This window comes from Phaeobacter sp. JH20_34, assembly GCF_048056095.1.
Classification (GTDB): domain Bacteria; phylum Pseudomonadota; class Alphaproteobacteria; order Rhodobacterales; family Rhodobacteraceae; genus Phaeobacter; species Phaeobacter bryozoorum.
In genome coordinates, this window is sequence record NZ_JAYMWT010000019.1 from 171,040 (window position 1) to 225,196 (window position 54,157).

Annotated in this window: 61 protein-coding genes (2 of these 61 running past the window's edge); 27 read left to right on the forward strand and 34 right to left on the reverse strand. The window is 61.8% G+C overall.

Annotated features, from left to right (window positions below):
* Both VWZ81_RS13995 and argH read right to left on the reverse strand, forming a co-directional pair.
* A protein-coding gene (locus tag VWZ81_RS13995) for a hypothetical protein (RefSeq protein ID WP_340544277.1) crosses the window boundary here: on the reverse strand, window positions 1-97 show its 5' portion. It extends 89 nt beyond the left edge of the window; only the first 97 of its 186 coding nucleotides appear in the window; the start codon lies at window positions 95-97; its stop codon lies beyond the left edge, outside the window.
* A gap of 71 nt (window positions 98-168) precedes the next feature.
* Window positions 169-1,563, reverse strand: a complete 1,395-nt coding sequence (argH, locus tag VWZ81_RS14000; RefSeq protein ID WP_416543367.1) for an argininosuccinate lyase — start codon at window positions 1,561-1,563, stop codon at window positions 169-171.
* Window positions 1,564-1,585: 22 nt separating this feature from the next.
* On the opposite strand from argH, the gene VWZ81_RS14005 reads away from it, so the two are divergent.
* The 8 genes from VWZ81_RS14005 to VWZ81_RS14040 all read left to right on the forward strand — a co-directional run bounded on the left by VWZ81_RS14005 (window position 1,586) and on the right by VWZ81_RS14040 (window position 9,185).
* On the forward strand, window positions 1,586-2,149 hold the full coding sequence (locus VWZ81_RS14005; RefSeq protein WP_416543368.1) for a TlpA disulfide reductase family protein: 564 nt from the start codon (window positions 1,586-1,588) through the stop codon (window positions 2,147-2,149).
* Window positions 2,150-2,315: 166 nt separating this feature from the next.
* Window positions 2,316-2,759 carry a hypothetical protein gene (locus VWZ81_RS14010; RefSeq protein WP_416543369.1) on the forward strand — a complete coding sequence of 148 codons (444 nt, stop codon included), beginning with the start codon at window positions 2,316-2,318 and terminating at the stop codon, window positions 2,757-2,759.
* Window positions 2,752-3,687 carry a sterol desaturase family protein gene (locus tag VWZ81_RS14015; RefSeq protein WP_416536435.1) on the forward strand — a complete coding sequence of 312 codons (936 nt, stop codon included), beginning with the start codon at window positions 2,752-2,754 and terminating at the stop codon, window positions 3,685-3,687. Before VWZ81_RS14010 ends, VWZ81_RS14015 begins: the two co-directional genes overlap by 8 nt.
* 135 nt (window positions 3,688-3,822) lie before the next feature.
* Window positions 3,823-4,644, forward strand: a complete 822-nt coding sequence (locus VWZ81_RS14020) for an EAL domain-containing protein (protein WP_416543423.1) — start codon at window positions 3,823-3,825, stop codon at window positions 4,642-4,644.
* A gap of 301 nt (window positions 4,645-4,945) precedes the next feature.
* Complete coding sequence (locus VWZ81_RS14025) at window positions 4,946-6,121, forward strand: acetyl-CoA C-acetyltransferase (protein WP_340544269.1); 1,176 nt, start codon at window positions 4,946-4,948, stop codon at window positions 6,119-6,121.
* 205 nt (window positions 6,122-6,326) lie between these two features.
* On the forward strand, window positions 6,327-7,049 hold the full coding sequence (gene phbB / locus VWZ81_RS14030; RefSeq protein ID WP_340544268.1) for an acetoacetyl-CoA reductase: 723 nt from the start codon (window positions 6,327-6,329) through the stop codon (window positions 7,047-7,049).
* A 334-nt stretch (window positions 7,050-7,383) separates the two neighbouring features.
* Entirely contained in the window at window positions 7,384-8,325 is a 942-nt protein-coding gene (locus tag VWZ81_RS14035; protein WP_416543370.1) for a transcriptional regulator GcvA, read from the forward strand.
* A complete protein-coding gene (locus VWZ81_RS14040) occupies window positions 8,322-9,185 on the forward strand; it encodes a DMT family transporter (protein ID WP_416543371.1) in 864 nt (287 codons plus the stop codon). The genes VWZ81_RS14035 and VWZ81_RS14040 overlap by 4 nt, the downstream gene beginning before the upstream one ends.
* A 171-nt stretch (window positions 9,186-9,356) precedes the next feature.
* Here the strand turns inward: VWZ81_RS14040 and VWZ81_RS14045 are convergent, their stop codons facing one another.
* The 3 genes from VWZ81_RS14045 to VWZ81_RS14055 form a co-directional block, all read right to left on the reverse strand.
* Complete coding sequence (locus VWZ81_RS14045; protein WP_340544264.1) at window positions 9,357-9,536, reverse strand: YdcH family protein; 180 nt, start codon at window positions 9,534-9,536, stop codon at window positions 9,357-9,359.
* 157 nt (window positions 9,537-9,693) lie between these two features.
* The gene (locus VWZ81_RS14050) at window positions 9,694-10,461 is read right to left on the reverse strand and encodes a tRNA1(Val) (adenine(37)-N6)-methyltransferase (protein ID WP_416543372.1); all 768 of its coding nucleotides are present in this window, start codon (window positions 10,459-10,461) and stop codon (window positions 9,694-9,696) included.
* The gene (locus tag VWZ81_RS14055; RefSeq protein ID WP_340544262.1) at window positions 10,461-10,673 is read right to left on the reverse strand and encodes a DUF2007 domain-containing protein; all 213 of its coding nucleotides are present in this window, start codon (window positions 10,671-10,673) and stop codon (window positions 10,461-10,463) included. The genes VWZ81_RS14050 and VWZ81_RS14055 overlap by 1 nt, the downstream gene beginning before the upstream one ends.
* A gap of 57 nt (window positions 10,674-10,730) precedes the next feature.
* Here VWZ81_RS14055 and VWZ81_RS14060 point away from each other — a divergent pair, with 57 nt between their 5' ends.
* Entirely contained in the window at window positions 10,731-11,729 is a 999-nt protein-coding gene (locus VWZ81_RS14060) for a polyprenyl synthetase family protein (protein ID WP_416537177.1), read from the forward strand.
* A gap of 71 nt (window positions 11,730-11,800) precedes the next feature.
* Here VWZ81_RS14060 and VWZ81_RS14065 read toward each other — a convergent pair whose 3' ends face one another.
* The 4 genes from VWZ81_RS14065 to soxR form a co-directional block, all read right to left on the reverse strand.
* Complete coding sequence (locus tag VWZ81_RS14065; RefSeq protein ID WP_416543373.1) at window positions 11,801-12,637, reverse strand: 4-(cytidine 5'-diphospho)-2-C-methyl-D-erythritol kinase; 837 nt, start codon at window positions 12,635-12,637, stop codon at window positions 11,801-11,803.
* Complete coding sequence (locus tag VWZ81_RS14070) at window positions 12,627-14,375, reverse strand: tetratricopeptide repeat protein (protein ID WP_416543374.1); 1,749 nt, start codon at window positions 14,373-14,375, stop codon at window positions 12,627-12,629. The genes VWZ81_RS14065 and VWZ81_RS14070 overlap by 11 nt, the downstream gene beginning before the upstream one ends.
* Window positions 14,376-14,504: 129 nt before the next feature.
* Complete coding sequence (locus VWZ81_RS14075; protein ID WP_416543375.1) at window positions 14,505-16,151, reverse strand: 4Fe-4S dicluster domain-containing protein; 1,647 nt, start codon at window positions 16,149-16,151, stop codon at window positions 14,505-14,507.
* A gap of 158 nt (window positions 16,152-16,309) precedes the next feature.
* On the reverse strand, window positions 16,310-16,804 hold the full coding sequence (gene soxR, locus VWZ81_RS14080) for a redox-sensitive transcriptional activator SoxR (RefSeq protein ID WP_416543376.1): 495 nt from the start codon (window positions 16,802-16,804) through the stop codon (window positions 16,310-16,312).
* Window positions 16,805-16,949: 145 nt separating this feature from the next.
* Between soxR and VWZ81_RS14085 the strand changes: the two genes are divergently transcribed.
* From VWZ81_RS14085 to VWZ81_RS14100, 4 genes are all read left to right on the forward strand, one after another.
* Complete coding sequence (locus tag VWZ81_RS14085) at window positions 16,950-17,333, forward strand: VOC family protein (protein ID WP_416540732.1); 384 nt, start codon at window positions 16,950-16,952, stop codon at window positions 17,331-17,333.
* A complete protein-coding gene (locus VWZ81_RS14090) occupies window positions 17,323-17,562 on the forward strand; it encodes a hypothetical protein (RefSeq protein WP_416543377.1) in 240 nt (79 codons plus the stop codon). Before VWZ81_RS14085 ends, VWZ81_RS14090 begins: the two co-directional genes overlap by 11 nt.
* A gap of 316 nt (window positions 17,563-17,878) precedes the next feature.
* Window positions 17,879-18,349 carry a transcription elongation factor GreA gene (greA, locus tag VWZ81_RS14095; protein ID WP_340544253.1) on the forward strand — a complete coding sequence of 157 codons (471 nt, stop codon included), beginning with the start codon at window positions 17,879-17,881 and terminating at the stop codon, window positions 18,347-18,349.
* A 111-nt stretch (window positions 18,350-18,460) separates the two neighbouring features.
* A complete protein-coding gene (locus tag VWZ81_RS14100) occupies window positions 18,461-19,483 on the forward strand; it encodes a hypothetical protein (RefSeq protein WP_340544252.1) in 1,023 nt (340 codons plus the stop codon).
* A 21-nt stretch (window positions 19,484-19,504) separates the two neighbouring features.
* Here VWZ81_RS14100 and glp read toward each other — a convergent pair whose 3' ends face one another.
* The 5 genes from glp to VWZ81_RS14125 all read right to left on the reverse strand — a co-directional run bounded on the left by glp (window position 19,505) and on the right by VWZ81_RS14125 (window position 23,664).
* Complete coding sequence (gene glp, locus VWZ81_RS14105) at window positions 19,505-20,761, reverse strand: gephyrin-like molybdotransferase Glp (RefSeq protein WP_416543378.1); 1,257 nt, start codon at window positions 20,759-20,761, stop codon at window positions 19,505-19,507.
* Window positions 20,758-21,570 carry a molybdopterin guanine dinucleotide synthesis gene (locus tag VWZ81_RS14110; RefSeq protein WP_416543379.1) on the reverse strand — a complete coding sequence of 271 codons (813 nt, stop codon included), beginning with the start codon at window positions 21,568-21,570 and terminating at the stop codon, window positions 20,758-20,760. The genes glp and VWZ81_RS14110 overlap by 4 nt, the downstream gene beginning before the upstream one ends.
* On the reverse strand, window positions 21,567-22,058 hold the full coding sequence (gene mobB, locus VWZ81_RS14115; protein WP_416543380.1) for a molybdopterin-guanine dinucleotide biosynthesis protein B: 492 nt from the start codon (window positions 22,056-22,058) through the stop codon (window positions 21,567-21,569). Before mobB ends, VWZ81_RS14110 begins: the two co-directional genes overlap by 4 nt.
* Entirely contained in the window at window positions 22,055-22,699 is a 645-nt protein-coding gene (mobA, locus tag VWZ81_RS14120; RefSeq protein WP_416543381.1) for a molybdenum cofactor guanylyltransferase MobA, read from the reverse strand. The genes mobB and mobA overlap by 4 nt, the downstream gene beginning before the upstream one ends.
* Before the next feature lie 62 nt (window positions 22,700-22,761).
* Window positions 22,762-23,664 (reverse strand): formate dehydrogenase accessory sulfurtransferase FdhD, encoded by a 903-nt coding sequence (locus VWZ81_RS14125; protein ID WP_340544245.1) that lies wholly within the window; start codon window positions 23,662-23,664, stop codon window positions 22,762-22,764.
* Between the two features lie 59 nt (window positions 23,665-23,723).
* Here VWZ81_RS14125 and VWZ81_RS14130 point away from each other — a divergent pair, with 59 nt between their 5' ends.
* Window positions 23,724-24,449 (forward strand): AzlC family ABC transporter permease, encoded by a 726-nt coding sequence (locus VWZ81_RS14130; protein ID WP_340544243.1) that lies wholly within the window; start codon window positions 23,724-23,726, stop codon window positions 24,447-24,449.
* Window positions 24,446-24,781 carry an AzlD domain-containing protein gene (locus tag VWZ81_RS14135; protein WP_340544242.1) on the forward strand — a complete coding sequence of 112 codons (336 nt, stop codon included), beginning with the start codon at window positions 24,446-24,448 and terminating at the stop codon, window positions 24,779-24,781. Before VWZ81_RS14130 ends, VWZ81_RS14135 begins: the two co-directional genes overlap by 4 nt.
* 79 nt (window positions 24,782-24,860) lie before the next feature.
* Here VWZ81_RS14135 and VWZ81_RS14140 read toward each other — a convergent pair whose 3' ends face one another.
* The 6 genes from VWZ81_RS14140 to VWZ81_RS14165 all read right to left on the reverse strand — a co-directional run bounded on the left by VWZ81_RS14140 (window position 24,861) and on the right by VWZ81_RS14165 (window position 29,573).
* A complete protein-coding gene (locus VWZ81_RS14140) occupies window positions 24,861-25,529 on the reverse strand; it encodes a hypothetical protein (RefSeq protein WP_416536420.1) in 669 nt (222 codons plus the stop codon).
* Between the two features lie 8 nt (window positions 25,530-25,537).
* A complete protein-coding gene (locus VWZ81_RS14145) occupies window positions 25,538-25,672 on the reverse strand; it encodes an aa3-type cytochrome c oxidase subunit IV (RefSeq protein ID WP_340544239.1) in 135 nt (44 codons plus the stop codon).
* Window positions 25,673-25,772: 100 nt separating this feature from the next.
* On the reverse strand, window positions 25,773-26,240 hold the full coding sequence (locus tag VWZ81_RS14150; RefSeq protein WP_416543382.1) for a hypothetical protein: 468 nt from the start codon (window positions 26,238-26,240) through the stop codon (window positions 25,773-25,775).
* 103 nt (window positions 26,241-26,343) lie between these two features.
* Window positions 26,344-26,808 carry a DUF6173 family protein gene (locus VWZ81_RS14155; RefSeq protein WP_340544237.1) on the reverse strand — a complete coding sequence of 155 codons (465 nt, stop codon included), beginning with the start codon at window positions 26,806-26,808 and terminating at the stop codon, window positions 26,344-26,346.
* Window positions 26,809-26,832: 24 nt separating this feature from the next.
* On the reverse strand, window positions 26,833-27,870 hold the full coding sequence (locus VWZ81_RS14160; protein WP_416543383.1) for an MBL fold metallo-hydrolase: 1,038 nt from the start codon (window positions 27,868-27,870) through the stop codon (window positions 26,833-26,835).
* Window positions 27,867-29,573, reverse strand: a complete 1,707-nt coding sequence (locus VWZ81_RS14165) for an acyl-CoA dehydrogenase (RefSeq protein ID WP_416543384.1) — start codon at window positions 29,571-29,573, stop codon at window positions 27,867-27,869. Before VWZ81_RS14165 ends, VWZ81_RS14160 begins: the two co-directional genes overlap by 4 nt.
* Window positions 29,574-29,703: 130 nt before the next feature.
* Between VWZ81_RS14165 and VWZ81_RS14170 the strand changes: the two genes are divergently transcribed.
* The gene (locus tag VWZ81_RS14170; RefSeq protein WP_416543385.1) at window positions 29,704-30,651 is read left to right on the forward strand and encodes an L-threonylcarbamoyladenylate synthase; all 948 of its coding nucleotides are present in this window, start codon (window positions 29,704-29,706) and stop codon (window positions 30,649-30,651) included.
* Between the two features lie 30 nt (window positions 30,652-30,681).
* Here VWZ81_RS14170 and VWZ81_RS14175 read toward each other — a convergent pair whose 3' ends face one another.
* Window positions 30,682-31,239 carry a YqgE/AlgH family protein gene (locus VWZ81_RS14175; protein WP_340544233.1) on the reverse strand — a complete coding sequence of 186 codons (558 nt, stop codon included), beginning with the start codon at window positions 31,237-31,239 and terminating at the stop codon, window positions 30,682-30,684.
* Window positions 31,240-31,418: 179 nt separating this feature from the next.
* Between VWZ81_RS14175 and VWZ81_RS14180 the strand changes: the two genes are divergently transcribed.
* Entirely contained in the window at window positions 31,419-32,294 is an 876-nt protein-coding gene (locus VWZ81_RS14180; RefSeq protein WP_416537322.1) for a protein-disulfide reductase DsbD domain-containing protein, read from the forward strand.
* Window positions 32,295-32,325: 31 nt separating this feature from the next.
* Window positions 32,326-32,814 carry an NUDIX hydrolase gene (locus VWZ81_RS14185; RefSeq protein ID WP_416543386.1) on the forward strand — a complete coding sequence of 163 codons (489 nt, stop codon included), beginning with the start codon at window positions 32,326-32,328 and terminating at the stop codon, window positions 32,812-32,814.
* 64 nt (window positions 32,815-32,878) lie between these two features.
* On the opposite strand, the gene VWZ81_RS14190 is transcribed toward VWZ81_RS14185, so the two are convergent.
* The 4 genes from VWZ81_RS14190 to VWZ81_RS14205 all read right to left on the reverse strand — a co-directional run bounded on the left by VWZ81_RS14190 (window position 32,879) and on the right by VWZ81_RS14205 (window position 39,266).
* Window positions 32,879-36,271, reverse strand: coding sequence for an efflux RND transporter permease subunit (locus tag VWZ81_RS14190; RefSeq protein ID WP_416543387.1), 3,393 nt, complete (start codon window positions 36,269-36,271; stop codon window positions 32,879-32,881).
* Between the two features lie 5 nt (window positions 36,272-36,276).
* Window positions 36,277-37,752, reverse strand: coding sequence for an efflux RND transporter periplasmic adaptor subunit (locus VWZ81_RS14195; RefSeq protein WP_416543388.1), 1,476 nt, complete (start codon window positions 37,750-37,752; stop codon window positions 36,277-36,279).
* Between the two features lie 133 nt (window positions 37,753-37,885).
* Window positions 37,886-38,428 (reverse strand): molybdenum cofactor biosynthesis protein B, encoded by a 543-nt coding sequence (gene moaB / locus VWZ81_RS14200; protein WP_416537166.1) that lies wholly within the window; start codon window positions 38,426-38,428, stop codon window positions 37,886-37,888.
* Window positions 38,429-38,504: 76 nt separating this feature from the next.
* Window positions 38,505-39,266 carry a uracil-DNA glycosylase gene (locus tag VWZ81_RS14205; protein WP_416543389.1) on the reverse strand — a complete coding sequence of 254 codons (762 nt, stop codon included), beginning with the start codon at window positions 39,264-39,266 and terminating at the stop codon, window positions 38,505-38,507.
* 141 nt (window positions 39,267-39,407) lie between these two features.
* Between VWZ81_RS14205 and VWZ81_RS14210 the strand changes: the two genes are divergently transcribed.
* The 6 genes from VWZ81_RS14210 (at window position 39,408) to VWZ81_RS14235 (ending at window position 44,042) form a co-directional block, all read left to right on the forward strand.
* A complete protein-coding gene (locus VWZ81_RS14210; protein ID WP_340544224.1) occupies window positions 39,408-40,403 on the forward strand; it encodes an aspartate carbamoyltransferase catalytic subunit in 996 nt (331 codons plus the stop codon).
* A gap of 3 nt (window positions 40,404-40,406) precedes the next feature.
* The gene (locus VWZ81_RS14215) at window positions 40,407-40,964 is read left to right on the forward strand and encodes a hypothetical protein (RefSeq protein WP_416543390.1); all 558 of its coding nucleotides are present in this window, start codon (window positions 40,407-40,409) and stop codon (window positions 40,962-40,964) included.
* Between the two features lie 4 nt (window positions 40,965-40,968).
* Window positions 40,969-41,376: a hypothetical protein gene (locus tag VWZ81_RS14220; RefSeq protein WP_416536409.1), complete on the forward strand. Its 408-nt coding sequence runs from the start codon at window positions 40,969-40,971 to the stop codon at window positions 41,374-41,376.
* Window positions 41,373-42,683 carry a dihydroorotase gene (pyrC, locus tag VWZ81_RS14225; protein ID WP_416536408.1) on the forward strand — a complete coding sequence of 437 codons (1,311 nt, stop codon included), beginning with the start codon at window positions 41,373-41,375 and terminating at the stop codon, window positions 42,681-42,683. The genes VWZ81_RS14220 and pyrC overlap by 4 nt, the downstream gene beginning before the upstream one ends.
* Window positions 42,683-43,288, forward strand: a complete 606-nt coding sequence (gene plsY, locus VWZ81_RS14230) for a glycerol-3-phosphate 1-O-acyltransferase PlsY (protein WP_416543391.1) — start codon at window positions 42,683-42,685, stop codon at window positions 43,286-43,288. Before pyrC ends, plsY begins: the two co-directional genes overlap by 1 nt.
* A 280-nt stretch (window positions 43,289-43,568) precedes the next feature.
* Window positions 43,569-44,042, forward strand: coding sequence for a YHS domain-containing (seleno)protein (locus VWZ81_RS14235; protein ID WP_340544219.1), 474 nt, complete (start codon window positions 43,569-43,571; stop codon window positions 44,040-44,042).
* 103 nt (window positions 44,043-44,145) lie between these two features.
* Here the strand turns inward: VWZ81_RS14235 and VWZ81_RS14240 are convergent, their stop codons facing one another.
* The 5 genes from VWZ81_RS14240 to VWZ81_RS14260 form a co-directional block, all read right to left on the reverse strand.
* On the reverse strand, window positions 44,146-44,400 hold the full coding sequence (locus VWZ81_RS14240) for a hypothetical protein (RefSeq protein ID WP_340544218.1): 255 nt from the start codon (window positions 44,398-44,400) through the stop codon (window positions 44,146-44,148).
* A gap of 229 nt (window positions 44,401-44,629) precedes the next feature.
* Window positions 44,630-46,000: a glutamate--cysteine ligase gene (locus VWZ81_RS14245; protein WP_416543392.1), complete on the reverse strand. Its 1,371-nt coding sequence runs from the start codon at window positions 45,998-46,000 to the stop codon at window positions 44,630-44,632.
* A 64-nt stretch (window positions 46,001-46,064) separates the two neighbouring features.
* Window positions 46,065-46,592, reverse strand: a complete 528-nt coding sequence (locus VWZ81_RS14250; RefSeq protein ID WP_416543393.1) for a hypothetical protein — start codon at window positions 46,590-46,592, stop codon at window positions 46,065-46,067.
* On the reverse strand, window positions 46,589-47,497 hold the full coding sequence (locus VWZ81_RS14255; RefSeq protein WP_416543394.1) for a GNAT family N-acetyltransferase: 909 nt from the start codon (window positions 47,495-47,497) through the stop codon (window positions 46,589-46,591). Before VWZ81_RS14255 ends, VWZ81_RS14250 begins: the two co-directional genes overlap by 4 nt.
* Entirely contained in the window at window positions 47,497-48,222 is a 726-nt protein-coding gene (locus tag VWZ81_RS14260) for a 16S rRNA (uracil(1498)-N(3))-methyltransferase (protein ID WP_416543395.1), read from the reverse strand. The genes VWZ81_RS14255 and VWZ81_RS14260 overlap by 1 nt, the downstream gene beginning before the upstream one ends.
* A gap of 11 nt (window positions 48,223-48,233) precedes the next feature.
* Between VWZ81_RS14260 and ubiA the strand changes: the two genes are divergently transcribed.
* The 3 genes from ubiA to VWZ81_RS14275 all read left to right on the forward strand — a co-directional run bounded on the left by ubiA (window position 48,234) and on the right by VWZ81_RS14275 (window position 51,480).
* On the forward strand, window positions 48,234-49,196 hold the full coding sequence (ubiA, locus tag VWZ81_RS14265; protein ID WP_260112936.1) for a 4-hydroxybenzoate octaprenyltransferase: 963 nt from the start codon (window positions 48,234-48,236) through the stop codon (window positions 49,194-49,196).
* Between the two features lie 77 nt (window positions 49,197-49,273).
* Window positions 49,274-51,169 carry an OmpA family protein gene (locus VWZ81_RS14270; RefSeq protein WP_416536400.1) on the forward strand — a complete coding sequence of 632 codons (1,896 nt, stop codon included), beginning with the start codon at window positions 49,274-49,276 and terminating at the stop codon, window positions 51,167-51,169.
* Window positions 51,166-51,480, forward strand: coding sequence for a hypothetical protein (locus VWZ81_RS14275; protein ID WP_340544210.1), 315 nt, complete (start codon window positions 51,166-51,168; stop codon window positions 51,478-51,480). The genes VWZ81_RS14270 and VWZ81_RS14275 overlap by 4 nt, the downstream gene beginning before the upstream one ends.
* A gap of 58 nt (window positions 51,481-51,538) precedes the next feature.
* On the opposite strand, the gene VWZ81_RS14280 is transcribed toward VWZ81_RS14275, so the two are convergent.
* From VWZ81_RS14280 to uvrC, 4 genes are all read right to left on the reverse strand, one after another.
* The gene (locus tag VWZ81_RS14280; protein ID WP_416543396.1) at window positions 51,539-52,000 is read right to left on the reverse strand and encodes a molybdenum cofactor biosynthesis protein MoaE; all 462 of its coding nucleotides are present in this window, start codon (window positions 51,998-52,000) and stop codon (window positions 51,539-51,541) included.
* A gap of 3 nt (window positions 52,001-52,003) precedes the next feature.
* On the reverse strand, window positions 52,004-52,249 hold the full coding sequence (gene moaD / locus VWZ81_RS14285) for a molybdopterin converting factor subunit 1 (RefSeq protein WP_416536399.1): 246 nt from the start codon (window positions 52,247-52,249) through the stop codon (window positions 52,004-52,006).
* The gene (gene pgsA / locus VWZ81_RS14290; RefSeq protein WP_416537158.1) at window positions 52,249-52,920 is read right to left on the reverse strand and encodes a CDP-diacylglycerol--glycerol-3-phosphate 3-phosphatidyltransferase; all 672 of its coding nucleotides are present in this window, start codon (window positions 52,918-52,920) and stop codon (window positions 52,249-52,251) included. The genes moaD and pgsA overlap by 1 nt, the downstream gene beginning before the upstream one ends.
* A gap of 164 nt (window positions 52,921-53,084) precedes the next feature.
* On the reverse strand, window positions 53,085-54,157 hold the 3' portion of the coding sequence (uvrC, locus tag VWZ81_RS14295) for an excinuclease ABC subunit UvrC (RefSeq protein ID WP_416543397.1). It continues 817 nt past the right edge of the window; 1,073 of the gene's 1,890 nt are visible here — the last part of the coding sequence; its start codon lies beyond the right edge, outside the window — the gene reads right to left on this strand; the stop codon is at window positions 53,085-53,087.

Below are 54,157 nucleotides of genomic sequence, written 5' to 3' on the forward strand. Positions count from 1 at the left end.
CATTGAGCGAGGGTCGTACCGGCTCTCCGTCGACCCCGCAGGCCGCAAGACCCACGCAGGCCACCAGAATACCCAGGATCAGAACGGTTTTCTGCATATTGATCCCTTTCGATCTGGGCGGTTGCGACTGAACCGGCACATCACCGCTTAACCGCAACCGCCCTGCTATCAGTCCGCCAGGAGGCTCTGCCAGCGGGCCACCTGCGCGCGCACCTGGGCGGGTGCGGTGCCGCCGTAAGACATGCGCGAGTTTACCGAGTTTTCGACGCCAAGCACAGAGAAGATGTCCCCGGTGATGCCGGCATGCACGCCCTGCATATCCGCAAGCGAAAGATCCGGCAGGTCGCAGCCGCGCTTTTCGGCCATCGCCACCAGGGTGCCGGTCACGTGGTGCGCATCGCGGAACGGCACCTTCAGCACCCTAACCAGCCAGTCGGCCAGGTCTGTGGCGGTGGAGAAGCCGGAACCCGCGGCCGCCGCCAGGCTCTCGCGGTTGCCGGTCATGTCCTTCACCATGCCTTCCATCGCCGCCAGCGCCAGCATCCAGTTGTCGGCAGCGTCAAAGACCTGTTCCTTGTCTTCCTGCATGTCCTTGGAATAGGTGAGCGGCAGCCCCTTCATCACCATCATCAGCGCGGTGTTGGCGCCAAAAATCCGGCCCACCTTGGCGCGGATCAGCTCAGCCGCGTCCGGGTTCTTCTTCTGCGGCATGATCGACGAGCCGGTGGAGAAGCGGTCGGAGAGCGTCACGAAACGGAACTGGGCAGAAGACCAGATCACCAGCTCCTCGGCAAAGCGGGAGAGGTGCATGGCGCTGATCGAGGCGCAGGACAGGAACTCCAGCGCGAAATCGCGGTCAGAGACGGCATCGAGCGAATTTGCCGCCGGGCGGTCAAAGCCCAGCGCCTTGGCGGTCATTTCCCGGTCGATCGGGAAGGAGGTACCGGCCAGCGCCGCCGCGCCCAGCGGCGATTCGTTCATCCGCGCGCGGGCATCGCGGACGCGGGACAGATCGCGGCCGAACATCTCCACGTAGGCCATCATGTGGTGGCCCCAGGTCACCGGCTGCGCGGTCTGCAGGTGGGTAAAGCCCGGCATCACCCAATCGGCGCCAGCTTCTGCCTGCGACAGAAGCGCGCGGATCAGCGCCAAGAGGCCGCTTTCGGCGGCGTCCAGCTGGTCACGTACCCAGAGTTTGAAGTCGGTTGCCACCTGGTCGTTGCGGCTCCGGCCCGTGTGCAGGCGGCCCGCAGGCTCACCGATGATCTCTTTCAGGCGGGCCTCCACGTTCATATGGATGTCTTCCAGTGCGGTGGAATACTGGAAGGTTCCGCCCTCGATCTCTGACAATACGGTGAGCAGCCCTTCCCGAATGGCCTCGGCATCATTATCCGTAATGACACCTGTCGCGGCCAACATCGCCGCATGGGCCCTGGAGCCGGCAATGTCCTGCGCCGCCATCCGCTTGTCGAACCCGATCGAGGCATTGATCGCCTCCATGATCGCGTCCGGGCCAGCGGCAAAGCGGCCGCCCCACATCTGGTTCGAGGATTGATCTGTCATGGTGTGGAACCCCGGAGATAATATGCGTCTGTTTCGTCAGCTAACCCTTTATATGGCCCTTGCCCTCGGTGCAAATGCCGCCTTTGCCGCGGACCCCGCAGCCCTTTCCGAGCTCCGCGAAGGTGACATGCGCCGTCTGATCCTCCACCCGGAAGCAAAACCGACCTCCAGCAACAGCTTTGAACTGGAAGACGGCAAGGGCAGCGCCTCGCTTGCCGATTATGAAGGCAAGGTTGTCCTGCTGAACTTCTGGGCCACCTGGTGCGCTCCCTGCCGGAAAGAAATGCCGATGCTGTCCGAACTTCAAAGTGAATTTGGCGGTGAGGATTTTGAGGTCCTGACCCTAGCCACCGGCCGCAACTCGCCCGACGGGATTCAGAAGTTCTTTGATGAAACGGGCATCACCAATCTGCCCCGCCATCAGGATCCAAAGGGTGCGCTGGCCAAGGAAATGGCCGTGTTTGGCCTACCGATGACAATGATCCTCGATCGCGACGGCAATGAAATCGGCCGCCTGCGTGGCGATGCAGAGTGGAACTCCGACAGTGCCAAGGCAATCCTGCAAACTCTGATCGACGCAGAATGACTGATTGACGCTCATTAAGAAGACCCGCGGCCGTACCGCAGTGCAGCAGCTTTCCCGGGCGTGCGCGGGCGGTGGCCAGATAGCTGGCATCTTTCGGAGCTTGACCCAACGCCACCTTTGACAGAGCCGTCACCCTGCCGCCAATCTGAGCGGCAGGGAGGACGTGATGCCGCTGGAAATCTTGGTGGCGATGGTGCTGATCGGCATTGTTGTCATAGCTATACTGCTTCATGTCACCGGGCGGTCCGCTCCGGTTCTGATGACGCGAGACACCGCCGCCAAGGCCTGGTCTCGTCATGATCCCGATACTCAAATCCTGAACACATGGCCAAGCACTCTTGGTCAGGCGGCCCTGATTGAAACCGATCTCGGGCTTGGTCTGGTCTGGTGTTTTGGCGCCGATACCATCGCCCGGCCACTTGCCGGGGTGCGACTATTGGATCACCCCAAGGGCCTGAAGCTGCGGTTCGCCGATTTTGCTACCCCCTCCGTGGTGCTCCACCTGTCGGATGCCGAGCGCAACGATTGGCGACGGCGCATCATGGGCGACCACAGCGCACCAATCACACCGACCGTGGCAGCGCAGACAGAAGGACAGACACATGCCTGATACGATTTCGTACCCTGATGTCACCCAGTGGGCGGTCCCTTTCTTCATCGCCGCGATTCTGGCTGAGTTCCTCTGGATCGCCATCAAGGGACGTGGCGGGCGATATGAAACCCGCGACGCCGTCACATCTCTTGTTATGGGCGCCGGTAGCGTGGCGTCAGGCATTGCGCTTGGCTTCATCGCCTGGGCCTTCTTCATGCTTTTGTGGCAGATCACGCCGTTGGACCTGGGCACATCGGTCTGGGTGATCGTTCTGTGCTTCGTCCTGGACGACCTGCGCTACTACTGGGTGCATCGCTTTGGCCACCGGGTGCGCTGGGTCTGGGCCAGCCATGTCAATCATCACTCAAGCCAGCACTACAACCTCACCACCGCTCTGCGGCAGACCTGGACGGGCACATTCACCTTTATGATGGTGGTGCGCGCGCCGCTGGTTCTCCTGGGCTTCCATCCTGCCATGGTACTGTTTGTCGGAGGCATCAATCTGGTCTACCAGTTCTGGATCCACACCGAGGCCATCGGCCGGATGCCGCGCTGGTTTGAGGCCGTGATGAACACACCCAGCCATCACCGCGCACACCACGGCCGCAATCCGCGCTATCTTGATTGCAACTATGCTGGTGTCTTTATCATCTGGGACAAGATGTTCGGCACATTCGTACCCGAACAGGATCACGACCGCCCGGATTACGGCCTGGTTCACAACATCGGCACCTTCAACCCACTGCGTGTCGCCTTCCACGAATGGGTCAGCATCTTCAAGGATGTGACCCAACCCGGGCTGACGTTCCGGCAGCGGTTGCTATATGCGGTTGCCCCGCCGGGCTACAGCCATGACGGCAGCCGCGACAGCTCCGACACAATCCGCGCAAAGCACTTGCAACGTCATCCTGAGGACATCGGCAGCGCTGGCTTTGACAAGACCTGAGTGCAGCTCTCAATTTGGGTAAAATTGTCGCCTTAATCCTAGCTCAACGCTTTTGCGCCAAGGTCCGGTCTGATCCATATTGATCAGACCACCCCAGCGCCAAGGGATATACCCGTGAAGAAGAAGCAAAAGGTCATGGCCGACATGCCAGAAGGCGGCGATAACCCGCTGACCTCTGCGGTTGTATCGCGTGATCGGTCGACTCTCGACATGGTCAGCGACGCGATTCGCCACAACCAGACGATGCTTGCCTATCAGCCCATCATACAGGCTATGCCGCCACAAGGGGTTGCCTTTTACGAAGGGTATATCCGGGTTCTCGATTCAACGGGTCGCGTGATACCTGCGCGCGAATTCATGCCGCTGGTCGAGGATAAGGAAACCGGGCGTGAACTGGACTGTCTTGCCCTCGAACATGGCCTGAAGGCACTTGCGCGCAGCCCCAATATCCGCCTCTCCGTCAATATGTCCGCGCGCTCGATCGGCTATCAGCGCTGGATGCGTGTCCTGGAGAAACATCTGAAGAAAGATGCCGCCGCAGGCGAAAGGCTGGTGCTGGAAATCACTGAGGCCTCTGCCATGGCTGCGCCCGAGTTGGTCATCGACTTCATGGACCGGATGCAGAAACACGGTATCGCCTTTGCGCTTGATAACTTCGGCGCCGGGGCAACGGCCGTTAGCTATTTCCGGCAGTTCTTCTTTGATGCGGTGAAAATTGACGGGCAGTACATACGCAACATTCATGCCAACCACGACAATCAGGCTGTTGTCCGCGCGCTGGTAGGGATCGCCAAGCAATTCGATATGCTGGTGGTTGCGGAATCCGTCGAAAGCCGAGCTGACGCCGAGTTCCTGATCTCCATCGGTGTGGACTGCCTGCAGGGCTATTTGTTCGGCGCCCCCTCGGTCAGCCCGCCATGGCTGGAAGAGCTGCGCAGGAACAGTCGCGCATCCTGACCTCACAGCACGTTGCCTTATGGGTGAATTCGCGCATCTTTGCGCCAGATACCTGCCGCGCAACGTAAGGGCGAATTCCTGTCGGGAATGATCGCTTGGCAAACGACCGGACCTGCCTCAGAAAATGTGCCATAGTATTGATTGACACAGGCTCTCCCTGTGGGACACCTTGCACGTGCTGCAATTGCAGCGAAACACACGGCCTTTAAAAAAAGGCAGGGGGATCCCGGTTGCTGCGGCTGCGAAATGCGGACTGCGCGGTTGGCCTCCCGGGACTATGAATGGCAGAGGACCCTAACTGATGACCAATGTAGTAATTGCATCCGCCGCACGCACCGCCGTCGGCAGCTTTGGTGGCGCATTCGCCAATACCCCCGCCCATGATCTTGGCGCCGCAGTACTGGAGGCTGTGGTTGAACGTGCCGGGATCGACAAATCCGAAGTTTCCGAAACCATTCTGGGTCAGGTGCTGACGGCGGCGCAGGGTCAGAATCCTGCTCGCCAGGCCCATATCAATGCCGGCCTGCCACAGGAATCGGCAGCCTGGGGAATCAATCAGGTCTGCGGGTCCGGTCTGCGTGCCGTGGCACTTGGCGCCCAGCACATCCAACTCGGTGACGCGGCCATCGTCTGTGCGGGCGGTCAGGAAAACATGACCCTCTCGCCCCATGCCGCCAATCTGCGCGCCGGGCACAAAATGGGCGATATGAGCTATATTGATACCATGATCCGCGATGGCCTTTGGGATGCCTTCAACGGCTACCACATGGGCCAGACTGCGGAGAATGTTGCCGAGAAATGGCAGATCTCCCGTGACATGCAGGATGAATTTGCCGTTGCAAGCCAGAACAAGGCCGAAGCGGCACAGAAGGCAGGCAAATTCGCCGATGAAATCGCAGCCTTCACCGTCAAGACCCGCAAGGGCGACATCATTGTGGATCAGGACGAATACATCCGCCACGGTGCCACCATCGAGGCCATGCAGAAGCTGCGCCCCGCCTTCACCAAGGATGGTTCGGTCACAGCCGCCAATGCCTCAGGCCTGAACGACGGCGCCGCGGCCACACTGTTGATGAGCGCCGATGACGCCGAAAAGCGGGGTATCGAACCGCTGGCCCGGATCGCCTCCTATGCCACCGCAGGTCTGGACCCCTCCATCATGGGCGTTGGTCCGATCTACGCCTCGCGCAAGGCACTGGAGAAAGCCGGCTGGTCCGTGGATGACCTCGATCTGGTTGAGGCCAACGAAGCCTTCGCAGCGCAGGCCTGCGCCGTGAACAAGGACATGGGCTGGGATCCGGCAATCGTCAACGTCAACGGTGGCGCAATCGCAATTGGTCACCCGATTGGTGCCTCCGGCTGCCGCGTCCTCAATACGCTGCTGTTTGAAATGAAGCGGCGGGGTGCCAAGAAAGGCCTCGCCACGCTTTGCATCGGCGGCGGTATGGGCGTTGCCATGTGCGTGGAGCGTCCCTGAGGCGCATTATTCTGACCATATCAAGGGCGCCCGATTGGCGCCCTTTTCTATATGGAGCGCATTTTACGATAGCTTTGTCGAAGAGGGCGACGCAGCGTCGCACTCCGTATCGGCTCCAGCGCCCGGATTCACGGAGTAATATAATTGCGCAATCAAAAACAAAATAGTAGCAAGATTACCAAGTCAAATAACGGAGGACTTTTCCATGGCACGTAACGCACTCGTCACCGGCGGCTCTCGCGGCATCGGCGCTGCAATCTCACAGGCGTTGAAAGCGGAAGGCTATACTGTGGCGGCGACCTATGCCGGTAATGATGAGGCAGCGGCGAAGTTTACCGATGAAACCGGCATCAAGACGTACAAGTGGGACGTTGCCAGCTACGAGGACAGCGCCGCCGGCATCGCCAAGGTTGAAGCGGATATCGGCCCGATCGATATCGTCGTCGCCAATGCAGGCATCACCCGCGATGCTCCGTTCCACAAGATGACACCGGAGCAATGGCAGCAGGTGATCGACACCAACCTCACTGGTGTCTTCAACACCGTGCACCCGATCTGGCCCGGCATGCGCGAACGCAAGTTCGGCCGTGTGATCGTGATCTCCTCGATCAATGGTCAGAAAGGGCAGTTCGCTCAGGTAAACTATGCCGCGACCAAAGCAGGCGACCTCGGCATCGTGAAATCTCTGGCCCAGGAAGGGGCGCGGGCGGGCATCACCGCCAACGCGATCTGCCCAGGCTATATTGCGACCGAGATGGTGATGGCCGTTCCTGAGAAGGTCCGCGAGTCGATCATTGGCCAGATCCCAGCCGGCCGCCTGGGTGAGCCGGAGGAGATTGCTCGCTGCGTGACCTTCCTCGCATCAGAGGACTCGGGCTTTATCAACGGCTCCACCATTTCGGCCAATGGCGCGCAGTTCTTCGTGTAAGACCGCACCGAGCACAGATGGCAAGGGCCGGTCCACTGGGCCGGCCCTTTTCCAATCCCGTAAGGACATGCGCGCTATGCCCAGCGGGAAACCCCGGCACGCAGCCGCGTGGCGCGACGCGGTGCAAATATACGCGCCCACAGCGCACGTACGACCTGGCCGCGCTCCTCATGTGCGCGTTGCAGGGCGAGTTTTACGGTAGCACTGGCAGAATATTCCATCGTTTCGGCCTCCATTCAGATCAGTGTTGCTAACTTGACCTAGATATGCGCCTTTTCGTGACAACAGACAAACGAGACTTTTCAGCACTTCACTTAAGTATTACTTATCTCACATGTCTGATCGCCTGCCACCACTGACCGCCCTGCGCGCCTTTGAAGCCGCCGCCCGCCATATGTCCTTTGCCCGTGCGGCACAGGAGTTGAACGTGACCCCGGCAGCGCTGTCATTTCAGATCAAATCCCTGGAAGAGCATTTGGGAACACCGGTATTCCGCCGCCTGAACCGCGCCGTCGAGCTGACGGAAGCAGGGGCTGCCCTAGCGCCCGGGACGTCTGATGGGTTTCAGGCACTGACGGCAGCCTGGCGCGCGGCAATCCGGCTACAGGACGATGGGGTCCTGACGGTCACGGCCGGCCCTGCCTTTACCGCGAAATGGCTGGCGCCGCGCTTTTACGAGTTTGCGCGCGCCCACCCTGAAATCGACCTTCGGTTCTCGGCCAGCCTGCGCCGTGTTGATCTGATGCGCGACGACGTCGATGTGGCGATCCGTTTTGGCTACGGCCCATACCCAGACGTCTATTCAATGCCGCTGCCTGTGGAGTGGGTGATGCCGGTCATGACACCTGATATCGCGCAGCGTTACCCCACCGTCGCCGCGCTGAAAGACGCGCCGCTAATCCACGACGATTCACTGAACTTTATGTCACCGCAGCTCGACTGGACCGCCTGGTTCAAGTTGATGGGTGAGGAGTTCAACCCCACCCATGGCGCCCGCTTCAGCAACGCCGACCACGCGGTGGATGCCGCTTTGGCAGGGGCCGGTGTGGTTTTAGGGCGGCGCGCGCTGGTGGTAAAGGATCTTGCCGAAGGGCGTCTGGTTGCCCCCTTCAAAACGGCGCTAACCGGCAAGGCCCGATTTTGCTTCCTCTGTCAGAAAGGCGCTGAAACGCGCCCGCAGATCGTGGCATTCCGCGACTGGATCCTGGCCGAAATCGAAAAGACCGCCGCTGTGTCAGATGGGCTGAAAATCGTGTCGGTAGACAGTCTCACATGACCAGGAACCGCGCAACGGCAACCGGCTTTGTCGCGGTATTGCTTTGGTCGCTACTGGCTGTTCTCACCGTTGGCACTGCGCCGACCCCACCGCTCCTGTTGAACGCCTTGTGTTTCACAATCGGCGGCTCATTGGGCCTCATTTGGTGTTGGCGCAGTGGTGGCCTCACGGCACTGCGACGAGTGTCATGGCGGGTCTATCTCTTCGGCAGCCTCGGTCTCTTTGGCTATCATGCGCTTTACTTCTCCGCGCTGAGGATGGCCCCCGCAGCCGAAGCAGGGCTTATTGCCTATCTCTGGCCATTGCTGATTGTGCTGTTGTCCGGCCTGCTGCCAGGGGAAACACTGCGCGCGGGGCATTTGCTGGGGGCCCTCCTCGGCTTCGCCGGTGCCGCAACGATCATCACCGGTGGCGGAGCCGAGTTTGATGCCGCGGCACTGCCCGGCTATGGGCTTGCGCTACTCTGCGCACTGACGTGGTCGGGATATTCCGTGCTTGCGCGACGCCTGGGGACAGCCCCCACCAGCACGGTTGCCGTATTCTGCCTGATCACTGCGGCAGCATCCTGGGGCCTTCATTTCGCGCTGGAAGAAAGCCATTGGCCCATCGGCATCAGCGGTTGGGGAGCGACAGTCGCGCTGGGTCTGGGGCCGGTCGGCCTTGCGTTCTATGTCTGGGACATCGGAGTGAAACAGGGTGACATCCAACTGCTCGGCACCAGCTCTTATGCAGCACCTTTGCTTTCAACACTGATCCTTGTTGTTGCAGGAATTGCGCCTGCGTCATGGACGCTGGCGATTGCAGCCTGCCTGATAACAGGCGGGGCGCTGCTGGCCGCGCGGGCCAATGCGACGCCCTGAAGCATCCATCTACCGGCGCATCCCTCCCCAAGGGCCGCAACAGAAAATCCCGCGCCAGATGCAGAAACAAGAAGGGGTCACCAGCCGTGCTGATGACCCCTAACAACCAATCGGTTCTGCCTCAGGCACCGCAGCGACGGGACTGCGGTCACCTCAGATCAGACCACTCTCTCAGACGGCAAGTTCCTCCGTCGAGAGACGTTTAATTTCTTCTTTGAGTTTCAGTTTCTGTTTCTTCATCGACGCGATACGCAGCCCGTCGGTCGCGGGTGAGCGTTGGGCGTGTTCGACTTCCATGCTCAGATGCTCGTGCTTCTTCTTTAGTTCGGTCAGATGCGAGCTGAGGCTCATGTCATTCCTCCTTCTTTGAGCGTGTTGCGTACAAAGTGAGTGGAACACAAGATTATTGCTCTGTCACGCTGCAGAAGCATATATTTTGTCATGAAACCGTCATTTCGGCATGTCCTCGCCGAATGAGAGCCGATTCTCCGCGAGTCTCCCGCAAATATCAGCTTGGCCAGGGCAACCCATGGCCATCACGAAGAACAGCCCGGATCTCCGCCTGGTAGTTTTCGGCGTCACGCAAATGTGCTTCACCGTTGTGCAGGATCAGCGGCGCATGCAGCCTGAACCCTGCACGGCCACCCTTGCGCGCCCGCAGCAGAACCAATTCGGCGCCACGACCGACACGGGCGGCCAATGGCAACACCTCAAGTGAGCCCAGACGTCCAAAACAGGCCCCAAGCATTTCCGGCAGGCGATCGGCCCGCTGGATCATGTGCAGATATCCCTTATGGGTGAGGCGTCGCGCTGCGGTATCGAACCAGACGGTCAACTCCGTCGCCCCGCCGAGTGCAATCTGCCGCCCCACGTCCTGCGCCGGACTGTGCGCACCGGCGCGATAATAGGGCGGGTTGGCGATGACATGGTCAAACTGGATCTGGCGCAGATCCACCGGCAGTGCTGCCAGATCAGCCTCGACGATCGTGATATCGACTGCGTTCAGCGCGGCATTGCGTCGCGCCAGATCGGCATAATCGGACTGAAGCTCGACCCCGGTCAGGTCCAGATCCGGGACCCGTGCAGCCAGACATAACAGAGCCGGACCGCCTCCGCAGCCCAGCTCCAGCACCCGATCACCAGGCTGTGCGGGAACGGCTGCGGCCAGCAGGACAGGGTCGACCCCGGCGCGATACCCCTGCTTTGGTTGCAACAACTGTACCCGCCCACCCAGAAACGCGTCCTGGCTAAGAGCGCTGTCCTCAAATCCCGACATCAGCGCAGCGGAATATCATTGTCACGCATCACGCGCTCGGCAGCGGCATGATCATCGCTGCGCACCATCAATCTGCGCGGGAATATCCCGATACCACCTTCAAGGATGCTCATATTTACGTCCATTTGAAAGCAGTCTATATCCTCACCCTCAAGAAGGGCGGTGGCAAAGGCCATGACAGTTGGGTCTGTGCTGCGCAAAAGTTCCTTCATAGGGATGGATCTAAGGGCAAGGGCTGCGCCTTGTCGAGCCTTGCAAGCGGGAAAACGATGAATCAAATCCTGACGCAAAAGCCGCATGACATGCTGGCCGCGACACTCAGCGACGAAATGGCAGCGGTCAATACGCTGATCCAGACACGCATGGCCTCGAAACATGCGCCGCGCATTCCCGAGGTAACGGCCCATCTTGTCGAGGCCGGCGGCAAGCGTTTGCGCCCGATGCTGACCCTCGCGGCAGCGCGCCTGTGTGGCTACAGCGGTGAAAACCACGTGAAACTGGCAGCAACCGTTGAATTCATTCACACCGCCACCCTGCTGCATGATGACGTGGTTGACGAAAGCGGACAGCGCCGCGGTCGTCCGACAGCCAATCTCTTGTGGGACAACAAAAGCTCCGTTCTAGTCGGCGACTATCTCTTTGCGCGCAGTTTCCAGTTGATGGTGGAAACCGGCTCTCTGCGGGTGCTCGATATCCTGGCCAACGCCTCGGCGACTATTGCCGAGGGTGAAGTTCTGCAAATGACTGCGGCCAGTGATCTTGCCACCGATGAGGCCGTGTACCTGCAGGTTGTGCGCGGCAAGACAGCAGCGCTGTTCTCCGCCGCGACTCAGGCAGGTGGCGTCGTCGCCGGCGCACCCGAAGCGCAGGTAGACGCGTTGTTTGCCTATGGCGATGCGCTTGGTATCGCCTTCCAGATTGCCGACGATCTATTGGATTATCAGGGTGATAGCTCCGCGACGGGAAAAAACGTCGGCGATGATTTCCGCGAACGCAAGCTGACCCTGCCGGTGATCAAGGCCGTTGCACAGGCCACCGCAGAAGAGCGCGCCTTCTGGGTTCGCACCATTGAAAAGGGACGTCAGGATGAGGGCGACCTCGACCATGCGCTGTCCCTGATGGACAAATACGACACGTTGGCCGCAACCCGCCGCGATGCGATGGAATGGGTTGCCAAGGCACAGGACGCCTTGACCTCCCTGCCAGAGGACCCGATCCGCCAGATGCTGCATGATCTGGCCGACTATGTTGTCGCCCGCCTTGCCTAGGCCTAAAGAATAACCGGATTAACGCCTGAAAGGCACACCCCACTGCGCAGGCTTTTTTGGCTGTGCGCCGGTCATGCCAGCAACCGGCCCGCGCGCACCCACCAGTCAGGATGTGCCGCCTGCAAGGTGGCAGCCGCCGCCTCTGCCGTCGCCTCGTCGGCAAATAACGCGTAGCAGGTCGCACCTGACCCCGACATCGCGTGAAACAGCGGGGCCAAACCCGACAGCGCGTCGAGAACCGCTCCGATCAGAGGCTCGAGCATGATTGCCGGCCCCTGCAGATCGTTGCGCTGACCCGAAAGCCAGGCCGCCAGCTCCTCTGCGCTCTGCCAAACGGGTAGCCTGTCGGGCATCGGTGGGTTGTCACGTTTCTTCATCGCGCGAAAAATCGCGGGCGTGGCGACTGACACCCCCGGATTTGCCAGAACAATCGCGCAGTCAGGCAAGGCTGGCAGCCGCTCCAGCTGCTCACCGATACCACGCATCCGCTGGGCGCCCGGCTCCATGCAAACCGGCAGATCCGCTCCCAGGGGGAGAACCTCTGCAACTCCGGGAAGAGGTACCTGCCACAGCTCGCACAGGACCCGCAACGTCGCCGCCGCATCGGAGGACCCGCCCCCGATGCCAGAGGCCGGTGGCAGCTGCTTGTCCAACCTCAGCTCCGCCCCCCGCTCGACCTGTAAAAGCTCAGCCGCTTTCATCATCAGGTTGGAGCTGTCGGTCGGTACGCCCTTTGCCATGGCGCCCCCCACCCGCAGGCTCAGGGTGTCGGCAGATACAGCCGTGATCCGGTCCCCGATGTCAGCAAAGACCACAAGCGAATCCAGCAGATGATAGCCATCTGTGCGCTGGCCGATCACATGCAGGGTCAGATTGATCTTGGCCGGGGCAAATCCCTCAACCGTCATGTGCCACGTTCAACGGCGCCGCACCCTCTTCGGCAAGAACGGCATCAAGGCCGCTTTCCAGCTTGCGGCGAATGCGCTCAGGGTCGGCTTCACTGTCAGTATCTTCGGGGTCGATGAACGACAGCGCGCGCTTCCACTGGAACTCAGCTTCCCGCGCCCGCCCGACAGCCCAGTAAACATCCCCGAGGTGGTCGTTGACCACAGGGTCGACCGGCATCAATTCAACCGCGGTTTCCATATGGCCAACCGCCTCTTCATAGCGACCCAGCCGATAGAGTACCCAGCCGAGGCTGTCGACGATATAGCCCGCGTCAGGGCGCGCGGCGACAGCGCGTTCGATCATCGACAGCGCCTCGTCCAGTTTGATCTGCTTCTCCACCAGAGAATAGCCGAGATAATTCAGAACCTGCGGCTGATCCGGGCGAATTTCGAGTGCGGCGCGGAAATCCGCCTCTGCCTGCTCCCAATTTTTCAGCCGCTCGTGGCAGATGCCACGGGCATACAGCAGGAACCAACGTCCCTCCACGCTTTCATCCATCAGCCCCAGCGCGGTGTCATAGGCAGCGACGGCGCCGCTGTAATCCTCCTGCTGCCGCAACAGATCACCCAGATTGGTGTGGACCGGTGCCTCTTTCGGGAAATCACGCGCCAGCTGCTGCAGGACCTCGGCGGCCGCATCAGGTTTGGCGGCGCGACGCAATGCTTCGGCGCGTCCCAGTTCTGCGGCGTGGTAATCCGGATGCTCGCGCGGCACCTGCTTGTAAAGCTCGATCGACAGGGCGTAGCGGCCCAGCTGGTCAAAGAGCTCCGCAGCCAGCAACAATGCGTCCACGTGATCTTCGCGCAAGGCAGCTGCGACACGGGCATACATCAGCACATAGTCATCGGCCATTTCACCATTAAGGGCAGCCCCCATGGTGAAGAACACTTCGGCAATGCCCTGTGTCGGCGTGGCCGCCAGCGTATAGGGAAGGGTTTCGCCATCCTTCAGCCGTGCGGACAGCGCTGCAAGCCCCGGATCCAGCTGCCCATTGAAGGCGTCGGACAGCACATCGAGCGCCTGTTCATTGCGCCCCAGCTGCGACAGAATCTCAAGCCGCGCGATCACCGCCCGACGCGAGGTATTGGTCAGCTGGCCCTCCTCGGCAGCAAACAGGGCCTCCGCCCCCTCGTAATCCCCGACAGAGGCCAGCGCCAGCGCCCGGTGATAGCGCGCGAAAAGGCCAAGCCCCTCTTTTTCACCCAAGACGTCAAACTGTGTCAGCGCATCGGACACTGAACCAGCGCCCAGATGTGCCCAGCCCAACAGCAAGCCATCCACCAGGGCATTGATCTCATACTGCCCCTCTTGCTGAGAGGTCACGCGTTCGATGATGGTCTGATAGTCCTCGGTCAGGACCAGGTTGGCAGTGGTAACGATATTGGCGACCTGACTGCGCGCGCCCATCTCCGACAGGCGGGCGGCGACCGGCGCGGCCCCTTTGATATCACCCAGCGCAAGCCGGGAAAACACGACATGCTCCATGAGCAGCGGGTTCTTCGGGTCGCGCACCAGCGCGCGGTTGTAATAATCCGCGGAGGCGCGGAAATCACTATCCAGGGTAGCAGCCCGTGCCGCCAGATACGCACCCGCCAGCCCATCTGCACGCACCGCATCGGCCTGCACCAGTATCGGCAGGGTGATCGCCACGGCAAGAGCCGCTGCGCTTGTCAGGCTGCGAAAGAATGGGACGGGCACGGGGGGCCTCCTCGTTGGTGACTGGTCAAATACTGCCTCGCCACAAAGCGTAGAACGCCGCCCCTTAACACGCAATGGGGCAGCCCGCAGGCTGCCCCAATTATTCCGGCAAATACCTGCCGAAACCGATCACATATTCGGGTAGTTCGGCCCGTCACCGCCCTGCGGTGTGGTCCAGGTGATATTCTGGCTCGGATCCTTGATGTCACAGGTCTTGCAGTGGACGCAGTTCTGGAAGTTGATCACGAACTCCGGCTTGCCGTCCTTCTCCACCACCTCATAGACACCCGCCGGGCAATAGCGCTGCGCAGGCTCCGCGAACTTCGGCAGGTTGACGCTGATCGGCGTGTCCAGATTGCCCAGACGCAGGTGGCAGGGCTGGCTCTCTTCGTGGTTGGTCGCCGCAAAGGCAACGTTGGTCAGGCGGTCAAACGAAAGCACACCATCGGGTTTGGGATAGTCGATGGGTTTGTGCTTGGAGGCTTCCTCGGTTGCCTCTGCGTCATTTTTACCGTGACCCAAAGTGCCAAACAGCGAAAAGCCCAACGTATTGGTCCACATATCCAGACCACCCAGCATCAGCGAGGCGGTGAGGCCCCACTTCGACCACATCGGTTTGACGTTGCGCACTTTCTTCAGGTCGGCACCGATCGCGCCGTCGCGGACACTGACCTCATAGTCGGCAAGTTCGTCGCCCGAACGCTCAGCCTTGATCGCGTCATAGGCGGCTTCGGCGGCTGCCTTGCCCGACAGCATGGCGTTGTGGTTGCCCTTGATGCGCGGCACGTTGACCATGCCAGCCGAGCAACCCAAGAGCGCCACACCGGGGGCGACCAGCTTCGGCATCGACTGATAGCCACCTTCGGTGATCGCACGGGCGCCATAGGCCACGCGCTTACCGCCTTTCAGCAGCTCAGCCACCATCGGATGGTGCTTGAAGCGCTGGAATTCCATGTAGGGGTACAGATGCGGGTTCTTGTAGTTCAGGTGAACCACGAAACCGACGTAAACCTGATTGTTGTCTAGGTGATAGATAAAGGATCCGCCACCCGCGTTGGACCCCAGCGGCCAGCCCATGGTGTGGGTGACAGAGCCCTCTTTGTGCTTGGCAGGATCAATTTCCCAGATCTCTTTCATGCCAACACCGTATTTCTGCGGCTCCTTGCCGTCAGACAGGCTGTATTTGGCAATCACTTCTTTGGAAAGCGAGCCGCGCACACCTTCGGAGAGGAAGACATATTTGCCGTGCAGTTCCATCCCCGGCTCGGTGTTCGGACCATAGGTACCGTCGGATTCCAGACCAAAGACACCGGCAACCACGCCTTTGACTTCGCCATTGTCACCATAGACCAATTCGGAACAGGCCATACCCGGGAAGATCTCGACGCCCAGCTCTTCTGCCTGCTCAGCCATCCAGCGGCAGACATTGCCCATCGAGACGATGTAGTTGCCATGGTTGTTCATCAGCGGCGGCATCGGGAAGTTCGGGATGCGGATCTGCCCCGCCTCACCCAGCATGTAGAAATTGTCGTCCTTGACCGGAACGTTCAGTGGCGCGCCTTTTTCTTTCCAGTCGGGGATCAGTGCATCCAGCCCGCAGGGGTCCAGCACCGCGCCGGACAGGATATGCGCACCCACTTCAGAGCCTTTTTCCAGCACCACGACCTGCAGGTCGCTGTCCAGCTGTTTCAAACGGATCGCCGCAGACAGACCAGCCGGGCCTGCCCCAACGATCACAACGTCGTATTCCATTGCTTCGCGTTCAATCTCGGCCATCGAAGGCTCCTTAGGCTATGGCTCAGGACCAGCCCGTGTAGGCTGTGCGTCCTTGGCGCAATTTTCTTTCGCGGTTGCTTAGCGGGTGCCAGAGGCTCTGGTCAATCCAAACTCTACGTTACGATGATCTAGAACCCTCAATTGCGACAAATGGTGCGTCAAATATCGTCATTTGGCGCGCTGTTCCCGTTTTTGGCCAGATCCGCTGGCCGGTCCCCCATCAGATAGCGCGGCCCCTGCCCCTTGGAAGCGGCAGCATCATCCGGATTGTACAACTTGCAATTGGGCAGCGACAGGCAGCCACAGCCGATGCAGCCATCCAGATTGTCACGAAGCCGCTCCAGCGTTTCGATTCGGGCGTTCAGGTGCTCGCGGAACTGCGCTGAAAGCCGCGTCCAGTCAGCCTTGGTCGGGGTGCGCCCACCCGGCAGGCTCTTCAGAAACCCCTGGATCTCAGGCAGGGAAAACCCAAACTTCTGCGCGATCATCACAAAACTCAGCCGCCGCAGGTCCGCCCGGTGGAACCGCCGTTGTCCTCCCGCATTCCGCCAGGGCTCAACCAGACCCTGCGACTCATAATAGCGGATAGCAGACACGGCGAGCCCGGTTCGCTCCGCAAGATATCCGATCGACACGCCAGCTGACTTTGCCATAGCCCCTCCATCATTCTGATAAACAACTGAAAAATAATAGGTTTGCAGCTTCACCTTCAAGGTAAAGAAAAACCTTGATCTAAAGTTAGGTTGAGAAATTAGCCTACAGGTAATCGATCCAAACTGACAAGCATCGGAGCCTGATATGACTGTACGTCTTGAACATGCAAACATCACCGTTTCTTCCCCTGAAGCCACCGCCGCCTGGATGCAGGATGTGTTCGGCTGGCGCATTCGCTGGCAGGGTGAGGCTATCAACGGCGGCTACAGCCTGCATATCGGTGGTTCTGACAGTTATCTTGCGCTCTACTGCCCCCCGGAACCGCTGGCCAAAGCCCCGATCAGCTACGGCATCACCGGAGGGCTCAATCACATTGCCGTCGTCGTTGATGATCTGAGCACGGTCGAGACCCGTGTACGGGATGCAGGCTTCACCCCAGGTGAGCATCACGACTACGAGCCGGGTCGCAGGTTCTACTTCCGCGACCGCGACAATATCGAATTCGAGGTGGTTCAATATGATGCTTGATCTGCTCTGGCACGCCAGCCGCCCGCGCGCGATCCTGCCTCCGCGCCTCATCACGCCTGACGCCGAACGCTCGAAGCGGCAACCTGTGATACAGCCACACTTCGGGCGGGAAGAAACCCTGCTCGGGTACAGCCGTCTGCTAAAGCTGCTGCGGCAACTGGATCCGCGCCCGCGGGTGCCCCGTCACAGCATCACCGGCAAGACGTCCACCACGGCGCAGGTTCGCTGACCTTACTCCGTAACGGCAGGACTGCGAGGCGCCCGCCCGTCGCCCCGCCTGTCCATGACGCGTTTGCCGCCACACCGCACCCCGGACAGGCGCAAAGCGGACAGGCGTAAAAAAGCGGAGTTTTCCGCCTGTTGGCATGAAATCGCTGTGGACAGCCCCTGCCGCCCTCTTGCATTCGGCGGCAGGATTGGGTCAGGTAAATAAGACATAACCGGTTTGTCCCGCTGTCAGTCTGGCAGTGGGACAAACCGGTTTTCCTATAGACGCGAACCGCCACGGCCGGTGGCCAAACCTGACACGATATCTGGACACAGACATGGAAAAGATCCCGATGACCCCCGCGGGTCACGCCGCCCTAGAAGCTGAATTGAAGACCCTGAAGTCGGTCGAACGCCCGGCCATCATCAAGGCCATTGCCGAAGCCCGCGAACTCGGCGATCTTTCGGAAAACGCCGAGTACCATTCCGCCCGCGAGAAGCAATCCTTCATTGAAGGCCGCATCAAGGAGCTGGAAGGCATCCTGTCGCTCGCCGATGTGATCAACCCGGCCAAACTGTCCGGCGCGATCAAATTCGGCGCCAAGGTCACCGTCGTCGACGAAGACACCGATGAGGAAAAGACCTGGCAGATCGTCGGCGAGCATGAGGCCAATATCGAAGCGGGCCTTCTGAACATCAAATCACCGATCGCCCGCGCTCTGATTGGCAAGGAAGAAGGCGACAGCGTCGAGGTCCGCACCCCAGGCGGCGACCGCGCCTATGAAATCCTCAAGATCGTCTTTTCCTGATACGCATTCCCGGCTCGGCGCCAGTCACCGGCGCCCCGCCATGTCCATCTCGCCGCCGCGCCATGCGGCATATGCCAACCTCTCTCGCCACCCTCTGTTTCGAGCAACAGTATGACCCGCACCAGTTCCACCGCTGCAAAGCCGCCCACCAGCGCCCTCGACGCGCCGCCGGAACGACCGGTCTTTGGCCTGATCGAGGCTGCGGCGCTTGCGTTGAGCGCGTTGTGGCTGCTCGTGGTTGTCGCAGTTTTCGTGCTGGGTGGTACGCCTGACGCGACGCCTGCGGCGGGATGGTCGGATATCCTGCTGCGGATCGTCGCTGTGGTCCTGCCTGTCCTCCTGATCTGGGTCGGTGCTATCGCCCTGCGATCCGCCCAGGTGATGCGGGATGAATCGCAGCGCCTGCACGCTGCCATCGACGGAATGCGCAACGCCTATATCGCCCATGCGCAGCAGGCGGCTTCGGTCTCCGAACCCTCCGTCACACGCAAGTTGGACGAGATTGCCGCCGCGACCCGCAAGACGGAAACCGCCCTCGCGACATTTCACACCAGCCGCCGTGATCGACCCATGCCGGGCATATCCACCACCGCGGCGACGGGCGGCGACGCGACCGATCAGGGACTGCTGGCGCTTGGCACGCCCGCCGAGGATTTTGCAGCCCCGCTGCCTGCTCCGCAATTGATCCGGGCCCTGAATTTTCCTGAAACCGCCGAAGACGAGGAAGGCTTTGCCGCCCTGCGCCTTGCCTTGCGGGACCGCAAAGCCGCCCAGATCATTCAGGCCGCGCAGGATGTGCTCACCCTGCTCAGCCAGGATGGCATCTACATGGACGACCTGCGCCCCGATATGGCCCGACCAGAGATCTGGCGACAGTTCGCCCAGGGCACACGCGGTCGCGCCGTTGCCGCATTGGGCGGCGTGAGGGATCGCAGCTCACTTGCCCTGACAAATGCGCGGATGAAACAGGATCCGATCTTTCGCGATGCCGCACATCATTTCCTGCGCCGCTTTGACCAGATGCTGGCGGAATTTGAACAAGAGGCCAGCGACGCCGAGATATCATCGCTTGGCGAAACCCGCACCGCCCGCGCCTTCATGCTGCTGGGGCGGGTCGCTGGCACCTTTGACTGACGGTTTCCGCCCGCGCTCCGGTTACATGCCAAAACTGGCGTAGGGAATAAAACGGACGGGATCCCCCGGCTGAATCACCGCAGCGCCATCCGCCAGTTCCACCAGACCTTCGGCCCAACTCAGCGAACTGACACGGCCCGACCCTTCTGATTTGAAGACCTCGACCTGACCGTTGCGTACACGGGCGCGCAAATATTCTCGCCGTCCCGGCTTCTTGCGTTTCTCAAAGGCGGCTGGCAAATCAAACCCCTGCGGCTCAGCCCAGCTTGCCCCCGCCATCAGCCCCATCGCAGGGCGGGCAAAGATCAACGTGCAGACCATCGCGGCCACCGGATTGCCCGGCAGACCGAACACCGGCGTTCCCTGCCAAATCCCCAGCGCCAGCGGTCGGCCCGGTTTCAGGGCAATCCGCCATTGCTGCATGGCCCCGCTTTCGCGCAGCAGCGCCGACATATGATCCTCATCCCCGGCAGAGGCACCGCCACTTGTCAGGATCACATCCACCGCCTCAGCCGCAGCGTCCAGGTGACGTCGCAGCGCGGCGCGATCGTCGGCAGCTTTGCCCAGATCCACAGCGTCGAACCCCATCTTTGCCAGCAGCGCGAGCAGCATCGGGCGATTGGCATCGTAAATCTGCCCTGCCGCAGCCGTCTCACCCGGCTCGACCAGTTCATCTCCCGTCGACAGCACACCCACCCGCAGCAGTTGCCGCACCGGTAGCTCAGACAATCCCGTGGCAGAGGCCAGCGCCAGATCCGCAGGGGTCACCACGCGACCCTTGGTTAGGATCCGATCGCCGACGGCGGCATCTTCGCCAGCCCGGCGAGTATTGGCGCCCAGTTTAAGTGGTCCGTGAAAAGCAATCTGCGCACCATCGCAGGTTACGTCCTCTTCAAGAATGACGGTATCAACCCCCCTAGGCAACGCCGCCCCTGTCAGAATGCGGATGGCCTGGCCCGGAGCAACCGCGCCTTCATGGGCCAGCCCCGCCGCCGCACGTCCCTCGCTCAGCTGCATCACCTGCGGCCCCTCTCCGGCGGGACCCGCAAACCCGTAGCCATCCACGGCCGTGTTCGCCTGTGGCGGGTTGCTGCGCGCGGCAAAAACATCCTCAGCCAGAACCCGCCCCAAAGCCTGCCCCAATGGCAGAACCTCTGCCGCCGTCACTGCCGTGAGATTTCGCCGCAAGTGATCCAGCGCGTCATCCACCGGTGTCCAATCGACGCCTGCTGGCAGAGCAAAGCAATCATTACGCAGGGGTGGCGGGGCAAGGCTCATATCTGGTCCACTCCCAGGATCCAGCCCTCTTCGGGCGCTGTGACGGTCAATAACTGGTCCAACTCTGCCATGTGCAGGCCCGACAATTCTAGGGACACCTTATGCACCTGCCAGGCATCCTTGATCCAGTGATCCGGCGCGGGGCCTGCCAGAAGGGTCGGCCAGATCTCCACCAGAGCCACCGGCGTGTCCAGGGATTCAAACGGCCAGACAGCGACCTGCCCGGCAAAACGCTTTCGCAGGCGTGACAGAACCGGCAGGCCCATCATCACCTGGCTGCCCACGGCACCTGCCCCGGCCATCTGCCAGCAGGTAAAGCTGCCCTTGGCCCGATGCTCAACCGCGCGGCGGTCCGGGAACGGGTTGCGATAGCGGTCCTTGCGACGCGGCAAACCGTCGATGTCGCGGGCTAGCCCATTGGCCCAGAATGGGCCTTGCCCACCAAAGCGGCGATTGATCGCCCCCGCCAGATCAAAGCGGTTGTTAGACTTTGGCGCATCCTCAATATGTGTCTCAAACCAGTCCCACAGGCCAAGAGGATCATCCGAACCCGTGATTGCATCGCAAAACCCCGCCGGATAGCCAAAGGGGAAATCAAACCCAAGCATAAGGCGGCGCCCGGCGGCCAGTTCTGCCTCGACCAGCTCGGTGAGCCACAGCTCCGCCAGCTGCCGATTGCGCAGATATACCGGTTCATCCGCTGATCCATCGCGGCTGACGCTGGCCCAGATGGAATCCTTGCAAGGGCTTGGCCCGCGGTCGTTGCCGCCAGACCAATCCACCATGGCAAAGCTCTGCCATCCGCTCAAAGGGAAATCTCCCCGGCGATGAAATCGGCAATCGCCACCGTGTCGTCCAGATCGAAAACCGGCCTGTCCAGATGCAGCGGAATGTCACTGGCAACGGCACGAATGGACCGGTCCTCAGGCGCGATGAGCGGCTGGCCCGCCGCTGTGCGATATGCCTCAATCTTCGGATGCACCTCGCGTTTGAACCCCTCAACCAGCACCAGATCCACAGGCCGCAGACGGGCCAGCAGCTCGGTAAAGCTGGGTTCGGCCATGCCACGCAGCTCCTGCATGATCGCCACCCGATTGGGCGAGGCAAGGATCACCTCGCCGGCACCCGCCATCCGGTGGCGATGGCTGTCAGTACCGGGTTGATCCACATCAGTGCTGTGATGAGCATGTTTCAAGGTCGACACGGTAAGACCACGTCTGCAGAACTCAGCCACCAACCGCTCCATCAGCCCGGTCTTGCCGCAGTTCTTCCAGCCGGTGACGCCATATATTTTCATCGCAGCAAGGCCTCCGCCCGGGCCAGGTCCTCAGGCGTATTGACGTTGAAAAACGGATCAAACGGATCCGCCTCAAACAGGGCCTCCTGGCCGCCGTGACGGTCTGTCCACAAAACCACCTTGCGCAGGCCGCCCTCCAGCGCCGCGCGCAGGTCATCGCGCAGGGCAACAGGCCAAAGACCAAAGGTCGGATGCCGGTTCACCCGGCCGCCGCCACCGGATTTCAGATGTTCCTCGCCGGACTTTGGCGTTGTCGCCAGCACCAGCGGATGTTGCTGCCCGGCGGCGCTCTCCTTTAGCCGCTGAACCAGATCCTTTGGGAAGAACGGCGTGTCGGCAGCCACCGTGACAATGCTCTCGGCTCCCTGCGCTGCCGCCCAGTCCAACCCGGCAAGCACGCCCGCCAGAGGACCTGCGAAGCCGTCAATACTGTCGGCGATCACCGGCAACGCAAGATCGGCAAAGCGCGCAGGATCACCATTGGCATTCAGCGCGATACGCTCGACCTGCGGCGACAGACGGTCGATCACATGGGAAATCAGACTGCGTCCCCCAATCCGCAAGCGTCCCTTGTCACCGCCACCCATCCTTGTGGCCAACCCGCCAGCAAGGATGATGCCCAATGGTTTGCTTTGTCTCACGACATCTCCTCTCTGCGCCTGATGCCACATCGTCTGCGGACCATATCGCGGGCGGTCTGCGCCTAATGGTCCGCACTCTTGCGCCGATGCGCTTTTGCCTCAACCGGCACCTTTGCCGGATCCACATCCCGGATCAGCCGATCCTCTCCCGACAGGCAGATAAACCGCTGCCCCCGCATCCGCCCGATCAAAGTGAGACCCAGCTCCTGTGCGATCTCCACCCCCCATGCGGTAAAGCCGGATCTAGACACCAGCACCGGAATCCCCATCATCGCGGTTTTGATCACCATCTCCGAGGTGAGCCGCCCGGTGGTATAGAGGATTTTGTCGGAGACCTCCGCGCCGGTGCTCTGGATCCAGCCGGCGATCTTGTCCACCGCATTGTGCCGCCCCACGTCCTCCATATACACCAATGGGCGATCTTCTTGGCACAGAACCGTGCCATGAATGGCGCCAGCCTCAAGATAGAGCGAGGGGGTGCGGTTGATCTTATGCGCCAACGCATAAAGCCAGGAGCTGCGCACCGCTGTCTGCGGCAAGCTCACCCCTTCCAGCCCCTCCATCATGTCACCAAACACAGTGCCCACCGCACAGCCTGACGTGCGGGTCTTCTTTTGCAGCTTGTCTTCGTATGAGGTCTCAACTGCGGTCCTTACGACCACGGTATCCAGCTCTTCATCGTAATCGATGGCGGTGACCTCATCACCGGGATTCAACATCCCCTGATTGCGCAGAAACCCCAGCGCCAGATATTCGGGGTAATCGCCAATGGTCATGGCGGTGACGATTTCCTGACGGTTGAGGTAAATCGTCAGCGGCCGTTCCTCCACGACAGAGATCTCCGTCGCGGTCCCCGTGTGATCAAACCCCTGAACCACCCGTGTCAGCCGTGCATCGTTCGGCGCAGGTGCAATCACATATTCAGCCAGTATCGACGCCAGGTCGGAGCTGTTCTCAACCATCATCAATTGCAAACCTCCGCCAGCAGGCCTATGCCGTTTCAGCAATAACCTAGGACCTGATCATGGCAATCACCACCACGAAATCGGCCTTTTGGAAGGGGTTTCGCGACGGCGCGCCTTTCCTTCTGGTCTCGGGACCATTTGGGCTGCTGTTTGGCGTTCTTGCTGCCGAAGCGGGACTGATTGTCCCTGAGGCCATGATCTTCTCCCTGTCGGTCTTTGCCGGTTCGGCCCAGTTTACGGCGCTGCAACTGATGCAAGAGAACACGCCTGTTCTGATCATCCTGATTTCAGCGCTTGCAGTAAACCTGCGGGTGGCGATGTATTCGGCATCACTGACGCCGTACCTCGGCGGCGCTCCGTTGTGGCAACGCGCCTGTGCGGCCTATCTCACTGTCGACCAATCCTATGCGCTCTCGATCGTGCAGTTCGAAACCCATCCGCAGATGACCCTATCACAGCGCATGGCCTATTTCTTCGGCACAAATGGCTGCGTTGCCCCCGGTTGGATGCTCGCAACCTATATCGGGGCGTTGGTCGGCACCCAGATCCCGGCCAGCTGGGGCCTCGACTTTGTCCTGCCGCTGGCGTTCCTGGCCATGATCGGCCCAATGCTGCGCACACCGGCCCATGTCATTGCCTGTTTCGCCGCGGTCGCCACCGCGCTGCCGGCCACCGCGCTGCCCTACAATCTTGGCCTGATTGTTGCCGGTCTTATCGGCATGATGGCTGGCGCCCAGGCCGAGCTCTGGCTGGAGCGCCGCAGCATTGCAAAGGATCCGTCATGACCCAGCCCCCCGATCCGACGTTGCTATGGACGATCATCATCGGCCTTGCCATTGGCAGCTTCGCCCTGCGCTTTGCCTTTATCGGGCTGATGGGCGGCAGGACCATGCCCGTTTGGCTGATGCGCCATCTGCGCTATACTGCGGTGGCGATCATTCCTGCGCTGGTGGCGCCGCTGGTGGTCTGGCCGACGCCGACCGGTGGCACCCCCAGCCTGCCCCATCTCGCCGTCGCCGCGGCGGTCTTCGCGCTCGGGTACTGGACACGCAATGTCCTGATCGCCATGGGCAGCGGTGCTGTTGGCTTCCTGCTGCTCTTTCTGTTGGCAGGCTGATCCATTCCGACAAACAGACAAAAGCCGCAGACGATGCTGCGGCTTTTCCCATCAATAGCTGTGCCTGAACTTGGCAGCATTACCCGCCTGCGTTCAACGCCGCATTGTTCTTTGCCAGCCCCTCTTGCAAGTCTGCGCTGTCGTTTTCACGGTAGCGTTCAGTCGTCACCCCCGGCAGGGCGCCAAATTGTTCCGAGAGATTGCCAGGGTAGAAAGTCACATCCAGCGTCTCAAACCCAGGTACCTGCTTCAGGATCGAGGCTGTGGCATTGGCACAGAACGCGCCCGGAACCCGACCGTTTGCCCGTACCAGCTGATAGGCGCGCTGCGCCTGCTCGGGCGTCACTTCGATCCGCTGCACCACCACATGATGGGTGCTGCGCGCATGTGATCCGCGATAGGCTTTCTCCACCCCCGGCGTGATGCCAAAGAGCACATCATCCCGCTCCGGCACCACATCGGCATAGAATGACCCGGCAGGATCAAAGATCACCCGTTCCGAGGCATTGATCATCAGCGAGGTATGCGCGCCCTGCCCGGTACGATTGTTGATCATCGTATAAAGCGTCAGCGCAGGCGGACCATTATGCCGATAGGCAACCCGTTCCAGCGTGGCGTCATCCGCGTTGGGCTGCTGCTGGGCGGCACAGGCCGACAGCAGCGCCACACCGGCGCACACAAGCGCAAGCCTTAGCCCGCTCGCAAGGTGCCGGGCGCCACAACGCCCGCTCAGATCAGAACCATTCACGAGGGTGATCAGGTTGCAAAAATCGCGAGGAACACTGCAAAGAGCAGCGCTGCGATGCAGAACCGTGTCGTGAACTTGATGAAGCCGTTGTAGGTCTTTTCCTGAACGGTGATATCCATCGAACCGTGCTTATGGTCAGCCATGTGTCCATTCCTATTCGCGTCTGTTTTCCGCTGAATACTGGATTTCACAGACCCTGTCACCACGTCAATCGGGCGCAGCCAGGGCAAATCACCGGGCAATTCACTGGCCAAACACCGCTTGGCAGTGACCATAGCCGTAGCCCCAGCGCCAGCTCAGCCCGCTGCAAGGCGCGCCACCGAATCGCACCGCAGCATATATGGCGGTTGCGACCGGTGCGGCGATGGCCGCTGTTGGGGACTCGCGGCTGCTGAGTTGCGTCTCTACACAGCGGCGCAGAGCCTGATCCGCGGCCAGTCTTGCCTGCTGGCTGGCGGTGGCCAGATCTTCGTCGCGACCATCAAGGATTCGGCCAGATGATCCGATCCCGTCGGCATCGTGATAGAGCAGGTCATGAGCCACGCAACAGGCCTCAAACGGCGGACCGTCGGCTGTCTCTTCCCTGCCACTGAACTGGCGCCAGATCGCAGACAACCCACCGCTACAGCCATCGGTGGCAAAGGGGGCTGGCCTGCCATCTGCTGCCGCGACCTCCTGCATGAGGCCGCGATGAGCTGCACGCTCCAACATTGCCCAATAACCCGCCGCAACCGCGTCTTCGGCGGCCGCAACGCTGCTGAACGCGCCGAACAGAAGTGCGGCAACACCCCCAGCGCAACAGGCTGCCCAAACGTCAGGTCTCAGCCGGATCACTCTCAAGGTCGGACACCAAACGAAAACCGATCCGATTGGCAGGTGCCGCCTCATTCCGCTTCGGCAGGGCCCGCAACATCACATTGAGCTGGCTGACGTGTTGGACCAGCTGCGTGCGCGCGCCGCTGGAATCGCTGCCGTAATAGGTGATGATATCGGGGTCGAAGTAGCCCATACCCTCGATCCGCATCACACCGGCATCGCCGCCGGCAAATCCCATCGCGACCTCATGCTCGCTATCCAGCTGCTCCTCGAAGTTCTTGATATAAAGGATCAACCGTTCATAGGCCCAGCGTGCGGCGCTTTTCTCGGCAACGGATTTTTGCAACGGCATCTGCACTTTTTCGATACCGGTGCAGGCGTCGGGATCCGCGTGGACCTCGTGAACGCAGGGCAGAACGGCCGCCTCTGCCGCCTCGGCGCTGGTTGCGATCTCATCGGTCATGATCTCTCCCTTTCCAGGGGTCGATCACCCCTTGCGCTGGTAAAGCCAAGCCCCGTCCGCACGACGGCTGCGGTCAACCTGACCCAGATGGTACAGATGATTTAAATGGGCCACCGCCTCAACCAAAGCAAGGCCATATTCCCCGGAGCCGATCTTGCGTTTGAACAGCGGCGCAAAACAGTCGGCCGCGCTGCGCGGTTCGTCGAGATGCTCAAGAAGCCGCGCCAGCGCCCCGTGATGGTTGTCGATCAACTGGGCCATCCGATGCGGCAGACCGCGAAATGGCAACTTATGCCCGCCCAAAGCCAGCTGATCACCCCGTGTCAGCGGTGCCAGACGCTCGCAGGCCTCCAGCCATTCAGCCACGGGATCCGCCATCGGCTCGGTCGCATAGACGCCAATATTGGGACTGATCGAGGACAGGATCTGGTCGCCGGTGATCACCAGATTGTCATCGCGGCTCCAGAAGGTTGCGTGCTCTGGCGCGTGACCATTACCCATGTGGACGTCCCAGTTGCGCCCGCCCATGCGAAACACGTCGCCCTGTTTGATCCGGGTAAAGCCCAGCGGCATCGGATAGACCGTATCGGCGAAATTGAACGGCCGCTCCGCCAACCGTGCGTCATAGATCGCGGGATCCATGCCCGAGCTGCGGTAAAACGCCAGCGTTTCCTCAGGCCAGCTTTCCTGCACGTCCAGCGTCAGCATTCGAGCAAACAGCCAGGCCGTTCGCGTGGTCACCAGCTCAGCCCCATGCTCAGACTGGAACCAGCCGGCATTGCCGATGTGATCGGGGTGATGATGCGTGACCACCACGCGCCGGATCGGCTTGCCCTCCAGCGGCCCCGCCATCAGCCGCTCCCAGATGCGGCGGGTCTTGTTTGAGGACATGCCAGTATCGACGATGGTCCAGCCATCGCCATCATCCAGCGCATAGGCGTTCACATGATCCAACTTCATCGGCAGCGGCAGCCGCATCCAGAGGACGCCTTCCGCCACCTCGATCGCCTCACCCTCGGCAGGCGGCGTGTTCCATGGACCGTCGGGTCGCGGGCTGGTCATCCGTCAGCCAATTCATCCAGCGTCAGAGCGCGCGCACCGTCCGCACCCGCCTGCGCATGAGCCAAGAGCGCGGCGTGTTCCGGCAACATCCGGTTGATATAGAACCGCGCCAGCTTTTCGCGCGGGCCACCGATGTCGGCCATCGCAGCCGCCAGGTGGTAATGCCCGCCCAGAACCCGCGCAAAGGCATGCAGATAGGGAACCGCTCCTGCGAAACGCTCATCCATGTCGCTCTGTGCGGTCAACCACTCGGTCGCTTCGCGCAGGGATTCACAGGCCTGCCAGACGGCCTCGGCCATATTCGGATGAGTGGTTCGGGCGCGCTCGGCCTGCTCCTCGATCTCGTCGATCAGACGGTTGGCCATGTCGCCGCCGTCCATCATCTTGCGCCCAACCAGATCCATCGCCTGAATGCCGTTGGTGCCTTCGTAGATCGCCGTCACCCGCGCATCGCGATAAAACTGCGCTGCACCGGTTTCCTCAATGAACCCCATACCGCCATGCACCTGCACACCGGTTTCCGAAACACGCATCCCGGTTTCCGTGCCAAAGGTCTTGGCGATTGGCGTCAGAAACGCTGCCCGCGCGGCCCACTCCTGTGCGCCGGTTGCGGTCTGCATGTCGATGGCCTGCGAACAGGCCAGCAGGATCGCGCGCGCTGCAAAGAGATCGGCCTTCATTTCCATCAGCATCCGGCGCACATCCGCATGGTCCACGATGGTGCCGGAGGCGGATTTGCCCTGCTTGCGCTCCAGCGCGTAGGCCAGCGCCTTTTGATAGGCCGCACCAGCAACACCGACGCCCTGACCACCAACGCCCAGCCGGGCATTGTTCATCATGGTGAACATTGCCGCCAGACCGCCCCCCGCTTTGCCGACCATCCAGCCGATTGCGCCGTCATATTGCATGACGCAGGTCGGCGAACCGTGCAGGCCCATCTTATGCTCAAGGCTCACCACCTTCAGCGTGTTGGCCTTGCCGGGGTTACCCTCGGCGTCCGGCAGGTACTTGGGGACGAGGAACAGCGAAATCCCCTTGGTTCCGGGTGCCGCATCAGGCAGGCGGGCCAGAACCAGATGGCAGATATTGCCCGCAAAATCATTGTCGCCCCAGGAGATATAGATCTTCTGACCGCTGATCGCATAGGTGCCGTCGTCCAGAGGCTCTGCCTTGGAGCTAAGCGCCCCCACATCCGATCCGGCCTGCGGCTCGGTCAGGTTCATCGTGCCCGACCATTCCCCCGAAATCAGCTTGGGCAGGTAGAGCGACTTCAGCTCATCGCTGGCGTGATGTTCCAACGCCTCGATCTGACCCTGGCTCATCAGCGGGGCCAGTTGCAGCGACAGGCAGGCGCCCGACATCATCTCATTGACCGCAGTGGTCAGGGTCATCGGAAGCCCCATGCCGCCAAATTCCTCTGCCGCGCTCATCCCAATCCAGCCGCCTTCGGAAATCGCCTGCCAGCCTTCGGCATAACCGGGAGAGCTGCGCAGCACCCCGTTTTCCAGACGCGCCGGTTGCAGATCGCCGCCACGATTCAAGGGGGCCATAACTTCATCGCAGAACTTCCCCGCCTCGGTCAGGATCGCCGTAACCACATCATCGCTGGCCTCGCCAAAGCGCTCGGTAGCGGCGATTTCATGAAAACCGATGATATGTTCGAGAAGAAACTGATACTCGGGAACCGGGGCACGGAAGGTCATGTCTGGCCTCTTTCAGAGAGCTGGTTGGGGCAGCCTTGGCATCATTGCCCCAAACCTTTATGTTGAATGTCTTGTCCGATTACCTAACCGGGCCCTTTAATCAAGCAACCAAAACGCCGCGTCACCAGCCATGTCCAGTCCCACAACCCGCCTCCTGACCGCGCAACCACAGGAGATCAGCACAGCTGCGGACCTTTTGAAAGAGGGCCGACTGGTCGCATTTCCAACCGAAACCGTCTACGGGCTCGGGGCTGATGCGCGCCAGACCGACGCGGTTGAGGCCCTCTATGCCGCCAAGGGCCGCCCCAGTTTCAACCCGCTGATTGCCCACTTCCACGCGGTGGAGACCGCCCAGCGCTATGTGGTCTGGTCCGACACCGCCAGCAAACTCGCCGAGGCCTTCTGGCCGGGCCCGCTGACGCTGGTCCTGCCGCTGCGTGAGGACCACGGTATCTCGCCTCTGGTCACTGCCGGGCTGACCACCCTCGGCATCCGTATCCCGGCCCATCCTGCGGCCCGGGCGCTTTTGTCGGTTCTGGATGGCCCGGTGGCGGCCCCCTCCGCAAACCCATCGGGCCGGATCAGCCCGACAACCGCCGCCCATGTCATCGCCGGACTGGACGGCCGCATCGCGGCCGTGGTCGATGACGGTCCCTGCGGCGTCGGCGTGGAATCCACCATTGTCGGCCTTGCAACCGGCACGCCATTGCTGCTGCGTCCCGGCGGGCTGGCCGCCGAGGAAATCGAGGCCGTTCTGGGACACCCGCTGCAGCAGCGCGATGTCGGCGATCCACTGACCGCTCCGGGGCAGCTGCTGTCGCACTACGCCCCGCGCGCCAGCGTCAGGCTGAACGTCACAAACCCAGCAGAGGGCGAGCTCTATCTCGGATTTGGCAAAATGGACTGTGATCTCAACCTCTCGGCCAGCGGCGATCTGCGCGAGGCTGCGGCGCAGCTGTTTGGACATCTTCACCAGCTTGACGCCAAGGCCCGCCCTATCGCTGTCGCCCCAATCCCGGAAATCGGGCTGGGTGTCGCCATCAACGACCGGCTGCGCCGCGCCGCCGCGCCACGCTAGCAGCCTGCTCAGGGCATCGTAAGCCGCCGGTCACGCGTGACCGGCGCTGGTGGACAGAGTCAGCGGATCGACGCCGAGGGAGCGCAGCGCCGCCTCCCATTTGGCGAAATCGTCCAGCTCGAACACCACCTCCGGCGTTGCTGTTGCGGTCAGCCAGCCATTATTGGCAATCTCGGCCTCAAGCTGCCCCGGCCCCCAGCCGGCGTAGCCAAGCATGACCATCACCTGCTCAGGTCCCCGCCCCATCGCGATATCTTCGAGCACGTCAACGGTCGCGGTCATCGAAAACGCCTCGGAAACCCGCAGCGAACTGACGTTGGATTTGTACTCCGGTGAATGCAGGACAAAGCCGCGCTGCGTCTCGACCGGCCCGCCAAACCGCACCGGTAGCGCGGCCTCTTCTGCACTGCGCGGAGTAATATCCAGCTGTTCCAACAGGTTGGACAAATCAACGCCGGTGGCCGGTTTATTCACGATCAAGCCCATCGCACCATCGTCCTCATGCGAGCATAGCAAGATCAGCGAATGCTCGAACCTCGGGTCACCGATGCCGGGCATCGCAATCAGCAGTTCGCCGGTAAGATCCATATGAATCTGTCGTCCTTTTTTCAAATTGCCGCCACCCGTGACCGGGCAACCTGCCTGCCCTGTCACAATGGCCACCCACAGGCAGAGGTTCAAGACCAACCCGCGCCTTAGCCAATGCTCAACGCCGTTGACCGGAACGTGACTTGGCTTTTCGTGCTGGAATGCGCATGTAAATGGGCATGGTTATGTTCTCCTTTCTCTCGGCGCTTGCGACGCCCCTGACGGCCCGCACCACGACGGCCAAGACCTTGGCGAAATGCCTCTGCGCACCGCTGGCGCTGTCGTTTCTGGCCCTGCCTGCCACGGCCCCCGCCGAGCAGATGTCCGATATTGTCCGTATCGAGGTGCTGGACGGCGGCACCACGCGACGCGGCACCCATATGGGGGCGTTGCGGCTGACGCTTTCCGAAGGCTGGAAAACCTACTGGCGCGCGCCCGGCGATGCCGGCATTCCGCCCCGCTTCAGCTGGCAAGGCTCGCGCAATGTCGGGGCCGTCGCAATCCGCTGGCCCACGCCCGAAGTGTTCCTCACCTCAGGATTTCGCACCATCGGCTATCATGATCAGCTGGTGCTTCCGGTCGAGATCACCCCGGCCAAACCGGGGCAGCCGCTGCGGCTGAAGGGCCGCATGGAGCTCGGCATCTGCAAGGATGTCTGCATACCCTCGGAACTGCGTTTCGATCAGGCGCTGAAACCGGACAGCCCGCGCAACCCGGCAATTGTCGCAGCACTGGCTGACCGTCCCTGGTCCGCAAAGGAGGCAGGGGTGCAGGCCGCGACCTGTGCGCTGTCCCCCAGCCGCTATGGGATGGAGCTGGTTGCCCGGATCACCATGCCCAGCGCAGGCGGTGAGGAGGTCGTGGTTGTCGAACCCGGCGTCCCCTCGCTGGTCACAACCGAAACGACGACCAGCCGACAGGGCCACCAGCTGACGGCGAAAACCGAAATCATCTCCGCCGATGGCGGTCCCTTCGCTGTGGATCGCTCGCAGATGCGTATCACCGTACTTGGGCAGAACCGGGCGGTAGACATTCAGGGCTGCACCCGGCACTAACAAGGGATCATCTGCCCGACCGGATCCAGCCATGCCCGCCAATCCCGCCTCCGACGAAGCCCCTCGCCGCCCGGTCCTGGGGGCGTTGGCCGTGGTCTGCCATCCCCGGCAGGATGGTGATCAGGTGATCCTCATCCAGCGCAGATCGCCGCCAAATGCAGGTTGGTGGGGCTTTCCCGGCGGCCATGTCGAACTCGGCGAGACCGCGATGCAGGCTGCCGCCCGCGAACTGCTGGAAGAAACCGGCGTCATCGCCAGCCCCCGCGAAGTGCTGACCCATATCGACGTCATGCTGCGGGATGACGCGGGTGAGGTGCAGCGGCAATATCTTCTCATCGCCGTGCTCTGCGACTACGTCTCAGGCCAGCCCGCCCCCAATGATGACGCCCTGCAGGCACAATGGGTGCAGGTCTCCGATCTGACCACTGGCTTCGACCGGTCTCCTGACCGGATGCTGATTGACCAGGTGGCGGAGGTCGCCGCCCTCGCCCAGCAGCAGCGCCGCCGGATGACGGGTTAGCCTTGGCAATCCCGCTCACACTGCATCCATAAAGCCCGGGTCGACGCTCAGAACTGTTGCGCGCTCAGACCCTGGCGCGGCGTGCTCCCACCGCGCGGGCGCAGAGGTAGCCAAACAGGCTCAGAAGCGCAGCACCAACGATGAACAGCAGCGTGGCTGCCCGCACCGGATCCATCGCCGCCAGCACCGGCACAAACGTCCGCAGCAGCGGATGCAGCAGCCCAACCGCCATCGCATAGCCAAGTGTTACCGCGAGCCACAGCAGCTGCGCCGCTCCCAGCCCCAGCGTCAGCCAGCGCAGTTCGCCCGCCCGCGATGTCAGCCCGCGCCGCAGCGCCGCAAAGGGGCGCGCCACATCGGCCTGAACCGCGATCAGCGCCGGTACCACCAGCAGCACCAGGAACATCCCGAAACCAAGACCATAGACCAGCGTAATCACGGTCGGCTTCAGAAACTGCGCCTGCTGCGAACCCTCGTACATCAAGGGCGCCAGCCCCAGCACCGTTGTCAGCGTCGTCAGCATCACCGGCCGCAGCCGGTCAGCGGCCCCGTCAATGATCGACGGTATCAAGCCACGTTCCTGCGCATATTCATCGATCGTGGTCACCAACACGATCGAATCGTTGATAATGATGCCGGTCATTCCCAACAGCCCCACCACAGTGAACATCGACAGCGGCACGTCCCACAGGTAATGGCCCCAGATCGTGCCAACCAGACCAAAGGGAATAATCGCCATTACCACCAAGGGCCGCGTCCAGCTGGCGAATATCCACGACAGCACCAGATAGATACCGGTCAGGCAGAGTATAAGTCCGGTTCGCGCGTCATTCAGGAACTCGTTTTCCTGTTCGCTCAACCCGGCGAGCTGCCAATCGACCTGCCGTTCGCTCGCGATGCTCGGCAGGATTTCCTCTTCCAGCGCGGTTGCTATGGCCTGAGCTCTGGCCGGATCGTCCTCGGAGATATCGCCCGTGACACTGATCACGCGTACCCCGTTTTCCCGCCGCACTGTCGAAAAACCGGTGCGCTGGCTGACCGAGACGATATCCGCAAGCGGCAGATAGACACCCGCCGGGCTACGCATCAGCGTACGCTCCAGGAAATCGGCCGTCAGCTCGTCCTTCGGCAGTTCCACCCGGATCGTGGCACTACGCGGGCCCTCCGGGTAGGTTGCCGCCTCGATCCCATTGAGCCGCGCACGCAGCGCCCGGCCAAGCGTCTCAACCGTGAACGCCAGCGCGCGCCCCTGCGGCGTCAGCTCCAGCACCAGCTCTTCCTTGTCATAGGCAAGATTGTCCTCAACAGCGGAAACCTCAGGATAGCGCAGCAGTGCCGTTTTCAGATCCTCCGATGCGCCTTTCAGAACTTCGACCGCCGCACCGCTGAACTGCACATTCAGCGCATCCCCACCCGGGCCGGACCGCCAACCACGGAAAGACAGCGTCTCCGTCATCGGATGACGGCGCACCCTCTCCTGGATCTCTGCAACAAAGGCAAAGCTGGAATAGGGCCGCAGATCCGCATCAATCAGCTCAATCGAAATCCCGCCCAAAAGATCACTATCCTTGGCATCGACACCGGCCAGACCGCGCCCGGCGTTGCCGCCGATCTCAGCCATGACAAATTCGATGGGGTTGCGGCCATAGCGGTCCTCATACTCCGCACCCAGCTCATCCACCGCACGCTGCATCTCGCGCATCATCGCCAGCGTATCGGCCCGCGTCGCACCTTCGGCCATCGCGAAATTACCGGTGACCGAGCCACGCTCCGGCGCATTGAAGAACCGCCATTTGACATCGCCGCCGATGAACAGCGCCAGTTGACTGGCCAGGATCACCAAAGCACCCGCGAGCACTACGTAGCGTCCGCGTACGACCAGCGCCATCAGCGGTCGGAACAGACCATCGCGCAGCCTGCGAAACCCGCGATTGACCACCCGGCTCGGCAGATCATACCAATGTTCCTTGGCGCTATGGGCCAGGGCATGGGCCAGGTGATTGGGCAGGATCAGGAAACACTCGATCAGTGACCCCGCAAGCACGGCAATCACCGTCAGGGGGATATCGCGGATCAGCTCGCCGAACCGCCCGCCAATCGACACCAATCCGAAAAATGCGATCACCGTGGTCAATGTGGCCGCGAAAACCGGCATGGCCATGCGGCGCGCGGCGTTCTCTGCCGCCGCAACCGGATGCTCGCCCAGACGCCGCGCACGAAAATCGGCATGTTCACCCACCACGATCGCATCATCCACCACAATGCCCAGCGTGATGATCAGGCCAAACAGGCTGATCATATTGATCGTCAGACCAGCCATATACATGAAGGCCACTGCGGCAAACATCGCCGCCGGGATCCCTGCCGCGACCCAGAAGGCAATGCGTGCGTTCAGAAACAGGAACAGCAATGCCAACACCAGACCCAGACCCATCAGCCCGTTGTCCAGCAGGATATCCAGACGACCGGTGATCGCCTCGGCCCGGGTTCGGATCAGACTGGCGCTGACACCATCCGGCAGGCTGGCCTGCAAAGCCTCAACCACCCCTTCGACCTGATGCTGAATCTTAATCGCATCGCCCTGATCCGACCGGTCCACCCGGATCGACATCGCCGGATCGTCGCCGACGAAATAAGAACGATTGCGATCCACACCCTCCACACGGATTGTGGCGACATCTCCCACGGTCAGTGCGGACCCATCGGGGTTGGTACGCAGCACGATGCCTGCCAATTCCTCCGGGCTGCGCTTTTCGCTGCCGGTGCGGATCCGGGCATTTGCGCCACTCACATCGCCCGCGGGATTGGCATCAACCTCTGCGGCGATTGCGGCGGCGATATCCGTCATCGCGATATCATGGGCAATCAGACTGGCCGAGGGCACTTCGACCATGGTCTGCGGTGCGGCGATGCCACGGATCGTGGTTCGCGTCACCCCGACCTCGAACAGGCGCGCGATCAGCTCATCCGCAAACAGCCCCAGCTGGCGCGGCGCGATCGGGCCTGTGATCACCACATCCGTGACCCTGTCACGCCAGGCCCCGCGAAGCACGCTGGGCTCCTCCGCCTCCTCCGGCAGGGTGGTGACGCCGTCGACGGCGGTTTGCACGTCATCGGCAGCCCGCGCCATGTCCCAGCCGGGTTCGAATTCCAAGGAGATGCTGGCCCAACCTTCGCGCGACGTCGCGCTTGAACTTTCGACCCCATCAACCGCCAGCAGCGCCGGCTCCAGCGCCTGCACGATCGCACTGTCGATATCTTCCGGGCCAGCCCCCTCCCATTCGATTCCGACCGACACCTGGTCCACGATCACATCGGGAAAGAACTGCGCCCGCATATTGGGGATCGCCGCCGCACCCAGCACCAGGAGCAGGACCAGCAGCAGGTTCGACAAGGTCCGGTGGCGAGTGAAATAACTCAGAACACCGCCAGCCGATCGGGGGAGATTGCGCAGCATCGCCGCTACCCTCCCATCCGCGTTTCGATCCGGTTGATCAGCCCAGCGGGCACCTTGGCCGCAGCCAGCTGTTCCAGCATCCGCGCCTTCACCGCCTGCGGCATCCTGCTGTTGCCTTCGACCATGGCGACGAGCTTGGCTCGACGATCCTCGGTCAGCTCAACCAGATCCGCCTCCGCGGCGGCGCTATCCCCTGCGCTGCTGGCCTCCGCCCCCTGACGGAGCGGGCGCACCTTGATCCCCGCCCCCAGCAGCGGCGTGCGCCCGGTGACGACGTCGCGGCCTTCCAGACCTGCGCCGCGCAGCAGCACGTCATCACCCTGGCGACGCACCAGCGTTACAGGAAGCGCCTCTAGGCGGTCATCCTCCCCCAGCACCAGAACCGTTCCATCCGCCCCCAGCGCCGAGGCCGGCAGCCGCGCCACCTCTGCCAGCTCCGGTTCCTGCACGTGAACGGTGACAAAATCGCCGGGCTTGAAGCCAAGTGCCGGATCAAGCCGCGCGTAGATCAACCGCCCTGCCAGCCCTTCGCCTGCATCACCGCTGACCCGCACCGCAACACCCGTTGCCTTCAATGCGGCGCCGGTGGCATCCAGCGTGACCTCAACCGGGGCCGCAACCAGCTGCCCATCGGCATCCAGCAGACGGGCGTATTGAACCGTCGACACCCGGAACGCCACATCCAGCTGCGCCGGATCCACCAGATCGGCCAGCTTTTCATTGGCCGAAACCAACCGCCCTTCCACCAGGTTCACCGATTGCAGCGTCCCGTCAAACGCAGCGGTGATCGTGGTGTCGGCCAGATTGCGGCGGGCATCCTCAAGTGCGATCTCGGCCCGCGCCAGTCGCGTGACGCTCTGATCAATGCGGGCCTCGGCCAGCGACACCGCCTGCCTGCGAGAAATCACCGCCTGCCGGGCCTGTGCCGCCGCCAGTTCCACCACCTCAACCGTTGCCGCCGATCCGACGCCCCGCGTTTCCAAGTTGCGCTGCCGCTCCAGCGCGCGCGTGCGCAGCTCTGCCTGATCCTCGGCAGCGGCCAGTTCATCCTGCGCCAGCGCCAGCCCGCGCCGGGCCTCTCGGGTCTCGGCCTCTGCGTCCAGCATGTCCGCCTCTGCGCGTCGCAGGGCGGCCTGCGCATCTGCCGGGTCGATCTGCACCAGAAGCGCCCCGGCCTTCACGTCACCACCATCCTCGAAACCCGGCGCCAGCTCGACCACCCGACCGGCAGCCGCCGTACGCAGCTCCAGCCTGCGGCGGCTCTCGATCCGGCCAAAGGCGGTCAGCCGCGGCTGCACCGTGCCCAGCTCAGCCCGCTCGACATTCACCGCAAACACCCGTTCACGATCCGGCGGCGCGCCACGTTCGTCCGCCATACGGGTCTGAATGGCAGACACCACCATCTGCACCGCCAGAAGCAGCAGCGCCGCTGTCAGCGCCGCAAGAAAGACCCCAATCACCGTTTGCCGCAAAAAGCGCATTCTTTATCCTTCAATCGGCTAAACGAACCGGCCACACCACCACCGCAGCGTTCAAAATGAACACCTTAAGCCGCAAGAATACCAGTTTGTACAAACTATACGAGGTTACACGCAGTCACGGATCAATTCCGTCTCACTTGCGACGCAAATGTTCGTCAAGCCGCGGCATGATTTCCACAAAATTGCAGGGACGATGCCGGTAATCCAGCTGCTTCACCAGAATTTCATCCCAGGCATCCTTGCAGGCGCCCGGGCTTCCGGGCAGCGCAAAGAGATAGGTGCCGCCAGCGACGCCGCCAGTGGCCCTTGATTGCACCGCTGATGTGCCGATCTTCTGCATGGAAATGATGGTGAAAACCGTGCCAAAGGCATCGATTTCCTTTTCATAGACATCCCGGTGTGCCTCGACCGTGACATCGCGGCCGGTCAGCCCGGTGCCGCCGGTCGATATCACCACATCGACCTCTGGGTCGGCGATCCAGTCACGCAGCTGGCCTGCGATCTCGGCCCGCTCGTCCGGCAGGATCTTGCGATCGGCCAGCACATGCCCCGCCGCCTCCAGCCGATCCACAAGAACCTGACCGGAACGATCCTCCGCCAGCGACCGGCTGTCCGAGACCGTCAGCACTGCAATGCGGACGGGAATAAAATCCTTGCTGTCGTCGAGTTGTGCCATGTTTCCGGCCCCCATCTGAAATATCAGCTGCCTTGGGTCGCGCCCGTTTCCGGCCCGCCCCGTTAGTGGTTGCGTATCACCCGGCGGTCAGCCGCGTCTTCACCTCAAGCAGGTCCGCCCAGGCGGCGCGTTTCTGCACCGGCTGACGCAGCAGATAGGCCGGGTGAAACATCGGCATCACCGGTTTGCCCTGCGCCTCATGCCAAGTGCCACGCATCCGGGTGATACCGCGTTTTCCGAGCAGGGCATCACAGCTGATATTGCCCATGGCAATCAGGATATCCGGCTGCACAAGGGCAATGTGGCGCTCCAAAAACGGAGTCATCATGGCGATTTCCGCAGGCAGCGGATCCCGGTTCTGCGGCGGTCGCCACGGTAACACATTGGCAATATAAACGCTGTCCTCACGCGACAGGCCAATGGCTGCCAGCATCCGGTCCAGCAGCTGCCCGGCGCGGCCCACAAAAGGCTTTCCGGCCATATCCTCATCCCGACCGGGGGCTTCGCCAACCACCATCACGCGGGCACCCGGGTGGCCATCGGCAAACACCAGGTTACGCGCGCCCTTTTTCAGCTCGCAATGTTCAAACTGATCCAGCGCATCGCGCAGCGCCGCCAGCGAACCAGCCGCCCCTGCCATCTGTCGCGCCACCGCAACCGGGTCGATTTCGAGAGGTTTGATCGGCGCGGCATCCGCAGCCGTCGCAGCCGCCTTGGGCAGCCGCGCCTGCAGCTCATAGCGATTGACCGGCGCATCGCCGATTGCATCGGTCGCCCCCAGTTCAATCTGCCACGCCAAGAGCGCCCGCGCGCTGTGATAATCCAATGACGATTCCATGGCCCCAACCTACTCTGCTCGGGAGCCAAGCAAAACACCTGACTTCACCGCAGCCTTCACCCCGGCCCAGAACACGCGCCGGCTGTCTTGCCGGACGCCACAGCCCTGCTATAAGAGCGCCAAACAGCACGGAGCCAGCCCATGCCCAATGCCCCCACGTCGATTGATCCGATGTCCTTCAACCAACGGCATCTTCTGGGTATTGAGCCGCTGAAGCCGCATGAAATAACCGCCATCCTGGATCTGGCCGACAGCTATGCCGAGCTGAACCGACGCCCTGACAAACACGCCGATGCGCTGTCCGGGCTGACCCAGGTCAACATGTTCTTTGAGAACTCCACCCGCACTCAGGCCAGTTTTGAAATCGCAGGCAAACGGCTGGGGGCAGATGTCATGAACATGGCCATGCAGGCCAGCTCGATCAAAAAGGGCGAGACCCTGATCGACACCGCGATGACACTGAACGCGATGCACCCCGATCTGCTGGTTGTGCGCCACCCGCACTCAGGTGCCGTGGATCTTCTGGCGCAAAAGGTGAACTGCGCCGTGCTCAACGCGGGCGACGGGCGGCATGAGCACCCTACACAGGCGCTGCTGGATGCGCTGACCATCCGCCGTGCAAAAGGGCGCCTGCACCGTCTGAACATTGCGATCTGTGGCGATGTCGCGCATTCCCGGGTAGCCCGCTCCAATCTGATCCTTCTGGGCAAGATGGAAAACCGCATCCGGCTGATCGGCCCGCCGACCCTTGTGCCCGACCATTTCGCAGAGTTCGGTGCCGAAATCTACGACGACATGCGCGAAGGGCTGAAAGACGTGGATGTGGTCATGATGCTGCGCCTGCAAAGGGAGCGGATGGACGGTGGATTTATTCCCTCAGAACGCGAGTATTACCACCGCTACGGGCTGGATGCCGAGAAGCTGGCGCTGGCCAAACCCGACGCCATCGTTATGCACCCCGGCCCGATGAACCGGGGCGTTGAAATCGACGGTACGCTGGCGGACGATATCAATCGTTCGGTCATTCAGGAGCAGGTCGAAATGGGTGTCGCCGTTCGCATGGCGGTGATGGATCTTCTGGCCCGCAATCTGCGCGCCAGCCGTCAGACTGCCATGGCGCAACCGGGTGTGGTCTGATCAATGACCGAGCCGGTAACGCAGCCCCTGACCATCCCCGCAGGCGAGCAGCGGATGATCCATGTCTTTGATCTCGACATGCGGTCGGAACAGGCCCGTTTCCTGCGAGAGCCCGGCGCATTGGCACAGGTTCTGGGGATTGAGTATGTCGACCTCGATCACGTCGAAATCTTTCCGGTAAGCGATCTGGAGGATCTGGGGCTGATCGGTTACCTGCGCGACGGCTGCGGCATTCCCGCCGAGCAGCTGCAAACCGATGCCCAGAGGCTGATGGCAATCGACGGCTATGTGCTGCTGCTGCGGTCGCGCGCATTTCGGGGCGAGGAAACCCGCCTGATCCCGGCGCATCAGATCCGCCATATCGGCGATTACAGCGAACTTGGTGCGGATTGGGCCAGCCTGCCGAGCAATCCCGACGAAACCCCTGACAGCGCCAAACCCTATTCGGCTCCACGCCCCTCCCCGCGCGCGGCACGCTCACGCGCCCGACGCATCGGCGCGACCATCTTTGCCATCGTGATGGCACTGATCCTCCTCGTCGTGCTGTTGCTGGCGAGCTGACATCATGGCCGAGACCCGCTTTTCCCCGGACCGCATGGCCTACTGGCGCAGCCACGCCTGGCTCGCGGTCATCGCCATGGTTGGCGCGATGGGCATTCTCTGGGTGATGGGGAACCCATATGTCTGGACTGGCGCCATTGGCGGGCTCGCCGCGATCGGCCTGCGTGGTGGCTATCTGATGTCGGATGAGCTGACCCGGGTCTGGGCCCTTGGCGACACATCGGTGATCGGCCCGGATCACCAACAGATTCCGCTGGCCAATATTGCCCAGGTGAACCAGCTCGGCAGCACTGTGCAGATCGTCACCCGCGACGGCCACAAATACCTGATCAAATACCAGCCTGACCCGGCTGCGACCCGCACCGCCATCGAAACCGCCCTCTCTGACCACCCGGAAAGTCCACGCGCATGACCCTCTTGTTCACCAACGCCCGACTGATCGACCCCGAAGCCGGCACCGACAGCCTAGGTGCGGTTCTGGTACACTCGGGGCGCATTGCAGCGGTTGAAAAGAATGGCACCGACCCTGACCAATTGTTTCGCACGCGAAACATTGGGGCAGAGGATGTGACCCTTATTGACTGCTACGGAAAATGTCTTGCGCCCGGTATCGTCGACATCGGGGTCAAGGTCTGCGAACCCGGGGAACGTCACAAGGAAAGCTATAAATCCGCAGGCCTTGCAGCAGCGGCAGGGGGGGTTACCACCATGGTAACTCGGCCGGATACGACGCCCGCCATCGACAGCCCCGAGACACTGGAATTCGTGACCCGTCGCGCGCAGGCCGATGCACCGGTGAACGTGCTGCCAATGGCCGCCCTGACCAAGGGGCGCGAGGGCCGCGAAATGACCGAGATCGGCTTTCTCATGGATGCAGGTGCGGTTGCCTTTTCCGATTGCGATCATGTCGTCGCCGACACCAAGGTGTTCTCCCGCGCCCTGTCTTATGCGCGCAGCTGCGGCGCGCTGGTCATCGCCCACCCCCAGGAGCCGGGATTGAGCAAAGGGGCCGCCGCAACCTCGGGTAAATTCGCCACCCTGCGTGGGCTGCCCGCCGTCACCCCGATGGCCGAGCGGATGGGACTGGATCGCGATATCGCCCTGCTGGAAATGACCGGAGCGCGGTATCACGCAGATCAGATCACCACCGCGCGCGCCCTGCCCGCCCTTCAGCGGGCCAAAGCCAACGGGCTGGATATCACTGCCGGAACCTCGATCCACCACCTGACCCTGAACGAGCTGGACGTTGCCGACTACCGCACCTTCTTCAAGGTCAAACCGCCGCTGCGATCCGAGGAGGACAGGCTGGCATTGATCGACGCGCTGCGCGAGGGGCTGATCGACACGATCTCCTCGATGCACACACCGCAGGATGAAGAAAGCAAGCGCCTGCCGTTTGAGGAAGCCGCCGCCGGGGCTGTCGCACTGGAAACACTGCTGCCCGCGGCCTTGCGGCTTTATCATGCCGAACAGCTGGACCTGCCAACGCTGTTTCGGGCGATGGCGCTGAACCCGGCCAAACGACTGGGGCTCGACTGCGGTCGCCTGGCCGAAGGCGCACCGGCTGATCTGGTGCTGTTTGACGCCGACCAGCCCTTTGTAATGGACCGTTTTTCGCTGCACTCGAAATCGCAGAACACCCCCTTTGACGGGCAGCGCATGCAAGGTAGGGTGCTGGCAACTTATGTGGCCGGCGAACCGGTCTATCGGAGAGACTGATGCCGCCAATTGAGACTGCCGCCCCATTTCTGCTGCTTTGGGCCGTGATCGGTTATGGTCTGGGGTCCATCCCCTTTGGCCTGCTGCTGACCCGGATCATGGGCCTAGGCAATCTTCGCGCCATTGGATCCGGCAATATCGGCACCACCAATGTGCTGCGCACCGGATCGAAAAAGGCCGCAGCGCTGACGCTGCTGCTGGACGGCGGCAAGGGCGCGGCGGCGGTCCTGCTGGCCCGTGTTCTGGCCGGTGAGGATGCAGCACAACTGGCCGGTCTCACCGCGTTTCTGGGTCACTGCTTCCCGATCTGGCTGAAGTTCAAAGGCGGCAAAGGCGTCGCGACCTTCCTCGGCCTGATGCTGGCCCTGGCCTGGCCGGTGGGCATCGCCTGCTGTCTCACCTGGCTGGCGGCAGCCTATCTGAGCAAGATTTCCTCGATGGGCGCTCTGCTCTCAGCCGTGGCCGCACCGCTGTGGTGCCTGCTGCTGGGTGTACCTCTGATCACGGCACTGGCCGCGCTTCTGGCGCTGATCATCCTCTGGCGGCACAAGGAAAACATCGCCCGGCTGCGCATGGGCACCGAACCGAGGATCGGCCAGAAATAGCGGCCATCGCCATATAAGCACTTGTTTTCAAAGAAAAGCCCTCATCCACATCGGATGAGGGCTTTTTTCATCACGCGAATGTGCCAGCGCTCCGGTGCAGAGTGATTGTGCATCAACACACATACAAAAGGAGTTGTTTTGAACGTGATCGGTAGAGCCCTCATATCAGTGTCGTGACCAGGACGGTCCAATTTCGAACACCGACATTTTGATGACGCACGCCTTTTATCATTCCAACTCCGGGTGCCACGGCATCCGACAAATCGAAAGGTTCACATCGATGAACACCGTAAAATCCCTTCTGGGCGGGATCGCCCTTTCCGTGACACTGGCAACCTCGACACTGGCAGCCGGCGTGGATGTCAACGCCTCCTCCACCGGTCTGGCAATGCAGGGCTACGACCCGGTCGCATATTTCAACGCCGGAGAGCCGACCAAAGGATCCTACAAGGTAACCGCGACATTCGATGACGCCACCTACTGGTTTGCCACCGAGGAAAACAAAGCACTGTTTGAAGCCAGCCCCGAGGCCTATGTCCCGGCCTATGGTGGCTACTGCGCCTTTGGGGCCGCGATGGGCTTCAAATTCGACGGCGACCCGAACGAGTGGAAAATCGTCGACAATGTGCTTTACCTGAACCTGTCGAAGGACATTCAGGAACGCTGGAGCAAGGACATTCCCGGCTTCATTGAAAAAGCTGATGTGAACTGGAAAGAAATCGCCGACGCTGAACCGGCCGAGCTTCTGCAGTAACCTTCCCAGCGCGCGACGCTAGATCATGAATAATGGGCGGCAGGTATCCTGCCGCCCATTTGTATTACCGCAATGCTGGGACCATCGCCCCAGCCGACAATAGTTACTTTGAAGCCAGCCGTTCGATCGCATCAGCCGTCCGCTTGGTGTTGTTGTAGATCCCCACCGCCAGATACAGCGAGCCACCAATCAGAACGACGTAGAGACCGCCGACCACCAGCACGCCAAGGGCTGCGAGGATACCGCCGCCACCGGGCTGCAGGGCCGCAAGCACAGCACCCCCTGCGACGGCGATCAGCAGCAAAACCATGAAAACGCCTACAAGTTTTTCAAATGCAGAGATAAAGAAATTGCCCATTTCAACACCTTTCAGAGCTATAGAATGCGCGCTCTTCTAGGGACCAGTAAATGAGTGAGCAAGGTGTCATTTAGGGGGAAAACCAGCTGGATAGCGCCAGTGAACCCACCGGTGAACGCCCCTGCGACACCCAGTCATAGCGAGCAGGTATCAACCGGCCGCCATATGAAAAAAGGGGCGCCCCGATAGGCACCCCCTGAGATTGGTCTGAGGCGATCTTGAGCGTTCCTCAGTAGCTGTATTCCGCGTAGATCCGGGTCAGATCGCCGTTCCAGTCGCCATTGTAGCGGTCGAGCAGCTCATCCGCCGGGACCTTGCCGGTTTCAATACTGTCTTTCAGCGCGTTGAGGAAATGCGTTTCATCCGGCACCAGCCCACCGGCGCCCGCGCGACCGCGGGATTTGAGTCCCGCCTCGGAAATCGCCACCACTTCGCGCGCCAGATCGTGCATCTTGATATTGCCCACCTGTGCCTGCAGCCCCTGCTCCGAAGCGGCGACACGCAGGGCTTCACGGGTTTCCGCGTCCCAGCCCTTGGCCAGATCCCAGGCGGCATCAAGGCTGGATTGATCGTACATCATCCCCACCCAGAAGGCCGGCAGGGCACAGAGGCGACGCCACGGGCCACCGTCGGCGCCCCGCATCTCCATGTATTTCTTGATACGTGCCTCAGGGAAAGCCGTCGTCAGGTGATCGGCCCAGTCGCTGAGGGTCGGGGTTTCACCCGGCAGTGCGGGCAGTTCCCCGTTGAGAAAATCGCGGAACGACATGCCAAGTGCATCAATGTACTGGCCGTCGCGGTAGACAAAGTACATCGGCACATCGAGGGCATATTGCACCCAGCGTTCAAAGCCGAAGCCCTCTTCGAACACGAAAGGCACCATGCCGGTCCGATCTGCATCCAGATCGCGCCAGACCCGCGAGCGCCAGGATTTGTGGTTGTTCGGTTTTCCCTCAAGGAAGGGAGAATTGGCGAACAGCGCAGTGGCAACGGGTTGCAGCGCGATGGCCACCCGCATTTTCTGCACCATGTCGGCTTCCGATCCGAAGTCGAGATTGACCTGCACGGTACAGGTCCTCCGCATCATGGTCCGCCCCATGGTGCCGACTTTGCCCATATAGGCGTCCATCAGCTTGTAGCGACCCTTGGGCATCAGCGGCATTTCTTCATGGGTCCAGATCGGAGCCGCGCCCAGACCGATGAACCCGACGCCGATCTCGTCGGCGATATCCTTCACCTCGCGCAGGTGGGTGTTCACCTCGTCGCAGGTCTCGTGGATGGTCTCCAATGGCGCACCAGAGAGTTCCAAGGCACCACCGGGTTCCAGCGAAACATTGGCGCCATCCTTTTCCAGACCGATCAGATGCCCCCCTTCGCGCACCTCGGACCAGCCATGGCGGTCGCGCAAGCCCTCAAGCACGGCAACGATGGAGCGGGTGCCCTCAAATGGCAGCGGTTTCAGGGAGTCCTTGCAGTAGCCGAATTTCTCGTGCTCCGTACCGATCCGCCACTGGTCACGGGGCTTGCAGCCGGAGGCAAGATATTCCGCAAGCTGCTCGTGACGTTCGATCGGCCCACCGCCGGATTGAGGAATAGACATCTGGGGCTCTCCGTAAGGTTGATCCGTCTTGCGTTGCAAGTCGTGCTCGGTATTTCCGGTGGTGTCAATGCAGCCTGTGCACGGTCTGACGTGTTGGTGCACGCTCCCAGATCACGACCTGGTGAGCGCCGGATTTATGCAATTCTGCCAGCATCCGCTCCATACGCAACCCCGGCAGGGTCGCAAAGGCATCAAAGAGCGCATCCGTGTTGGTCGCATTGACCGGAATCGCCAGCGCCGCCTGCCCCGGCTGATCCAGCAGCCAATGGGGTGGTTTCGCGGCGTGGTCCAGTGTCAGCCGCTCCAGTTCGGATAGCGCAACGGCCCCACCGGTCAGCGGACCGAAATAGGCGATCTGGCCTTCGTCGACCTGAACCACGCCGGGGCCACCTCCACCCAGACGGAACCGCATCCGCTGCATACCGATGACGGCAATGATCACCCCAAGGCCCAGCAGAGCCCAGCCGATCAGCGCCTGAACCCCATAGCCACCAAAAGCCCAGAACAAGCCGAGAGCCCCCAGCACGACCGCCGCGATCATCTCGCGCCAGCGCCAGAGGGACCGGCGGGCTTCGGGTCGGATGAAGCTCATGTTGTCAGCGCTCCCTCGGTCACGACGGTCTCGGGTTCCTGATCGAACAGGACAAGCGAATAGCCCCCGATGGGTTGGAACCCGATGGCACGATAGGCCCGGACTGCCGCGTCTCCAGCTGCAAAGAGAACCGCCTTCTCGACCCCTGCGGTCTGGACCTCTTGCAGGTGGAATGCCAGAGCGCAGCGGGCATAGCCGCGACCGCGTTGCTCTTGTGGCGTATAGACCCCGCCAATCTGTACGACCTTCTGCAGCTGGGCGTTGAAGCCGGTCATCGCAACCCAATGGCCCGCCACCTTAAGCACCCTATGGCTGTCGCGCAGCAGATAGCTGTCGATATCGCCGACCGCGACGGCGACGGCCTCTGATGCCGGAGTGCCCAGAGTTTCCTGATGGTAGGCGGCCCGCCACTGTACCAACATCGGGCGGGGTGCCGCAGATAGCGGATGCAACACCGCGCCCCGCAGCTGCGGACGATCAAGGCTGCTCCGATCCAGATCGGACAGGGTCAGCGCCAGCCCCGGCTCATCGCGGTCAAGGCGCTTGGGCCGCTGATCAAGGCCAGTGGCAGCGAGGTAGCGGCGCAGCTGGGCGGTCTCCCCCAACACGCCGACCTGCTGTTGCGACGCTGTCTGCGCCAGTCGGTGATCCACCAGCTGTTGCAGCTGCCGCCAGTCCTCTGCGGTGGCGGCGCCCGCCTGGATCAAGAGACTCCCATCATTGGTGAGCCCGGCAACACCATCCTCTGCGCGACCGCGCACCCAGAGCTGCACCGCCTTTGGCGCGGTGCCAGCCAGCCCGTGATCACGCAGGTTGATCAGCAGAAACATGGAGCTTTCGATATGGCGATGCAGCAGATCCTGAACCGCCGGGAGATCATTGTCCTGTGCCGGGCGCCAAGTCATTACCAATCCCCATAGCGTTGCTGCCAAACGGTCAGCGCCGCCACCGCTGCGGTATCCGCGCGCAGGATGCGGGGACCAAGGCTCACGACATGGGATTGCGGCAACGCGTGGAGACGCTTGCGCTCTGCCTCGGAAAACCCGCCCTCGGGACCGATCAGGATGGCCCAAGGTACCTGTGCCTGTGCCTCGCTGGCCAGTGCCAATGCGCTGCCGACCTCTGCTTCGTCACAAAACATCAGCTGGCGCTCTTCGGGCCAATGGTCGAGCAGCCGCGAGAGTTTCTGAAGATCCGCGACCTCCGGCACGTAGGTGCCGCCACATTGCTCTGCGGCCTCCACCGCATGGGCCTGAAGTCGATCCCGCCGGATGCGGTCGGAATTGGTGAAATCAGTCTGCACCGGCAAGATCCGCGCCGCGCCCATTTCAGCGGCCTTCTCCACGATGAAATCGGTTCGCGCCTTCTTGATCGGGGCGAACAGCAGCCACAAATCCGGCGGCAGCACCAATGGCCGCGTCTGCTCCTGGCAGATAAGGACACCGCTGCGCTTGCTGGCCTCGGCCACCTCGACGCGCCATTCGCCGTCCCGTCCGTTGAACAGCAACAGCTGCGCCCCCACCGTCTGCCGCATGACCCCAAACAGGTAATGCGCCTGATCGCGGTCCAGAGGAACCGATTGCCCTGCCCCCAGCGGGTGCTCTACATACAGTCTGATCTTTGCACTCATGAGGCATACATATGCAAGGCGGGACGCCAACACCAGATGGACAGGTCGCAGATGCGGTCAAAGGCAATTGGGTCGATCACTACGCCCCGGCATGGAGCCGTCCCTATCTGCGGCTGAGCCGCGCCGATCGCCCCATCGGAACCTGGTTGCTGCTGATCCCCTGCTGGTGGGGACTGATGCTGGCGATCCTCTGGGATCAAAGCCCGCGCTGGGGTGATCTGTGGATCTTTGTGGCCTGCGGTGCCGGTGCCTGGCTGATGCGCGGCGCAGGCTGTACCTGGAACGATATCACCGACCGCAATTTTGACGGTCAGGTCGAACGCACCCGCTCGCGCCCCATTCCATCCGGTCAGGTGACCGTTCGCGGTGCGGTGATCTGGATGGGGCTTCAGGCGCTTGTCTCCCTTGGCATCCTGCTGACGTTCAATCAGGCGGCCATTGCCATGGGAATCCTCGCGCTGTTTCCGGTGGCCATCTATCCCTTTGCCAAGCGGTTTACCTGGTGGCCGCAGGTGTTTCTTGGCCTTGCCTTCAACTGGGGTGCGATGCTGGCCTGGGTTGCCCATACCGGCACGCTGAACTGGCCTGCGGTCATCCTGTATCTGGCGGGCATTGCCTGGACGCTGTTCTATGACACGATCTACGCCCATCAGGATACCGAGGATGACGCGCTGATCGGCGTGAAATCAACCGCCCGGCTGTTTGGCACGCAAACGCCGATGTGGCTGCGCCGCTTCATCGTGGCAACGGTCAGCCTGATGGGGATCGCGATCATTCTTGCGGTGCAGCCGCAGGGATCGGTGCTGGCGCTGGTGCTGGCGCTGGTGGCTCCTTGGGCGATGGGCTGGCACATGACCTGGCAACTCAGGGTGTTTGATGCCGAAAACGGCGAGCGCCTGTTGCAGCTGTTTCGGCTCAATCGGGATACGGGCTTGATTCCGCTGATCTTCTTTGCCGCAGCTCTGTTCGCATGATTGAACCCGCCGCCGCGCCCCTGTAAGACAGACAAAAGCCGTCTCGGACGGATGCCCCAACGGAGACCAGTCTGCCCATGCGCCTGTCCTCGCTTTTGATCTCTGGCCTGACCTTTGTCGCGGCTGCCGCGCTCAGTCTGGTTGTGGCCGGGTTTGCCGTGACGGGGATCGAAGCAGGCAGCGAAACCGCCGTGCGGCGCGCGTTGGACAAGGCAGGCTACACCTGGGCCGAGGTGACCGCCGACGGGCTGCGGGTGATCCTGAACGGCACCGCCCCCGATGAGGCCACACGCTTTGGCGCGATTTCGCTGGTGGGTGGCGTGGTCGATGCGGCGCGCGTGATCGACGACATGCAGATCACCCCGTCCGAAGGGATCGCCCCTCCGCGATTTTCGGCTGAGATCCTGCGCAATGACAGCGGCATTTCGATCATCGGACTGATCCCCCGCGTCACGGACCGTGACACGGTGATCACGCGGCTGAATACGATTGCGGGCGCCGATCAGGTCGCCGATCTGCTGGAGACCGCCAATTACGCCGCTCCGAAGGGCTGGATGTCTGCGATGGATTACGCGCTGGACGCGTTGAGCCTGCTGCCCCGGTCCAAGATTTCGGTTGAGGCCGAGGAAGTTTCGATCACCGCGATCTCGGACAGTATCGAAGCCAAGGAACAGATCGAGAAACGCCTGACACGGATGGCGCCGGCCGGTCTGCGCCTATCGCTGGATATCGCGGCCCCGCGCCCGGTCATTACTCCATTTACACTGCGCTACAGCATTGATGGCTCTGGCGGGCGCTTTGATGCCTGTTCCGCCGAAAGCGAGCTGAGCCGCGACCGCATCCTGCGGGCCGCCGAGAAGGCCGGGTTTGACGGCAAGGTTGACTGCGTGATCGGCATGGGCGTTCCCTCGCCCAATTGGGCGCGCGCCGCAGAGCTGGGGATCGCGGCACTGGCCGAGCTGGGCGCTGGATCCATGACACTGGCCAATGCCGATATGACGCTGGTCGCCGCCGAAGGCACCGCAGCGGCGCTGTTCGACCATGTCGTGGGAGAGCTGGAAAGCGCCCTGCCGCAGGTCTTTGCGGTTCACGCGGTCCTGCCGCAACCCGAAGCCAACGCGGGCAATGGGCCGCCTGAGTTCACCGCAACCCTGAGCCCGGAGGGCCAGGTCCAGCTGCGCGGGCGCATTTCGGATGAGGCGCTGCGTCAGATCAGCAGCAGCTATGCCAAGGCCCGGTTTGGTTCCGACAATGTTCACAGCGCCACCCGCGTTGTCGAAGACCTGCCTGCCGACTGGCCTGTGCGGGTGCTGGCCGGGCTGGAGGCGCTGTCCTTTCTGCAACGCGGTGCGGTCTCCGTGACGCCGGATAGTCTCACACTGAGCGGGATGAGCCACCGCGAAGACGCCCCGGCTGAAATTGCCAAGCTGCTGTCGGCCAAGCTGGGCGAGGCGGAGAGCTATGAGCTGAACGTCTCCTATGAGGAGCCGCCAGAGCCTGCGGACAAACCGATGTCGCCGGAACTCTGCGAAGCCGAACTGGCAGCGGTGCAGACCGTTTCGAAAATCACCTTTGAGCCGGGGTCGGCAACCGTCGCCGCGGGCAGCCGCGATACGCTGGATCAGATCGCCGATATCCTGTCGCGCTGTAACGGTGTGCGGCTGGAGATCCAGGGCCATACTGACAGTCAGGGGCGCGAGGAAATGAACCAGTCGCTCAGCCAGTCGCGGGCCCAATCGGTTCTGAACGAGCTGCGCGGACGGCGGCTGGTGACCAGCAGCTTTACCGCCAAGGGCTATGGCGAAAGCACACCAATTGCGACCAATGATACCGAGGAAGGGCGCGAGGCCAATCGCCGTATCGAATTCCGGCTGATCCGCCCGGCCAATGACCCGACAAGCGAAACGACCCTTGATGAGGCCGCCGCCGAAGAAGCCGCCCCAGACAGCGAACAGGAGACCTCCGGACAATGAACAGGACAGAGTTCATCATCACCACTGCCATTATCCTGTTTGTCGCCTTTGCGATGGGGTGGTTTGCCAATTGGCTGGTGCATCGTTTCACCCGCGTGCGGCAAAGCGATGTCGCCGATCTGGATCGGATGAGCCAGGAGCTGCACGAAGCGGAGGAAACCCGCGATCAGGCGATCACCTACCTGCAACAACGTGAGGCAGAGCTGTCCAATCAGCTGGTTCAGACCGAGGCCGAGTTGCGGGCTGCCATGGATGGGCTGCGCGATGCCCGTCGCGAGGCGGAAGAACTGCGCGGCCAGCTGCACGGTTAATACCGGAATCAGAAACGTTCCAGTCTGGCTGCCCGCTGACCGGGCGCAGAACGCCGGGTCAGTCCCAGCGGGTCAGGGCATCTTCATCGCTGTCTTTGGCCTCGACCCAGTTGCCCGAACCGTCCTGTGTCAGCTCTTTCTTCCAGAAGGGCGCGCGGGATTTGAGATAGTCCATCAGATATTCCGCCGCCTCAAAAGCATCGGAGCGGTGGCGTGCGGCAGTGGCGACCATCATGATCTGCTCGCCGGGGACCAGACGTCCATGGCGGTGGATCACCAGCGCATCGGCCAGAGACCAGCGCCGCAGCGCCTCCTCCGTGATCTGCCCGATCGCACGCTCGGTCATGCCGGGGTAATGTTCGATCTCCATCGCCACCATGTCGCCGCTGTCCGACCCGCGCACAACGCCGGTGAACGTCACGATGGCGCCGGCATTGGCGCCGGACGTCACAACATCTGCCGCAAAGCGCTGGCTCTCCTCGCCCAGATCAAAGGTGGCCTCCTGCACTGCGATCCGCATGGCTCAGCCTCCGGTCATCGGCGGGAAGAACGCCACTTCGCGCACACCCTCCAACGGAGCATCGAAATCCGAGAGGTCCTGATCCAGCGCCACACGAAGCGCCGACAGGTCGGCAAATGCGGCCGCATAGCGCGGATCCCGGGCGCTCAGCTCGCCCACCAGCTCGCGCACGGTGCCGGCAGTTGTCTCGATCTTTTCCTTTGGCAGGCCGATACGTTCGCGCACCCAGGCGAAATAGAGGATATCCATCAGCGGGTCTCCTTCAGATGTGGCAGTGCTTTACGCATGTAGTCAGCGCCGGTGATCAGGGTCAGCGCGGCCGCGATCCAAAGCAGCCACAACCCGAGTCGGCCGGTCCAGATCATGCCCTCGAACTTCCAGCGCAGGCCGAATTCATCGCTGATCTCCCCCATCATGATCTGATCCACAATCACCTGATCCATGCCAAAGGAGGACATGACCAGATAGTGTTCAAAGATCCCTTGCGAAAACAAGGTGGCGATCGCGATCATCTGCGCCGTGGTTTTCCATTTCGCCAGTGACGTCACCTTGAGCGTGCCCGCCGTATCTCCAAGAAATTCGCGCAGGCCTGAGACGAAGACTTCGCGAAACAGGATCACCGTTGCAGGCAGGACCAGCCAGGGTGTCCAATGCTCGGCAGCATATCCAACCAGGATCATCAGCGCGATCACCACCATTGCCTTGTCGGCAATCGGGTCCAGCATCGCGCCCATCTTGGTCTCCTGCCCCCAGGAGCGTGCCAGATAGCCATCAAACCAGTCGGTGATGGCCGCGCTGACAAATAGGATCAGCGCAAACCAATCGGCATAAGGGCGCGAAAAATAGAGGAACATGATCGCGAGCCCCGGGGCTGCCACCAGTCGCAGGAGGGTGAGGATATTGGGAACAGTCCATTTCATGGCTGCACACTAGCCCGCAGTTTCACGGGTGGAAAGCGGAACAGATGAATTTTCCGTCGCGAATGGTCACATCTACGAGGCTGTTTTTTGACCAATAAGTCAGGACCTTGCCCGGCCCAACGAATGACTAGGCGCCAATGGCACCGGACGGCCGGTTTGCGTGGCTACCCCTGCCCGTGAAAGTAATCATAGATCCGCTGCGCCAGCGCTGCCGAGACCCCCTCGACCGCTTTCAGGTCCGACAAGTTGGCCCGGCTCACCGCCTTTGCGCTGCCAAAATGGGTGAGCAAGGCGCGTTTGCGCGCGGCACCAACCCCCGGCACCTCATCCAGTGGGGTCGCGCCGATGGCTTTCGCCCGTTTGGCACGATGGGTCCCGATGGCAAAGCGGTGCGCCTCATCCCGCATCCGCTGCACGAAATAAAGCACGGGGTCATTGCGCTGCAAAGCAAAGGGCGCTTCGCCGAGACGGTGAAACTCTTCCTTGCCGTGATCGCGATCAACCCCCTTGGCGACGCCGATCATCGGGATGTCTTCGACGCCGTGGCGGGCCATGATCTCGGCAACGGCGCTGACCTGACCGGCGCCACCGTCGATCAGCAATAGATCCGGCCAAAGACCTTTGTCACGGTCGGGATCTTCTTTCAGCAGGCGTGAGAAACGTCGGTTCAGCACCTCTTTCATCATGCCGAAGTCATCGCCGGGGGTCAGTTCGTCACCTCTGATGTTGAACTTGCGATAAGCGTTTTTGATGAAACCCTCGGGACCTGCGACGATCATGCCGCCGACGGCATGGCTGCCCTGAATATGCGAGTTGTCGTAGACTTCGATCCGCTGGGGTGGCCCATCAAGGCCGAAGGCTTCGGCCACGCCGCGCAGCAGTTTCGCCTGCGTCGCGCTTTCGGCCATGCGGCGGGCCAGAGATTCGCGAGCATTGCGCACAGCACCGGCCACCAGTTCCGTCTTTTCCCCGCGCTGCGGCACCAGAATTTCGACGCGACGCCCGGCCTTGTCGCTGAGCGCCTGTTCCATCAGGTCGCAGTTCTCGATCTCATCCGACAGGATCAGCTGCCGGGGCGGTTCCTTATTGTCATAGAACTGGCCGATAAAGGCTTCCATCACCTCCGCCGGGGAGACATCGCCGCTGGTGCGGGGATAGAAATCCTGATTGCCCCAGTTCTGATTGGCGCGGATGAAGAACACCTGCACGCAGGCCTGTCCGCTGTCGAGATGCAGGC

Bases quoted from the DNA above. Each gene is read 5' to 3' on its own strand.
- VWZ81_RS14145 (WP_340544239.1), bottom strand. From the start codon at position 25,672: ATGGCTGACCATAAGCACGGTTCGATGGATATCACCGTTCAGGAAAAG.
- VWZ81_RS14165 (WP_416543384.1), bottom strand. From the start codon at position 29,573: ATGACCTTCCGTGCCCCGGTTCCCGAGTATCAGTTTCTTCTCGAACAT.
- VWZ81_RS14090 (WP_416543377.1), top strand. From the start codon at position 17,323: ATGATGCTTGATCTGCTCTGGCACGCCAGCCGCCCGCGCGCGATCCTG.
- moaD (WP_416536399.1), bottom strand. From the start codon at position 52,249: ATGGATATCCTCTATTTCGCCTGGGTGCGCGAACGTATCGGCCTGCCA.
- VWZ81_RS14035 (WP_416543370.1), top strand. From the start codon at position 7,384: ATGTCTGATCGCCTGCCACCACTGACCGCCCTGCGCGCCTTTGAAGCC.
- VWZ81_RS14100 (WP_340544252.1), top strand. From the start codon at position 18,461: ATGACCCGCACCAGTTCCACCGCTGCAAAGCCGCCCACCAGCGCCCTC.
- argH (WP_416543367.1), bottom strand. From the start codon at position 1,563: ATGACAGATCAATCCTCGAACCAGATGTGGGGCGGCCGCTTTGCCGCT.
- VWZ81_RS14010 (WP_416543369.1), top strand. From the start codon at position 2,316: ATGCCGCTGGAAATCTTGGTGGCGATGGTGCTGATCGGCATTGTTGTC.
- VWZ81_RS14005 (WP_416543368.1), top strand. From the start codon at position 1,586: ATGCGTCTGTTTCGTCAGCTAACCCTTTATATGGCCCTTGCCCTCGGT.
- VWZ81_RS14060 (WP_416537177.1), top strand. From the start codon at position 10,731: ATGAATCAAATCCTGACGCAAAAGCCGCATGACATGCTGGCCGCGACA.
- pgsA (WP_416537158.1), bottom strand. From the start codon at position 52,920: ATGAAATGGACTGTTCCCAATATCCTCACCCTCCTGCGACTGGTGGCA.
- VWZ81_RS14155 (WP_340544237.1), bottom strand. From the start codon at position 26,808: ATGACCGATGAGATCGCAACCAGCGCCGAGGCGGCAGAGGCGGCCGTT.
- VWZ81_RS14235 (WP_340544219.1), top strand. From the start codon at position 43,569: ATGAACACCGTAAAATCCCTTCTGGGCGGGATCGCCCTTTCCGTGACA.
- VWZ81_RS14040 (WP_416543371.1), top strand. From the start codon at position 8,322: ATGACCAGGAACCGCGCAACGGCAACCGGCTTTGTCGCGGTATTGCTT.
- VWZ81_RS14125 (WP_340544245.1), bottom strand. From the start codon at position 23,664: ATGATGGTTGAGAACAGCTCCGACCTGGCGTCGATACTGGCTGAATAT.
- VWZ81_RS14020 (WP_416543423.1), top strand. From the start codon at position 3,823: ATGGCCGACATGCCAGAAGGCGGCGATAACCCGCTGACCTCTGCGGTT.
- VWZ81_RS14260 (WP_416543395.1), bottom strand. From the start codon at position 48,222: ATGAGTGCAAAGATCAGACTGTATGTAGAGCACCCGCTGGGGGCAGGG.
- VWZ81_RS14280 (WP_416543396.1), bottom strand. From the start codon at position 52,000: ATGCGGATCGCAGTGCAGGAGGCCACCTTTGATCTGGGCGAGGAGAGC.
- glp (WP_416543378.1), bottom strand. From the start codon at position 20,761: ATGAGCCTTGCCCCGCCACCCCTGCGTAATGATTGCTTTGCTCTGCCA.
- soxR (WP_416543376.1), bottom strand. From the start codon at position 16,804: ATGGCAAAGTCAGCTGGCGTGTCGATCGGATATCTTGCGGAGCGAACC.
- VWZ81_RS14050 (WP_416543372.1), bottom strand. From the start codon at position 10,461: ATGTCGGGATTTGAGGACAGCGCTCTTAGCCAGGACGCGTTTCTGGGT.
- VWZ81_RS14045 (WP_340544264.1), bottom strand. From the start codon at position 9,536: ATGAGCCTCAGCTCGCATCTGACCGAACTAAAGAAGAAGCACGAGCAT.
- VWZ81_RS14210 (WP_340544224.1), top strand. From the start codon at position 39,408: ATGCCCAATGCCCCCACGTCGATTGATCCGATGTCCTTCAACCAACGG.
- VWZ81_RS14205 (WP_416543389.1), bottom strand. From the start codon at position 39,266: ATGGAATCGTCATTGGATTATCACAGCGCGCGGGCGCTCTTGGCGTGG.
- VWZ81_RS14180 (WP_416537322.1), top strand. From the start codon at position 31,419: ATGGTTATGTTCTCCTTTCTCTCGGCGCTTGCGACGCCCCTGACGGCC.
- VWZ81_RS14065 (WP_416543373.1), bottom strand. From the start codon at position 12,637: ATGACGGTTGAGGGATTTGCCCCGGCCAAGATCAATCTGACCCTGCAT.
- moaB (WP_416537166.1), bottom strand. From the start codon at position 38,428: ATGGCACAACTCGACGACAGCAAGGATTTTATTCCCGTCCGCATTGCA.
- VWZ81_RS14275 (WP_340544210.1), top strand. From the start codon at position 51,166: ATGAACAGGACAGAGTTCATCATCACCACTGCCATTATCCTGTTTGTC.
- VWZ81_RS14130 (WP_340544243.1), top strand. From the start codon at position 23,724: ATGGCAATCACCACCACGAAATCGGCCTTTTGGAAGGGGTTTCGCGAC.
- plsY (WP_416543391.1), top strand. From the start codon at position 42,683: ATGCCGCCAATTGAGACTGCCGCCCCATTTCTGCTGCTTTGGGCCGTG.
- VWZ81_RS14135 (WP_340544242.1), top strand. From the start codon at position 24,446: ATGACCCAGCCCCCCGATCCGACGTTGCTATGGACGATCATCATCGGC.
- VWZ81_RS14195 (WP_416543388.1), bottom strand. From the start codon at position 37,752: ATGCGCTTTTTGCGGCAAACGGTGATTGGGGTCTTTCTTGCGGCGCTG.
- VWZ81_RS14175 (WP_340544233.1), bottom strand. From the start codon at position 31,239: ATGGATCTTACCGGCGAACTGCTGATTGCGATGCCCGGCATCGGTGAC.
- VWZ81_RS14240 (WP_340544218.1), bottom strand. From the start codon at position 44,400: ATGGGCAATTTCTTTATCTCTGCATTTGAAAAACTTGTAGGCGTTTTC.
- VWZ81_RS14055 (WP_340544262.1), bottom strand. From the start codon at position 10,673: ATGAAGGAACTTTTGCGCAGCACAGACCCAACTGTCATGGCCTTTGCC.
- VWZ81_RS14250 (WP_416543393.1), bottom strand. From the start codon at position 46,592: ATGAGCTTCATCCGACCCGAAGCCCGCCGGTCCCTCTGGCGCTGGCGC.
- VWZ81_RS14215 (WP_416543390.1), top strand. From the start codon at position 40,407: ATGACCGAGCCGGTAACGCAGCCCCTGACCATCCCCGCAGGCGAGCAG.
- VWZ81_RS14255 (WP_416543394.1), bottom strand. From the start codon at position 47,497: ATGACTTGGCGCCCGGCACAGGACAATGATCTCCCGGCGGTTCAGGAT.
- VWZ81_RS14150 (WP_416543382.1), bottom strand. From the start codon at position 26,240: ATGTTGGAGCGTGCAGCTCATCGCGGCCTCATGCAGGAGGTCGCGGCA.
- VWZ81_RS14160 (WP_416543383.1), bottom strand. From the start codon at position 27,870: ATGACCAGCCCGCGACCCGACGGTCCATGGAACACGCCGCCTGCCGAG.
- VWZ81_RS14015 (WP_416536435.1), top strand. From the start codon at position 2,752: ATGCCTGATACGATTTCGTACCCTGATGTCACCCAGTGGGCGGTCCCT.
- greA (WP_340544253.1), top strand. From the start codon at position 17,879: ATGGAAAAGATCCCGATGACCCCCGCGGGTCACGCCGCCCTAGAAGCT.
- pyrC (WP_416536408.1), top strand. From the start codon at position 41,373: ATGACCCTCTTGTTCACCAACGCCCGACTGATCGACCCCGAAGCCGGC.
- mobB (WP_416543380.1), bottom strand. From the start codon at position 22,058: ATGAAAATATATGGCGTCACCGGCTGGAAGAACTGCGGCAAGACCGGG.
- VWZ81_RS14270 (WP_416536400.1), top strand. From the start codon at position 49,274: ATGCGCCTGTCCTCGCTTTTGATCTCTGGCCTGACCTTTGTCGCGGCT.
- VWZ81_RS14190 (WP_416543387.1), bottom strand. From the start codon at position 36,271: ATGCTGCGCAATCTCCCCCGATCGGCTGGCGGTGTTCTGAGTTATTTC.
- ubiA (WP_260112936.1), top strand. From the start codon at position 48,234: ATGCAAGGCGGGACGCCAACACCAGATGGACAGGTCGCAGATGCGGTC.
- VWZ81_RS14025 (WP_340544269.1), top strand. From the start codon at position 4,946: ATGACCAATGTAGTAATTGCATCCGCCGCACGCACCGCCGTCGGCAGC.
- VWZ81_RS14185 (WP_416543386.1), top strand. From the start codon at position 32,326: ATGCCCGCCAATCCCGCCTCCGACGAAGCCCCTCGCCGCCCGGTCCTG.
- VWZ81_RS14220 (WP_416536409.1), top strand. From the start codon at position 40,969: ATGGCCGAGACCCGCTTTTCCCCGGACCGCATGGCCTACTGGCGCAGC.
- VWZ81_RS14085 (WP_416540732.1), top strand. From the start codon at position 16,950: ATGACTGTACGTCTTGAACATGCAAACATCACCGTTTCTTCCCCTGAA.
- VWZ81_RS14245 (WP_416543392.1), bottom strand. From the start codon at position 46,000: ATGTCTATTCCTCAATCCGGCGGTGGGCCGATCGAACGTCACGAGCAG.
- phbB (WP_340544268.1), top strand. From the start codon at position 6,327: ATGGCACGTAACGCACTCGTCACCGGCGGCTCTCGCGGCATCGGCGCT.
- VWZ81_RS14170 (WP_416543385.1), top strand. From the start codon at position 29,704: ATGTCCAGTCCCACAACCCGCCTCCTGACCGCGCAACCACAGGAGATC.
- VWZ81_RS14075 (WP_416543375.1), bottom strand. From the start codon at position 16,151: ATGGCCGAGATTGAACGCGAAGCAATGGAATACGACGTTGTGATCGTT.